A 56121-nucleotide genomic window follows, 5' to 3' on the forward strand; every position below is an offset into this window, starting at 1 on the left:
ATCTGTTCTTCGCTGAACTTCGACTTCTTCATATAGAGCTCCTTGGATGGGAAACTCTACTTCCGTCTGGCTCGAACCAACGAGGACGCTTCAGAAGCTTCAGACGCTCTGTCGGAAGGGTGCGCATTGAATTTCTAGCGGACGCAAGCCTCGTTGAGGCGGGAACAGAAAACGCTATCGGTTCCGGGCGACGGGTTTGCATCAATGGTGTTGTTACTGGGGCAGTACTTCGAGGCTGAGAGCAGGTTGAATGACAACGTTAACCGGGATTACGAGGCGGCAGCAGGGCGGTATTTTCAACAAGCAAGGTGACGTAAACATAACGCCATGACCCATTCCACCATTTCACTTCCCCCATTGCACGACGGTTTCCTTAGAGGCTTTCTGGTCAAAGATGACCAAGTCAGGCTGTTTGTAGAAAGTGTGTCCGGCGAAACTTTCACAGTGCTACTTTCGGGCGTGAAGCGCTTTAACGTCGATGGGTTTGCGGAGGGAAACATCATTCTTGACTGCGAGTTATTGGCAAGTCCCGAGATACCGAATGATCTTCTGGTTGCGCTCAACCATGGCGGAACGAGCAACAAGGAGCTCGAACAGTTGCGTGCGGCTGTGGCCGATGGCACGTATCGGCTCTTCGTTATTTCGCCGAGCTACGGCGCCACGGTGGTTGCACTGATAAAGGGACTGTCCGTGAGGGAAGGTACTTTCATGGACTGAAAAGCGTCATTGGAACTTCGTGGCGAAGATGCCGGGTGCAGGTTATACATTGGGGTATGCGAATACGGATGTTCTGGTCCCGCTCTATGAGAGCATCATCCAGACTTGAAGCTAAGCCTTGGGGCTGCTTTTGCTGGGTGCATTGCTGAAGGTGCCTTCGATAAGAAAAGAAGGCCATCCGGATAAACGCCCGCCGTATGATGCATTCACGCCTTGCTGAAAAATCAGGGCTGCACCTAAAAGAAGCGTCGATTGCAGCAATCTCTGCAATCGACGCTTCTGTGCGACGAATCATGCCGCCATAGTGCGCAGCCTCGCGGTTTAGCGATATCCAGCCACGCGCACTGCGCTGGCGTTCAACACCCTCACATTCTCACTGCTCCCGGCCACGCCTGCCGGTGCTCCGTTGATGACGTTCGCGGGGCTGGACCACACGTTGTAGCGGGTGCAGCCGCCGCCTGGGCAGTCGTAGGCCATGACGGTGCGGGCGTGTGCGGCGGGGTTGGTGTGGCCGTGGCCCCATGCGTAGAGGGAGCCGCCCGCGTTGGAGATGTCGTGGTCGGCGCTGAGGTTGTGGCCCAGCTCGTGGGCTGCGCTGTAGGAACTGGTTGCACAGCTGTTGTGCACGACGGTGAAGGCGTCGCTTTCGCGTCCGCCCAGCCAGCCCATGCCGCAGGCGTCGCCGCGGCTGACGACCATGCTGACCATGTCGGCCGCTGTGGCGTTGCGGGCGGCATGTATGTCGTCGATGCTGCCGTCGTTCGGGTTGGTCAGGGCGCGAAGGTCGTCCAGCAACGAGCCGCTGCCGGTGTAGTCGACGAGGCGGGTGCCTGCCAGTTCCAGGCGGTGTTCAATCCCGCTGTTGGCGTAGCCCTGGTTGGTCTGGGCGACGATCAGGTTGGCTGTCATGCCGGCTTCGGTGTCGTTGTGCGCAGCGTCGCGGTCGAACGCGAATAGCACGCGGATGGTGGTTGCCTGCGTGGTGGCTTCGCTGGTGGTCGCGGGGGCTCTGCCGATAACTACCGGTGTGCCGCCCGCAGGATGTTCCGGGGGAAGGGCCGAAGTGTCGACGCTGTAGACGATGTGGTGGCCGTTTTCCATCGGCTGGATGGCGTAGGGTTTGCCGTCCACGCGCACGCTGCCCATCAGGAGGTTTCCATTGCGAACAAGGATTACCTCATTGGCTACGTCGTCCAGCGTCAGCGATTGACCGGCTGCGCGGCGCCGGTCGCCGGCGCGGATATGGCCGATCCACACAAGCGTGCCGTCTGCCATGACTTCGCTGGAGCGATGGTCGGCGACCAGGTGTTGCTGCGGGTCCAGGTTCAGCTGGACCTGCGAGCTTTTCACCGACAGCGCGGCGATGTTGACTTCGACGCGCGTCATGTTGCGCGTGGACGGCCACGAATCAACCTGCTGTGCTACCGGATCGCTGTCGTTCAACAGCGGAGAGGGCGGTGACGGCGACACGAGAGGCTTGGCCGCCCACGTAGCAAACGACAGGGAAAGGGTTGCGGCAGCCACGGCTGCCATACAGTGAGCGCGTTTGATCACAAGTGCCTCCAGGGGGCGAATGACGCCTGCATTCACCGGCGCGCCTATGCGGCCAGTGCAGGCGTGGGGATTCGGTTCTTGGACGGCACCGTATCAAGCTGTTCGGGCTGAAATCGGTAAAAAGTCGCAGTTGGAAATTTTTCGGCGATTTTTCAGAATTTTCTGAGTGAATCCGGGGCAATGCGGGGCAAATTCGGCAATCAGAACCACTTGTTCCGTTTCAGTGCGAGGAAAATTCCGCCAACGATGCAGGCGACGACGCACGTAATGGCCGGATATGCCCACGGCTTGTCGAGTTCGGGCATGTGCACGAAGTTCATGCCGTACCAACTGGTGATCAATGTCGGTGCGGCCAGCATGGCGGCCCAGCCTGCCAGCTTCTTCATCACTTCGTTCTGGCCGAAGGTCACCAGCGCGAGGTTGACGCTGATGGCAGCGCCGAGCATTTCGCGCATGGCACTGATGGATTCGTTGACACGGAACACGTGGTCGTAGATGTCACGGAAGTAGGCGCGCAATTCATCGTGGATCAGGTGAGGATGCAGGCGGACCAGCTGCGCCACAATGTCCTGCAGCGGCGCGACGGCCAGGCGCAGCGTCATCAGCTCGCGCTGCATGTCGTAAAGCCGCTTGATCGTCTGGCGGTTGTAGGTTTCCGCGAAGATGTCGTTTTCCAGCTCGTGCAGTTCCTGCCGGAAGTCGCGCACGATGGGCAGGAAGTTGTCCACGATGAAGTCGAGTACGGCGTACAGCGCGTAGCTCGGGCCCATGGCCAGCAGCTCGGGGGTCTGCTCGCAGGTGCGGCGCGCGGGCGCGTACGACAGCGATGCGCCGTGGCGCACGGTCACGAAGTAGCGATGGCCCACGAAGATCTGCGTTTCGCCGAACGCGATGTTGCCCCCGACCAGCTGAGCCGTTTGCGCCACGATGAACAGCGAGTCACCGTAGGCTTCGATCTTGGTGCGCTGGTGTGCGTGCTGCGCGTCTTCAATCGCAAGATCGTGAAGGTCGAACTCTTCCTGCAACTTCAGCAGCAGGGGTTCGTCCGGTTCGTGAAGGCCGACCCATACAAAGGTGTCGGGCTCTTTCAGCACATCGCTGATGGCATCAAGGCTGATATCACCTATGCGCCGCCCGTCATTGCGGTAGGCCACGCAGTTGATGACCATGCCGTTGCCGGATGCGGGTGCTGCTTCGGGACGAGGAGAGGGATAGGCCATTCGCGCATGATGACGCTGCCCTTGTGACAGGGCAATCGCAATGTGCGCGTGTTCAGTCCGGCTGGCGGCGCATCGCGATGTACAGGGCGATCCAGCCCGGCAACGCGAACGCGATCCACGGCATGTTGCGCTGAAGGAAACCGGGTATCAGATGCGCCAGGAGGCCGACGATGGCCGCGCCCACGCACACAATGAGCACGCGGCGGGCGAACGAGCCCACGTGTCCGTCACCGCGACGCATGCGCCAGATGGCGGGCAGAAGCAGGAGCGCCAGTGGTTGGTACAGCAGCAGGTTGGCGTTGGCCCAGGCCGAATGGTGCAGGGTGGCCGACCACAGCAGGATCATGATGAGACCCGCCAGGCCAGTGAACACCGTGAACAGCGTGCCTGCGATCACGAAGATCACGCGGGCAGCACGGGCACGTGTGAAAGCCGGAATCAGCAGAAGTGCCGCGATGACCAGGCCAGCTGCGAGCAGTGGCCAGATCAGGTTGGGCGCCCGCTCGGGCGGCGCTTCCAGGCGATTGGGCGCAAGCGTGGCTTCATCGCTGACCAGGGGCTGGCCGTTGGGCAGCGTGATCGTGCGGATTTCATTTTCCAGCACCATCGGCAGGAAGCTTTCTTTCCACGCGTCCATGGGCTGGTCCGCGTAGGGGCCGAGGCCGAGGTCCATTGCCAGCATGAGCGCGGGCGCGTTGCTCATGAGGCGAGCGGTCTGCTCGCGGTAGGTCATGCCCCCGCTGCGCGCGCGAAGCTGCGTGTCCAGCACGCCGTCGAGCGCATCGTTCAATGCGTCGCGCACGCGGGTCGTGCAGTTGTCGGCGTAGTAGTCGTAGTTGTAGCGCGCGTTCTCCGGCTGGATGTTCCAGATGAGGAAACGGCGCAGCTTTTCTTTCTGCTCGTTGCTGAGATTGAGCCGCTGGTGAGTCACCTTGCGACCTTCTCCGCTGTAGAACGACACATCGGATGCCGTGGGCTCGGCGTCCATGCGGTAGCTCATCCGGCCGCGTGCAAAGTTGAGGATGAAGCCTGACTCGTCGAAGTCGAACACACCGTAATTGAAGGCAACCGCCTCTCCGCTGACGGTGTCCTTCACCTCGATGGCATCGTGGCCGAAGCGCTCCCAATAGATGGCGCCCGGCCCGTAGGTCAGCAGCGACACTTCCAGGTTGGCGGCGGGGGCATCCACGATGCCGGCGCGGGCTGCTGGCACAAGGCACAGCAGCAATAGTGCAATCAGGAAGTGACGCATGGAGTGGTCGCTTACGCCTCGGCGGAGGTGCGGGTTACGAGGAACTGCTGCACGCGACGGTCGTCGGCTTCGGTGACGCGGAAGACGAAATCGCCTACGGTGATTTCCTCGCCAGCCTCGGGCAGGTGCCCGAACTCGGAGGTAATCATGCCGCCGACGGTGTCGAACTCCTCGTCGGAGAACTGCGCGCCTGCATGTTCGTTGAAGTCTGCGATGGGCGTCAGCGCGCTGACCGAGAAGCCGCCGTCCTCAAGCGTGTGCACGAGGATCGGGTCTTCTTCGTCATCGTGCTCGTCGTCGATTTCGCCGACGATCTGCTCAAGCACGTCCTCAATGGTGATGAGGCCGGCTACGCCGCCGTATTCATCGACGACCAGCGCCATGTGGTTGCGGGTGAGCCGGAACTCGGCCAGCAGCACGTTCAGGCGCATGGACTCAGGAATGAGCACGGCCGGACGGAGCAGGGCGCGCACGTCGCAACCTTCGCTCTGGCCGAAATAGCGCAGGATGTCCTTGGCGAGCAGGATGCCGAGAATCTCGTCCTTGTCGTCGCCATGCACCGGGAAGCGCGAATGGCCGGATTCGACAACGATCGAGAGAATGACGGGAAGGGGGGCGTCGGCAGGGAGCATGACGATCTGGGCACGGGGCACCATGACATCGTCGACGCTGAGCTCGGTCACCTTGATGGCACCCTCGACCATGGTCAGGGTGTCTTTGGAAAGCAGGCCGTTGGCCTGGGCGGCGCGCAATTCCTCGATCAATTCATCGCGGTTGCGGGGCTCGCCGGAAAACATGTGGCCCAGTCGATCCCACCAGGAACGGTGAGTCGGGCCGCTGGTACTGCCAGGGTCCTCGTTCATTACTCTTAGATGCGCTGCCCGAAACCGGGCGGGGGACCAGTCTAGCGGAATTTGGATGACGGTTCAGGGGCGGGTTCAGGCCTCGTAAGGGTTCGAGATGCCCAGGCCTGCCAGGATTTTCGTCTCCAGTGCCTCCATGGCGTCTGCTTCCGCCTCCACTTCGTGGTCGTAGCCCAGCAGGTGCAGGACGCCGTGCACCGTCAGGTGGGCCCAGTGATGGGCCTCGGGCTTGCCCTGTTCGCCAGCTTCCCGGCTGACTACAGGCGCGCAGATCACCAGATCGCCGATCAGCGGCAGGTTGAGGCCGGGCGGGAGGTCTGCCGGGAAGGAGAGGACGTTGGTGGCGTAGTCGCGGCCCCGGTATTGCAGGTTCAGCGACTGGCCTTCTTCGGCGTCCACGATCCGGATGGCCAGTTCTGCCGGCTTGCGCCGACGTGCGCCGGCCAGCGCGGCCGCTACCCAGCGGCGGAAGCTGGCGGCGGCCGGCAGGCCCTTGCGAGGTACGGCATAACCTACCGAAACGAACGACTCGCTCACTTATGCGCCTCGGTGCTCTGCTCGAACGCCTCGTATGCGCGCACGATCTTGGCAACCAGCGGGTGGCGGACTACGTCGCGGGAGGTGAAGAAGGTAAAGCTGATGCCGTCCACGCCGCGCAACACCTCGATGGCGTGGCGCAGTCCCGAACGGATGTGGCGCGGCAGATCCACCTGCGAGACGTCACCCGTGATGACAGCCACCGAGCCGAAGCCGATGCGCGTCAGGAACATCTTCATCTGTTCCACGGTGGTGTTCTGGGCTTCGTCCAGAATCACGTAGGAATCGTTGAGGGTGCGCCCGCGCATATAGGCCAGCGGGGCGATTTCGATGACGTTGCGCTCGATCAGCTTGGCTACCTTCTCGAAGCCGATCATCTCGTACAGGGCGTCGTACAGCGGACGCAGGTACGGGTCGATCTTCTGGCTGAGGTCGCCCGGCAGGAAGCCGAGCTTCTCGCCCGCTTCGACGGCGGGGCGCACCAGCAGCACACGCTGCACGCGGTTGTTTTCCAGTGCTTCGACGGCGCTGGCCACGGCAAGGTACGTTTTGCCCGTGCCGGCCGGGCCCACACCAAAGTTGATGTCGTGGGTGGTGATGGCGTGCAGGTAGCGGGCCTGATTGGGGCCACGTCCCTTGATGACGCCGCGTTTCACCTTGATGGTGACTTCCTGCGCGGACTCTGCCGCCTGTTCCACCAGTGCGTCGATGCCCGACTCGGCCAGGTGCAGATTGACCATGGCGCCCGTCAGGACTTCGTGTTCCGTGGCGTCATACAGGCTGCGGATCACGCGCTCGCCCGCCCGTGCGGCATCGTCGCTGGCGATGACGCGGAACAGGTTGCCGCGGTGGTCGATTTCCAGGCCGAGGCGCAGCTCGATCTGCCGGATGTGTTCATCGAAGGGGCCGCAGAGGTTCGCCAGGCGGGCGTTGTCTTCGGGTTCGAGGGTGAAATCGCGTTGCGAAAGACCGTTGGTCATAGGTATCTATGCATCACATGGATGTCGGTGGGGTCGGAGCGTGCATGGCGAAGCAGGCGTACTGCGTCATGACGCCTGGGCCAGCACCTCATTGTCCAGGCGCACGCGCCCACGCAGCGAGTTGGACATCGCCTCGGTGATGACCACGTCCACGAACTGGCCGATCATCCGCGGGTGGCCCGGGAAGTTGACGTAGCGCATGTTCTCGGTGCGGCCGGTCATTTCGTTGGGGTCTTTGCGGCTGGGCTTTTCGACAAGCACGCGCTGCACGGAGCCGACCATCGCTTCGTTGATCTTGCGCGCGTTTTCGTTGATGGCCGCCTGCAGCCGCGTGAGGCGCGCGTGCTTGACCTCGGCCGGCGTGTCATCGGGCAGGTTGGCAGCCGGCGTGCCGGGACGCGAGGAGAAGATGAAGGAGAAGCTCTGATCAAAGCCGACGTCGGCGATCAGCTTCATGGTCTTCTCGAAATCGTCGTCGCTTTCGCCGGGGAAGCCCACGATGAAGTCGGACGAGATGCAGATGTCCGGACGCACGGCGCGCAGCTTGCGGATGCGCTGCTTGAACTCGAACGCCGTGTAGCCACGCTTCATTGCGGAGAGGATGCGATCAGAGCCGGCCTGCACGGGCAGGTGCAGGTAGTTGGCAAGCTGCGGCACGTTGGCGTACGCCTCGATCAGCGAGTCGGAAAACTCCAGCGGGTGCGACGTCGTGAAGCGGATGCGGCCGATGCCGTCAATTTGGGCAATGGCGTGGATCAGCACGGCGAGGTCGGCGATGCTGCCATCGTGCATCGGGCCACGATACGCATTGACGTTCTGGCCCAGCAGATTGACCTCGCGCACGCCCTGTTCGGCGAGCTGGGCGATCTCGACGATCACGTCGTCGAACGGCCGGCTGATCTCCTCGCCACGGGTGTACGGCACCACGCAATAGGAGCAGTACTTCGAGCAGCCTTCCATGATGGAGACAAAGGCGGTGGGGCCTTCGGCGCGCGGCTCCGGCAGGCGGTCGAACTTCTCGATTTCCGGGAAGCTGATGTCCACCTGTGCCTTGCCACTGGCCCGGCTGGCTTCGATCATCTGGGGCAGGCGGTGCAAGGTCTGCGGGCCGAACACCAGGTCCACGTGCGGGGCGCGCTTCAGGATCGAGTCGCCCTCCTGCGACGCGACGCAGCCGCCCACGCCGATGAGCACGGGCTTGCCGTCGCGCTTGTGCTGCTTCCAGCGCCCCAACTGACTGAAGACCTTTTCCTGGGCCTTCTCGCGGATGGAGCAGGTGTTGATCAGGATGACATCGGCTTCCGCCTCGTCCTGGGTGAGTTCCAGGCCGTGCGATGCCTTGAGCACGTCGGCCATCTTGGCCGAGTCGTACTCGTTCATCTGGCAACCGTGGGTCTTGATGAAAAGCTTGCCGCTCATGGCGAGATACCGGAATGCGTGGGATGCGTCGAACCGCGCAGTTTACGCTGGCCGGGCCTTTGCCGCCACCGGTGGCCCGGTCAATCAATGACTTGGGCTCGTTTTTGCGACCTGGAACACTTGGCAGCGGGGTAGGGCTGGGGCACACTCGCGCCCATGGTCCACGCCGCACGTTCAGGGGAAAGCGCCGGCCACAACGCCTGTTGTTTCCCGCGATCACGCCCGGCCCTCATGAGGGCTGCGCTGGGCTGCGCGCTGCTGTTCGGGGCGTTGGCCGGCCCTGTGTCGGCTGAGGCTCTATATAAGTGTGAGGGGGCCAGCGGTGAGACGGTGTTCACCGGTCACACCGACGGCTACAAGGACTGCAAGCGGATCGGCGGCACGGTATCGGCGCGGCCGGCAAAGAAAACGCCAGCCCCCAAAGCGCCGGAGCTTTCGCCCGCCCAGGTCTTTGCAAGTGTCAGTGCATCGGCGGAGACCTCGGCGGTGGCGCCAGCCTCGCCAGCCTCGCCATCGTCGCTACCGGCAGCGCCTGCGGAATCCCGTACTCCGAAGGGACAGTGGGAATACAGGGAAACCTCCGGTTCCGCAGCACCCATCCCGGAGGTCGCCGACGGCACGACGCCAGTGGCCAAAGGCTCACGGGTGTTGCGCGGCGCGGTGTATCGCGTGGACCGTGCCGATGGCGGGGTGGAATACACCAATGTCCCGCCCGGTGGCTCGAAGGGGCGTGCAGTCACGATGCTCTTCAGCTACATCGCCACGTGCGCTGCGTGCGATCTGCATTCGCCCATCAACTGGAACAGTGTGGCGTTGAACCTCACCGCCTATGGTGACGTCATCCATTCGGCCAGCGGCGAGTTTGGTGTGGACGAGGCACTGTTGCGCGCCATCATCCACGCCGAGAGCGCGTTCAATCCGCGAGCCATGTCGGTGAAGGGTGCGCAAGGTCTGATGCAGTTGATTCCCAGCACGGCGCGTGACATGGGCGTGCTGGATGCGTTCGATGCCAATCAGAACATCCGTGGCGGTGCACGCTATCTCGCCATGTTGCTGAAGAATTTCAACGGCGACGAGCGACTGGCGGCTGCCGCTTACAACGCAGGGCCCGGCGCCGTGCTGAAGTACAACGGCGTGCCTCCCTACGACGAGACGCGTGTTTACGTCGAGCGCGTGGGGCAACTGCGCAAGCGTTATGGCGACTCGATCAAGGCTGCGCGGCCTTCGGGAGTCGGTGTGCCGTTGGCGTTGCGCAGCGGGGGCGCTTAATCGTTGACCGCGGTGGGGCGGCTTGCTCATCGCGAGCAGGCACCCGCTCCTTCGTGATGGGTTATCCACAGGGCGTGTGGACAGTCACTGGATAAGCATGTGGATAACTTCAATACAGCCTGTCGCGGCGGGTACTTGCGTTGTGCTGGTCAGAAAGCAGCCACTCGTGATCTTTGCGAGTCGCGAGTGCAGGCGGGCGCTCCTTTCGACGGCGCGGGTCTAGCGAAGCTTTTGCAGTGGCTGCATCGGCGTGGACGGACGCTGTGCCGGCGTGATCTTCTCTGAGAACGGCGCGCCGTTGCGAAGGCCCGATACCGTGATCTCGGTGCCGGGCTTCAACGCAGCCTCATGTCGGCGCAGGTCCGATGCGTCAAGGATGTCTTCGTTCCCCAGCTTCAGCAGGACGTCGCGCGGCTGGATGCCCGCCCGCGCCGCCGGGCCGCCCGGTGATACCTCATTGACGACGACGCCGCGCGCGGCCGAGGGCAGGCCGCTGTCGGCTGAAATGCTGATGGCGCCGTAGTCGGCACCGATCCAGCCGCGCACGACGTGACCGGTCTGGACGATCTGGTCCAGCACTTCGCGTGCGCTGCTGACCGGGATGGCGAAGCCAATGCCTTCTGCGCCTACAGCCTGTCCGATCAGCGATGTATTGATGCCGACCAGTTCGCCGTTGGCATTGACCAGGGCGCCGCCGGAGTTGCCGAAATTGATGGCGGCGTCGGTCTGGATGAAGTTTTCAAGGCTGGACAGGTTGAGCTGGCGCCCGATGGCACTGACGATGCCCATGGTCACTGTCTGGCCAATGCCGAAGGGATTGCCGATGGCCAGCACCACATCACCTACGCGCGGCTTGACGCCTTCTTCGGACATGGGAATGGCGGGCAGGTTGCCCGCGTCGACCCGCAGCACGGCAAGGTCGGTTTCTTCGTCCGAGCCCACGATGGTGGCCTTGGCGACGCGGCCATCGTAGAGCAGCACCTGGATGTCGTCGGCGTTGGCGATGACGTGGTTGTTGGTCAGCACGTAGCCATCTTCATTGACGATGACGCCCGAGCCGAGGTTTTGCTGGCGGCGCGTGCGCGCCGGTCCCGTGGGTACGCTGAAAATGCGTTGCAGCACGGGGTCGGAGTAGAGCTCGCGCGGTTGCTCGGTGACCAGCTTGTTGGCGTAGATGTTGACGACCGAGGGCGCGGCCTTGGCCACGGCCTCGGCATAGGACGCAGGCGCGGGGAGCGCGACCTTCGCTGTGGAGGCCGCGCCCGGATGCGGGAACGACAGCCGGGCACGCAGCATCGAGCCAATGCCGGGCCAGAAGAGACCGACGATGAAGGCGACGGCCAGTCCAAGGACGACAAAGCGGGCAACGAAGGCTAGCGTGCGGGCGGCGTATTTCATCGGGAAAGCCAGGAAATCCTCAGGTCGCAAGTCGCTGCACCAGCACGGGTCGAGGTCGATTTGGGTCGACGTGGCGTTTTATTGTACGGTGCAGGGGCTGACGCTACACTAACGCGATTTTGCGGTAGCCGATTTCGCAAAGCGGTAGCGAAGGGGAGTGCTTCCGTACCTCAATGGCATAAGTTCCGGAGAGCCTGATGGCGAATGAAGTCGTCGATCAAGGCCGCCGCCGCTTCCTTACCGCGACCACAGCAGTGGTTGGCGGGGTTGGAGTGGTTGCAGCCGTCGTACCGTTTATCAAGTCGTGGGAACCCAGTGCGCGAGCCAAGGCCGCCGGAGCCCCCGTCACCGTCGACATCAGCGCTATCGAAGCCGGCCAAAAAGTCACTTTCGCCTGGCGAAGCCTGCCCGTTTTCGTAGTCAACCGCACCAAAGAACAGCTGGCCCAGCTGCAAGGGCTGGAACCTCGGCTTCTCGATCCGAAGTCGACCGATCCCGACCAGCAACCGAAGTACGCGCAAAATGAAGCCCGTTCCATCAAGCCCGAATGGCTGGTGGTGATTGGCCTTTGCACTCATCTGGGTTGCGTGCCGGACTTCGTTCCTGACATCAAGCCCGAGCCGTTCGACGCGAACTGGAAGGGCGGCTTCTATTGCCCTTGCCACAAGTCGCGTTATGACATCGCCGGCCGCGTCTTCAGTGGCGTGCCTGCACCGAAGAATCTTCCGGTGCCGCCTTACCACTTCGTTGACGACACCCATATCCAGATTGGCGTCGACCCGCAGGAGGCAGGCTGATGGCCAAGGCAATGGAGCGTCTGGGTAACTGGTTCACCGAACGTGCGCCGGGGCTCATGCCCCTGTACCGCGCGCACATGACCGAATACTACGCGCCGAAGAACTTCAACCTCTGGTACTACTTCGGCTCGCTGGCGATCCTGGTTCTGGTCAACCAGATCGTGACCGGCATCTTCCTCACGATGAACTACAAGACGAGTGCGCTGGAAGCGTTCAACTCGGTCGAGTACATCATGCGTGATGTGGAGTGGGGCTGGCTCATCCGTTACATGCACTCCACGGGTGCTTCGCTGTTCTTCGTGGTGGTGTTCCTGCACATGTTCCGCGGCATCATGTACGGGTCGTTCAAGCGTCCACGCGAGCTGGTGTGGATTCTGGGCATGCTGATCTTCCTCGTGCTGATGGCCGAGGCCTTCATGGGCTACGTGCTGCCGTGGGGCAACATGTCCTTCTGGGGCGCGAAGGTCATCATTTCGCTGTTCGGCACCATTCCTTATATCGGCCACTCGCTGGTGGAATGGATCATGGGCGACTTCCTGCCCGCCGATGCCACGCTCAACCGCTTCTTTGCATTGCACGTGATCGCGCTGCCGATCGTGCTTCTCCTTCTTGTGGTGCTGCACATCGCCGCGCTGCATGAGGTGGGCTCGAACAACCCGGACGGCGTGGACGTGAAGCACGGCCCGAAGGGCAATCGCTGGGACGCCAATGCGCCGGCCGATGGCATTCCGTTCCACCCGTACTACACGGTGAAGGATCTGGTGGGTGTCGGCTTCTTCCTGATCATCGCCGCGTTCATCATCTTCTTTGCACCGACGTTTGGCGGCTGGTTCCTGGAGCATGACAACTTCACGCCGGCCAACAACCTGGTCACGCCCAGCCACATCAAGCCTTCGTGGTACTTCACGCCGTTCTACGCGATCCTGCGCATGATTCCGTCGTTCTTCGGTACCGCCATCTGGGGTGTGCTGGGGATGTTCGGCGCCATCCTGCTGCTGGCATTGCTGCCGTGGATTGATCGCGGTGAAGTACGTTCGGTGCGCTATCGCGGCCTTGGTTTCCGCATCGCCCTGGCGGTGCTGGTCATCTCGTTCCTTGCGCTGGGTCTGGTGGGTGCCGGTGTCACCGCCGAGGTCATCCCCGAGTGGTTCCCTCATGCCGACGTGACCACCTGGGAAAATGCCTTCGGTCGCGTGATGGTGCTGGGTTACTTCGGGTTCTTTATCTTCCTGTGGGTGTACACACACTTCGGTTTTGAGAAGACCAAGCCGGTTCCGGAACGGGTGACGACGCATGACTAAGCGGTATTTTTCCCTTATCGCCCTCGCGTTCGGCCTCCTGGTCGGCTCCCTGTCGGCGTGGGCCAGTGAAGGTGGTGAAGAGCTGGCTCCGGCCGGCACCAATGTCAGCGACAAGGCATCGCTTCAGCGCGGCGCCAAGCTGTTCTTCAACTACTGCGTTGGCTGCCACTCGCTGAAGTACGTGCGTTATTCGCGCATGGCCAGCGACCTTGGCCTCAGCGAAGACGAGGTCATGAACAACCTCAACTTCACGGGGGCGAAGTTCGGCGAGCCGGTGATCTCGCACATGCCCGCTGAAGGCGCAAAGACCTGGTTCGGCAAGGAGCCGCCGGATCTTTCTCTTGAAGCGCGTGCCAAGGGCGTGGACTGGATCTACAACTACCTCAACTCGTTCTACCTGGACCCGACCCGTCCGGTGGGCTGGAACAACACGGTGTTCCCGAACGCCTCCATGCCCAACCCATTGTGGGAATTGCAGGGCTTGCAGACGGCGGTGCATTCGGAGGCCTCGCCCGGTCACGATGCCACCATCGAGAAGCTGGAGCTTTCGCAGCCGGGTCGGCTTACTCCGGAAGAATTCCGAGGCGCCACGCGCGACCTCACGGCCTTTCTGGAATACGCGGCCGAGCCTGCGGCGCTTGAGCGTCAATCCGTAGGTGTGTGGGTGCTGCTGTTTCTGGCGGGCTTCACTTTCCTCGCGTATCTGCTGAAGCACGAGTACTGGAAAGACGTACATTGACAGACGACGGGGCGGCCCATAGCCGCCCCGTTTCGTATGTGACCGGTTGGGGAGGGATATCTGCACCATGGTCCAGAATGCACGCTCACGTACGGCGCTTGCGCTGTACACCAATGCTGACGATGTACAAAGCCATCGCACGAGGATGGTGCTGGCCGCGAAGGGCGTCACGTATGACCGCATCCTGGTGGCCGGCGACGACTTGCCTGCTGATCTGCTGGACCTCAATCCCTACGGCACGCGGCCCACGCTGGTGGATCGCGATCTCACGCTGTACGACGCATCGGTCATTTGCGAATACCTCGATGAGCGCTATCCGCACCCCCCGCTGATGCCGATTGATCCGCTGTCGCGCGCAAGGCTTCGCCTGGGCTCCTGGCGCATCGAGCACGACTGGCTGCCGGAGATCGACGTGATCCGCGCGGGCGGCAAGCCTGCCGACGCGGCACGCAAGCGGCTGCGCGAACATCTGCTGATGTCGGTGCCGCTGTTCAAGGCATCCCGTTTCTTCCTCAATCCGGAAATGAGCCTGATCGACTGCCTGGTGGCACCGGTGATCTGGCGGCTGAACTGGCTGGGTGTGGACCTGGGCAAAGAGGGCAAGCCCGTGATCGACTACGGCGAGCGCCTGTTTCACAGCCAGGGGTTTGCACGCAGCCTGACCGCCGATGAGCGGGCCATGCGGGATATTGCGCTGCCTTGAGCGCTGTCACATAGCTCCCATACCGCCTCTTCGCATACACTCTCCTCTTAGGCCTTGCCCTGCCGGGGCACGGGTGCACCCGACCAACCGGCGGGAAAGACGAGGACAGGTAGCATGGATATGAACGACACTGCGGGTATGACCTCCAACCGCCCCTACCTGTTGCGGGCCATTTACGACTGGATCAGCGATAACGGCCTCACGCCGTACGTGCTGGTGGATGCCTCGCAGCCGGGCGTTCGCGTGCCTGCGCATGTGGTCAAGAACGGCCAGGTCGTGCTGAATCTGGCCATGCGCGCCGTGGGCAACCTTGATCTGGGCAACGAGCGCATCACGTTTCAGGCCCGCTTTTCGGGTGTGAGCCAGTCGATCCACATTCCCATTACCGCCGTGCTCGCGCTTTATGCGCAGGAGAACGGGCAGGGCATGATGTTTCCCGCAGACGAGAACGATCCCATGCCGGCTGGCGCGATGGAGTCTACCGAAGAGGCGGATGAATCGCAGTCGCCCGACACGCCAGAGACGGGCGGCGATGACGACCGTCCGAAGCGCGGTGCACCGCATCTGCGGGTTGTGAAGTAACGGCTGTCTGCCTGTGCTTGCTTGAGGCTGCTGGCGAGCATCCGTCGCTCGCTCGCAGGCTCACTTCCACAATCCGCTGCCTGCTTCTTGTGGGCGCGGGATTGCCCGCGATTCTCGCGAAGCGAAACCTCGCAATCAGTGGCGAGACTGCCGTCGCTCTGCCAGTGAAATCACATTGTTTTCGTTGTGTCCCGGCAGGTTGGTCTGCGTGGCGACCACGGACGCCAGTTCGCGCGTGTCATGCGTTGGCAGGCTGAAGCCGGTCATGACGTTTTCGGCCATCCACAGGCGGGCGGGCTCGCGGGTTTGCCCATCGACGCTTACTTCAAAGCCGTAGCAGCGCTCCAGTCGACGCGATTCGCCGAAACGGCGCAGCCGGATGCCGCGCAATCCCACGCTCTGATCCAGTAATTGCAGGCCATGTCGCTGGCATAGGGCCTGCGCCTCACGTGCGGCGACCTCGCGGGCGCGTGTCAGCTTCAGCCAGGCGCCAATGACGCCCCCGAGAAGCAGCAGCCAGAACAGATCGGGAAAGGTAACCATTAACTGAGTGTGTGGCCGCCCACCCGGCACCGCAAGGGGAAGGTTTCTTAGATGCCGCCCTGGATGCGATCAGTTCGCATCCATCTGCAAACGCAGCGACAGATCAATGGCGCGCACGTGCTTGGTCAATGCCCCGCTGGAGATGTAATCCACGCCCGTTTCCGCGATGGCGCGAATGGTGTCGATCTCCACGTTGCCGGAGACTTCCAGCGAAACACGGCCATCCACGAAGCGGACGGCCTCGGCCAATTGCTCGGGCGTGTAGTTGTCGAGCATGACCCGGTCGACCCCTGCGGCGAGAGCCTGTTCCAGCTCCGACTGGTTTTCGACTTCCACTTCCAGCAGCAGGCCGGGGTGCTTCTCGCGGCCGGCGCGTACAGCGGCTGCGATGCCGCCTGCGGCCGCGATATGGTTTTCCTTGACCAGCAGGGCGTCGAACAGACCCACGCGATGATTCACGCCACCGCCGCAGAGCACAGCGTACTTCTGTGCCATGCGCAGGCCGGGGATCGTCTTGCGGGTGTCCAGAAGCCTGGTGCGCGTGCCGGCGATGGCATCCACGTAGCGACCGGTGACCGTCGCCGTGGCTGAAAGCAACTGGAGGAAGTTGAGCGCCGAACGTTCCGCCGTCACCAGCGCGCGGGCTTGCCCGCGTATTTCAGCCAGGCGGATGCCGGCAGGAATGCGGTCCCCGTCGGCGGCGGTCCAGGTGATGCTGACATTTGGGTCGAGCTGACGGAAGCACGCGTCAAACCACGCAGTGCCGCACAGGACGGCGTCTTCGCGGCAGGTGAGCGTCGCTGTGGCGCGACCCTCGGCAGGCAGGAGATCGGCGGTAGCGTCGCCCGTGCCGATATCCTCGGCCAGGGCGCGTTCGACGTCAGCACGGATCTGCGCGGCGGAGGGCAGGGCCTTCGCCAGCGCGGCAACATGACTTGCAGTCATTCGGCAGTGTGTTCCGGATCGGTTTCAGGCTGGCGCAGGCGCTCCACGATGGCGTCCATCGCGCGGTCAAACAGCAGCGAGGAATCGAGGATGCGGGCCGCGCCCGAGGCGAAGGCAGCCGCGAGGCCTGCCAGGCTGTGATCCGCGACCTTCAGGCCACGGCGGTTGACGAACAGGTAGCGTCCGCTGATCGGGCTGACCCAGGAGAGTTTGGCGCGCTCGGAGGTGCCGTCTTCTTCCACGAACTCCAGCCACTGACCCACTTTCAGCTCGCGTGCCTGGGTAAGGAAGCGCTCGTCGAAGGCGTCGTCGGACAATGTCTGGACTTCATCTTCTTCCATCGGCTCAACCACCGGTTCCTCGATGGCCGCAATGGCCTCGGGCAGCGGCATGACGCTGGCGATGATGGATTCGGAGTCGGCCTCGGCCGCGGTCTCGCCCAGCTGCTGACGATAAAACGCGTGCAACTGGCCAAGCAGTTGTTCGGTGTCGGCGTCCTGGAAGGCGACAGCGCTCAGGCCCTTGCGCAGTGCGCGCTCCACACCGGGAAGCATGAGGCGCAGTTCGCGCCGCTCGGCCACGTCATGGACGGGGCGTGCGCTGGCGATGAAGTCGGTGATGAAGCGAAGTGACTCGCGGAATTCCGGTGATTCTTCACCCTGGCGCAGCAGGGTAAGCACGATGTAGTTGGCCCACGCGCGGGTCAGCACGCCGTAAATCAGCGGCGGCAGTGACTGCTCGCCAATGCGGCCCACGATTTCCTGGGCGGCGCGACGACGCGCCTGTTCCAGCTTTTCGCGACCACGGGTCGATTCGGCAACGCGCTGCTCGGCCAGTTCGGCGCGGCGGCGGCTGACATCGAGGAATTCCTGAAGCTCGGTGGCGAGGCGGTTGAAGATGTCCACGTCGTCATCGAAATCGTGCAGAAGCTGCTCGACGATGGACTTCATCTTGTCGAACAGGCGTCCATCGCGATCCGATTCCGCAGACCAGGCTTTCGCCGCGTCAGCCAGCGCATCCAGCAACTGACGCGCGGGATGCGACTTGTGAGCAAACATGCGCCGGTCGAGCAGGGCAACTTTCAGATACGGAATTTGCAGGCGTGCCAGAAGCACCTGCATTTCGGCCGGCAGATTGTGATCTTCGAGGATGAACTCGAAGAGCATGCCCACCAGGTCGATGGTGTCCTCGTCCATGCCCGACACCTGCGCCGAGCTCTGGCCGCGAAGCTGGCCGATCTGCGTGAGCAGCTGTTCCTTGAGCTGGGCAACGTCGCGCGACACATCGGCCTGCGTGGCGACCGGGCCGGCGGCCATCGGAAGGCTCGCAATCTGGCTTTGCAGCAGGGTCAGTGCGCCGAGTAGCTCGGTGGGGCTGGGCATCGGGCCTGAAGGCACGGGCGCACCGACGCCGAGGGCCGCGCCCTCAGGGCCACGACGCGCGATGAACAGCGCGTGCAACTGCTGCATGAATTCGGTGGCGGCAGCGTCCGTGACCGGAGAGGCTTCCGCATGAACCGGACTGCGTACTTCGCCCGTGGCGGTCACGGTGCTGGAGGTGGGCGCGTCCGTGCGGCGGCCAGCAACTTCGTGGCGAAGCTGTGGCAGCACGCCGGCATTGGCCAGCTCGTTGTTGATTTCTTCGTACAACTCGTCGATACCGGCAAGCACATAGCGGTCGAAGAGCTTGTAAATGATGAGGCGGACGCGGACTTCCACCGTCAGCTCGCGCATAGCCTGCTTGAACGCATTGGCCAGCGACGCGGGGCCCACCGGATTGGTGGCGTCGTCCATGCGGTTGCCACCGCAGATGACGGAAAGGCGCTGGTTGACCGCGAACAGGGCGCGCGCCAGGCGCGACTCGTTCTTGCTGATCATGCTGGTGATGGCCAGCGTCTCTTCCAGTTCGCTTTCACCGACCAGGCTGAGCTCGACGGTGGCGGCTCGCGAGGACGTTTCCCCTTCGGCGGGGCGTACGCGTCCCGTGGAAAAGTCGGCCAGATCACGGGCCACCTGACCCAGGAACGTGCGCTCGACAATGGCGCGCTTCTTGCGAACTTCGCGCATACCATCGAAGAACTGCGTCTGGGCCGCGTTGTTCTCGGCTTTTTCCGCCAGGTCGAAGAGGGCGTCGTCGATGTTCTCGAACATGTTGCTGGCCAGCGCATGCAGGCGCTTGGTCGCAATGCCCCGTACGGTAACCAGGAGTGCGCCCACGCGGTCACTGCGCGGATCAATGCGCTGACTGAGGTCGACGACGTTGGACGACGGCTCGCTGGCGTTACTCATCGGTCACCCTGTTTCCCTGGCCCCCGCCCGGAACGTCATTGTCCGGACGGGTCAATCTGGAGTTGTGACACAGGTCACGGATTCTGCGGGACACCCGCCGGCGAAGGGAAGCCCGGGAACTGGGTGGTCCCGATACCTTGCTCGGGGAGCATGACAGGAATGCCATCATCCACACGGTAGATGACTTTTTCGTCAGTGGTAATCAGGCCTTCGCCGAAGGCTTCGCTGACGCGCTCACCGGCCACGGTATCGACCGAGCCCGCGCCAATGGCAGCGTTCAGGGTGTTCAGTTCGGTGCTGGTCAGGGGGCGCAGAGGGCGCTTGCTGACGGGGCAGCAGAGGATGTCTAGGAGACGCTTGTCCATATGGTGGGCTATCAAGCCCATGCCTGTAGCTGGGAATGTCCTTACAATAGCGATTTTTGGGTGCTCCGGCCATGACTTCCAATGCAACTGACGAGGCGACCGCACCGCGCGTCGGCGTGGTAATGGGCTCGCGCTCTGACTGGGAAACGATGGAAAACGCCTCGGCTACCCTGTCCAGGCTGGGCATCGTCCACGAAGTCCGCGTGGTCTCGGCTCACCGCACGCCGGATTTGCTCTTCGATTACGCTGATACGGCCGTGGGGCGCGGGCTCCAGGTCATCATCGCGGGTGCGGGCGGTGCCGCCCATCTGCCGGGCATGATCGCCGCGAAGACCCGCCTGCCGGTGTTTGGCGTGCCGGTGCAGTCCAAGGCCCTGAATGGTATGGATTCGTTGCTTTCCATTGCGCAGATGCCGGCGGGTATCCCGGTCGGCACGCTGGCCATTGGCCGTGCGGGCGCGGTCAACGCCGCCCTGATGGCCGCTTCCGTGCTGGCTCTGCATGACCCGGCCATCGCGACTGCTCTGGATGCCTTCCGCGACGAGCAGACCCGCACTGTTCTGGACAACCCGGACCCGCGCACGTGAGCCGCCACCTTCCCGTTGTCGGCATCCTCGGCGGAGGGCAACTCGCCCGCATGCTGAGCCTGGCCGCCGCGCCGCTGGGTATCCGCACACGGGTGGTCGACAGCGTGGCCGACGCCTGCGCCGCACAGGTCACCGAGCTGATGGTGGCCGACTGGAGTGAGGGCCGCGGCGAACGCGACGAGGCGGCTCTGGCCGACTTCGCCAGCCGCGTTGACGTCGTGACCTTCGATTTCGAGAACGTGCCCGCTGCTACCGCCCAGTGGCTGGCGTCACGGGTTAAGGTGTTTCCTGCGCCTGCCGCGCTGGCAGTAGCTCAGGACCGGCTGGCCGAAAAGAAGCTCTTTCGCGAATGCGGTCTGAACACGCCTGATTTCATGGCGGTCGACACCCGCGACGATCTGGAGCGCGCCGTCGCCACCATTGGTCTTCCGGCCATTCTGAAGACGCGTCGCCTGGGGTATGACGGCAAGGGGCAGTTCCGTCTCCGTTCTGCCGCCGACATCGGCCCGGCGTGGGAAGCTTTGGGCGGGGCCGCTGCCGCCCATGGCCTGATCCTGGAAGCGTTCGTGCCCTTCGAGCGTGAGCTTTCCGTGGTAGCCGTGCGTGGCCGCGACGGCGAGTTCCGGATGTGGCCGCTGACGCGCAACTGGCACGTCGACGGCGTGCTTTCGCTCAGCCTCGCCCCTGCGCCAGACACGTCGGACGCTCTGGTCGAAACGGCTGCCGCCCACGCGCGGACGCTGGCAGAGCGGCTGGATTACGTCGGCGTGTTCGCGCTTGAGCTGTTCGTCCGCAACGGCGAGTTGCTGGGCAACGAGATGGCTCCGCGCGTGCATAACTCCGGGCACTGGACCATCGAGGGGGCGCATACGAGCCAGTTCGAGAATCACATCCGCGCCGTGCTGGGCTTGCCGCTGGGCGATACCGGGGCGCGTGGCTGTTCGGCCATGTTCAACTGGATCGGTGAGATGCCTGATCCGGCGCCCGTGCTGAGCGTGGTCGATGGCCATTGGCACGACTACGGTAAAGAGGCGCGCGCCGGCCGCAAGGTCGGCCACGCCACTATTTGTGCGCCGGATTCGGGCTCGCTGCGCGAACGCCTGGTGCAGGTTGCCAGTGAGTTGGGACGTGACGGGCAGGCGGAGCCTGCGGTGGCGTTGCTGGGGTAGGTGGGTGGTCCTGGAGCGGGCCTGCTGGCGAGGATGCTTCGTCCTTGCGCCTCGCAGGATCACTCGCTTTGCGTGACCCTCACCGGCCACAGACAGCAAAAAGGGCGGCCATGAGGCCGCCCTTTTTGTTTTGTTTCGTGGTGACTTACGCCAGGTTCTTGCCAGCAAAGTCCCAGTTGACCAGATTCCAGAACGCCTCGACGTACTTCGGGCGGGCGTTGCGGTAGTCGATGTAGTAAGCGTGTTCCCACACGTCGGCGGTGAACAGCGGCGTGTCGCTGCCGGTGATCGGCGTGGCGGCGTTGGACGTGTTGACGATGCCCAGCGAGCCATCCGGACGCTGCACCAGCCAGGTCCAGCCGGAACCGAAGTTGCCGATGGCCGACTTGGTGAACTCTTCCTTGAACTTGTCGAACGAGCCGAATGCCTTGTCGATGGCGTCGGCCAGCTTGCCGGACGGGGCGCCGCCGCGGTTCGGACCCATCGAATTCCAGTAGAACGTGTGGTTCCAGATCTGGGCTGCATTGTTGAAAATGCCGCCGGAGGACTTCTTGACGATGTCCACCAGGTCGGCGTTCTCGAACTCGGTCCCCTTGATGAGGTTGTTGAGGTTGGTCACATACGCCTGATGATGCTTGCCGTAGTGGAATTCGAGCGTCTCGGCCGAGATATGCGGCTCGAGAGCATTCTTTTCATAGGGAAGCGGGGGAAGCTCGATCGCCATCAGGGGACTCCTTAGCGTTGGCTGGGGTGGTTAAAAGGCGAAGCAGGGCGCTGTCGCGCTCACTGCTACACTACGGAACTATCCGCATTCTAATGATGAAACTGAGCTATGGACGTTGTTGAGCGAATCAAGGCCATCGTGACGGGCCATCCGATCGTTCTTTTCATGAAGGGCACGCCGGAATATCCGATGTGTGGCTTCTCCGCGCGCGCCGTGCAGGCGCTGCAGGTGGCGGGCGCCTCCTTCCATGCGATCAACGTTCTGGAAGAGCCGCAGATCCGCGCCAGCCTTCCGCAGTACTCCAACTGGCCCACGTTCCCGCAGTTGTTCATCCAGGGCGAGCTGATGGGTGGCTGCGACATCATCGAAGATCTGCACAAGGCAGGCGAACTGAAGCGCATGGCTGAGGACGTGTCGGGGAATGCTCCGTGAGTGCTCTGGCCAGTGCCCGCTTGCCGGACACGCGTGACGAGTCCGCCACATCACTGGCCGGTCGCGTCATTCTGGTCACCGGCGCCACAGGCGGACTGGGTGGCGAAGTAGCGCGCCACGTCGCCCTTGCTGGCGCGACGGTCGTCATCTCCGGTCGCAAGGTCAGGGCGCTGGAAAAGCTGTACGACGAGCTCGTGGCGCTGGGTGCGCCGCAGCCCGTCATTCACCCGCTGGATCTTGAAAGCGCCACGCCGGCCGACTACGCAGCGCTTGCCGATGGCATCGCGGCAGACCTTGGCCGTCTTGATGGTGTGGTACATGCCGCCGCGCACTTCAATGAGCTGACACCGATGTCGATGCACAAGCCGGACGACTGGCTCCGTGCGTTGCAGGTGAATGTGTCCGCGCCGTTCGCACTGACCCAGGCCTGCATGCCGTTGCTGACGGCGGCGCCAGACAGTGCCGTGGTCTTTGTGCTGGACGACGCCCAGCTCGTGTCGCGTGCGCACTGGGGAGCCTATGGCGTGTCAAAGGCGGGCGTTGAGCGCATGACGGCCATCCTGCACGCGGAAAACAGCAGGGACGTGCTGCGTGTGCATGCAGTGCTGCCCGCGCCCATGCGTACGTCGCTGCGCCGCAGTGCGTACTACGGCGAAGACACATCGCGCAGGCCGCTGCCCACCGAAGCCGCGAAAGCGGTCACGTGGCTGCTCTCGCCCGACGCCGGAACGCTTCGTGGCCACGTGCTGGATCTTCGCGACAACCACTAACTATGAGCCGCGCGCAGGTGCGCGCTGGCCGGAGGTAACGCTTCATGGAAGCGCAGATGACGACGTTGTCCGCGGGTATCCTGCTGTTCCTGATCATGGACCCGCTGGGCAATATCCCGCTGTTTCTGGCCCTGCTGAAAGACGTGCCGCCGCAGCGGCGCCGCAAGGTCATGATTCGGGAGCTGCTGATTGCGCTTTTCGTGCTGGTGGGTTTCCTGCTTGGCGGTCAGTACATTCTTAAAGTGCTGCAGCTACGCCAGGAGTCGGTGAGCATCGCTGGCGGCATCGTGCTGTTCCTGATCGGTATCCGCATGGTGTTTCCGCCGGTCGATGGCGGCGTGTTCGGTAAACCGGGTGAGGGCGAGCCCTTCATCGTGCCGATGGCCATTCCCGGCGTGGCAGGGCCTTCGGCCATGGCCGCGTTGCTTCTGCTGACCAATTCGCAGCCGGGTCGCACGGCCGAGTGGGGCATGGCCTTGTTTCTCGCCTGGCTGGCCACGGCCATCATCCTTTTGAGTTCTACTTATCTGTTCAAGTGGCTGGGCGAAAGCGTGCTGACGGCGCTGGAACGATTGATGGGTATGTTGTTGATTGCGCTGTCGGTACAGATGTTCCTGGCCGGGCTTTCCGCCTACCTGCACATTGCAGTCTGACGCGCTCCGTCGACGATCGGGCCCCTTTCCATCACCTTGCTGTCATAATTGGGCAGCAGCATGCCCAGGAGCCGGTCTGACCGCTTCCGGCGGCCGTTCACACTCAAGGAGCACGTCATGTTGAGCATCGAACAGGCCCTCACTGATCGCATTCCGTGGTTGGCGCAGCATCCGCGCATCCGCAAGCCGGTAGCTGGCATGCTGGAAAAGCTCGCCCACGAAACGCGTTTCAACGCGACACTGGATCACGCAGGGCACGCTCAGGGCTTCGATTTCTGCGAGCGCACGCTGGATTACCTCGGCGTCAGCTGCCGCGTCACGGAGCGTGAGCGCGAGAACATTCCGGTCGAAGGACCGTTGATCGTCGTGGCCAACCATCCGTTGGGCATGGTGGACGCGATTGCGTTGTTGCAGCTCATTGGTTCGGTGCGCCGCGACGTGCGCATCCTTGGCAACGACGTGCTTGCGGCCGTACCGCAGCTCGGCCCGTTGCTGTTGCCGGTTGATGTTTTCGGCAAGGGTGCCGCCTCGAAGATGCGCGGCATTTTCCGCGCGCTGGAAGCGGGCGAGGTCCTGGTGATTTTCCCGGCTGGCGAAGTGTCCCGCATGCGCCCGGGTGGCGTGCGCGATGGCCAGTGGTCCGATGGCTTTGCACGCATCGCCATGCGCATGGGCGTGCCTGTGCTGCCCGTACATATTGCTGCGCGCAATTCGGCGATGTTCTATGGCCTGTCCATGCTGGCAAAGCCGTTGGGCACCGCCATGCTGCCGCGCGAAGCCACCGCGCAGCGCCGTCAGCGTGTCGGGTTCCGTATTGGCGCCCTCATTGGCGCTGACGAGTTGAAACAGCGCAGCGGTGGTTCGGCCGAGCAGGCTGCGAAGCTGATGCGTCGCCACGTGTATCGCGTGGGCCGTCACCGTGGGCTGATCTTTGGCGGTCAGACGCCGCTGGCGCACCCGGAACCCATGGAGCGTGTGGTGGCCGATCTGGCCCGTGCCGAAGTGCTGGCTGATCTGGCCGACGGCAAACAGATTCTGTTGATGCAGGGTTCGGCTGAGAGTCCTGCACTGCGGGAGATCGGGCGTCTGCGCGAGCTGACGTTTCGCCGGGTGGGCGAGGGTACCGGCATGCGCCGTGACCTGGACGCCTATGACCCGCACTACGAGCATCTGGTGCTATGGGATGCAAAAGCCCTGCGCATCGTGGGCGCTTACCGTTTCGGCCATGGCGGCAAGCTGATTGCCGAGCGTGGCATGACCTCGCTGTACACCTCCAGCCTGTTCGACTACTCGCCGGCGCTGGAGTCGCGTCTGGCCCAGGGGCTGGAGCTTGGCCGCAGTTTCATCGCTCCGGCCTACTGGCGCTCGCGGGCGCTGGATCAGCTGTGGCAGGGCATTGGCCTGTATTTGCAGCGTCATCGTGAGCTGCGTTACCTGTTTGGCCCCGTGAGCATGTCGGTCAGCATGCCGCGCGAGGCACGCGAGTGGATTGCCGCAGCACACCAGCATTACTTTGGTGTGACAGGCCTTGCTGCCGCCCGGCAGCCGTTCGTAATTTCTCCCGCCGTTATTGATGTCGTGCGGGCGGAATTGGCTGGTCTTGACCCCGCAACGGGGCTTGGCCGACTCAAGAACCGGTTGGACGCCCTCGGCGTTACCCTCCCGGTCCTCTATCGTCAGTACGTGGATCTGGTCGATCCTGAAGGCGTTCAATTCCTCGATTTTGGCGAAGATCCGGGCTTTTCAGGCTGTGTTGACGGCCTGGTGATGCTGGACCTGGCTTCTCTCAAGCCGGCGAAGCGCGCCCGGTATTTAGGCAAAAACGCTTAAATATCAGGTTTCTGCGAATTCTCCCCGATTCCGCAGAAAAAAGTGGTATTTCGTAATTTTGGCGTGAATTGGTTACAAATCTGTCATACAATGCCGTTAAAGTCGGCTTAACAACTTGCGCGTCATCCACTGGAACGTGATCGGCATCACGGGCGCGTTGTAAGTCTGAGAGTTGGGGAACAGCCCGATAAAACCGAAAGCCTGGCAACCGCCGGGCCGCGGCTTTGTCTTGCCAAAAAAATCTCGTTCGTTAAGAAGCCACAGGGTCGACCATTAAATGAATAGCCGAATCCGCGCCAAACTCTTGCCGCTTGCCATCGCATCGCTGCTGGCCGGCGCTCCCGCCTTCGCACAGGACACTTCGTCGGCCATCAGCGGCCGCGTCGTGGACGCTTCCGGCAAGCCGGTTGCGAACGCCACCGTCAAGGTGGTGCATGAGCCGTCCGGTACCACGAAGATCGTGACCACCGATGCCGACGGTCGTTACGCCGCACAGGGTCTGCGCGTCGGTGGCCCGTTCGATGTGGTCGCTACGAGCGCTGGCGGTCAGCAGGTTGCTGAACAGCACGACGTGTACCTCGCTTTGTCGCAGAACACGGCTATCAATCTCAGCCCGGCTGCTGCGCAGGGCGCACAGTCGCTGGAAGGCGTCACGGTCTCGGCGAGCTCGCTGGCCAGCACCTTCTCGCCGGACAACAAGGGTCTGACGACCAACCTGTCCCGTCGCGAACTCGAAGCCGTGCCGACCCCGAACCGCTCGATCCAGGACATTGCCCGTCTTGATCCGCGCGTGCAGATTTCGGATCGTGACCGCGGCCAGATCTCGGCTCTGGGCCAGAACTTCCGTTACAACTCGATCACCATTGACTCGGTCAGCGCGGGCGACCCGTTCGGCCTGGAAGACAACGGCCTGGCCAGCGTCGGTTCGCCGATCTCGCAGGACACGATCGAGGAATACAACATCTCCACCGCCAACTACGACGTGGCTGCCCGCCGCGGCGTCGGTGCCAGCATCAATGCTGTGACCAAGAGCGGTACCAACGAATTCCACGGCTCGGTCTACTATGCGTTCCAGAACACGAACGACATGGTTGGCGAACTGCGCAACTCGTCGGGTCAGTCGTCCAAGTACAACGGCTTTGACAAGAACTGGACGGCCGGCGCCACCGTTGGCGGCCCGATCATCAAGGACAAGCTGTTCTTCTTCGCAGGTTATGAAGAAGCCAAGAAGACTGGCGTAGGCACCAGCTACGGCCCGCGTGACTCCAGCGCCGCCAACCCGGTGCAGGGTCTGACCAACGCTCAGGTTCAGCAGATCACCAACCTGGCGACCCAGCTCGGTCTGAAGCCGGGTAACTACACCGACAAGTTCGACATGGTCGACAAGCGGTCGCTGATCAAGTTCGACTGGAACATCACCGACAGCCATCGCGCCACGTTCCGTTACAACCGCACGAAGGAAAACCAGCCGATCGCCACGGCCGGCGGTACCACGTACCTCAACCTGAGCAGCGACTGGTACTACAAGAACCGCGACAACAAGAGCTACACCCTCAACTTCTACGACGACTGGAACGAAACGTTCTCGACCGAAGCCGCCATTTCGTACTCCACGTACGACCAGGGCCGTTCGTCGCTGGTGGGTGGCGCTCAGCCGTACATCCAGGTGTATCCGGGTAACGACGCTGCCACCGGCGGTGTCAACGTTGCCATCGGCACCGAGCCGAGCAGCCAGGTCAATGCGCTGAAGGTGAAGACCTGGAACGCGTTCCTTGCTGCCACCGTGTACCTGGACGACCACACCCTGAAGGGCGGCGTCGACTTTGAGCAGGACGACTACTACAACGCGTTCCTGCAGCGCGCTTATGGTTCGTACCAGTTCAACCTGAACCAGTTCGCGAATGGCGGTTGGTACAACTACCAGCTGAAGACTCCGGTCAATGGCTACAGCCTCGACGACGTGGCTGCCCGCTACAAGCTCAACCAGTACGGCCTGTTCCTGCAGGACACCTGGCAGGTCACCCCGGCGCTGTCGCTGCAGTACGGCGTGCGTCTTGATATTCCGCTAACCAACGACAAGCCGCTTGAGAATCCGTGCTTCGCCGCTGCTCCGGGCAAGTCGTTCACGGCTTACAACGCAAACGGTTCGGTTGCATGCGTCGCTGCGAAGGGCGGCTTCGGCTACTCCAACAGCACCACGATCAACGGCAACCGCGTTGTTCAGCCGCGTCTCTCGTTCAACTACGCTTTCGACACCGAGCGCATGACCCAGCTGCGCGGTGGCGCTGGCCTGTTCATCGCCAACGGCCCGAGCGTGTGGCTGTCCAACTCGTACGCCAACAACGGTTTCAACGTTGGTACGTACAACGTGACCGACAATGCCAGCGGCCTGCCGGGTTCCAACCTTGCTGGCGTCGGCGCGAAGCCGGCTCCGAGCTACGACCCGAACAACCCGATCACCCCGGGCACCTCGCGCGTCCTCGGTTCGTCTTCCGCGAAGATGGCTGTCGACACCGTCGACCGCGACTTCAAGCAGCCGACCGTGTGGAAGATGAGCCTGGCCGTCGATCACGAACTGCCGTGGATGGGCATCGTCGCGTCGCTTGAGTGGATCCACCTCAAGGTCCGTGACGGCATCCTGTACCAGAACATCAACCTTGGCGCGCCGACCGGCACGACCCAGGATGGTCGCAACATCTATTGGGGCCCGACGCTGCTCAACGGCGCACTGTCGAACTCCTCGACCAACGAGCGTTACAACTCGAACCAGGCCTTTGACCGTTCGGTCACGCGTCTGACCAACACCAGCAAGGGCAAGTCGGACAACGTCACGCTGTCGTTCAAGAAGGCGTTCTCGGACAGCTGGTTCGGCGCCGTTGGTTTCAGCTGGAACCGCGCAACGGACGTCAACCCGGGTACCTCGAGCGTTGCCTCGTCGAACTACCAGGGCAACGTCTGGACGAACCCGAACGAAGACAAGGCGACCACCTCGCTGTACTCGATCCCGAAGCGCGTCCTGGCTTCGCTGAGCTGGCAGCATCGCTTCTTCGGCGACTACGCCACGACGATCAGTGCGACCTACGACGGTCACTCCGGTTCGCCGTATAGCTGGGTGTTCGGTAGCGACGTCAACGGTGACGGCTACGCCCGCGACCTGGCGTACATCCCGTCCTCGGTCAACGACGTGAAGTGGGCCGCCAAGGTCACCGACACCATGAAGCAGCAGTTCATGGACTACGTGAACAGCGACGGCTACCTCAGCTCGCACAAGGGTGGTGTCGCCGGCCGCAACGCCACGCGCGCTCCCTGGCTGAACCAGCTGGACCTGTCGTTCCGTCAGGAAATCCCGGGCCTGTTCGATGGCAACAAGGGTGTGGTGTCGCTCGACATCTACAACTTCACGAACATGGTCAACAAGAAGTGGGGCGTGGAGCGTCGCGCCACCTTCCCGGGCATCCGTTCGCTGGCTGACGCCGTCGTCGATGCCAATGGCAAGTACGTGTATGACATCTCGGCTTCCAAGTACAAGGATGCCGCCGGCAACTACATCCCGAACAGCACGCCGCTGCCGGTCAATGAGTCGCTGAGCCCGTCGCAGCGCTGGTCCGCCATGCTGACCGTCAAGTACACGTTCTAAGGTTCACCCCTTAAGAACTTGCGACATGAAAGCCGGCGCCCTTGTGGCGCCGGTTTTTTTTGGCCCGGAAATGGCCAGTCTGGCGGCAGCCTGAATAGGCTGCTTGACCCCGTGCCGGGCGCGCGTGATCCTAAGCGGTCGGCTCCCGTACCGGAGCCGGGTTCACCGCTAAGACGCGGTCAGGAGAAGTAATTCAATGAGTGCAAATCAAGCCACGGCAACTGTCCCGGGTAAAACGGTAAGTGCCCGTATCTCGCCGGCCGGTGGCCTGGACATCCTTTCCCGCAACGAAGTCGCGCGTCTGCGCGATGCAAGCGGGTCGGGTCTGCATGCGCTGCTGCGCCGCTGTGCGCTGGCCGTGCTGACGTCGGGCAACCTCAGTGATGACCCGGGTACGCTCTTCGAGCAGTACCCCGATTTCGACATCCAGGTGCTGCAGGAAGATCGCGGCATCAAGATCGAACTCAAGAACGCCCCCGATCAGGCTTTCGTCGACGGCCGCATCATCCGCGGCATCAACGAGCTTCTGGTGGCTGTCGTTCGCGACATCGTTTATGTCGCCACGCAGCTGGAAGCGGGCAATTTTGATCTGGACGACACCGTCGGCATCACCCATGCCGTGTTCGAAATCCTGCGCAACGCACGCATGATGCGTCCGCAGGTCGATCCCAATCTTGTGGTTTGCTGGGGTGGTCACTCCATCAACCGCGATGAGTACGAATACACCAAGCGTGTGGGCTATCAGCTTGGCCTGCGCAGCATGGACATCTGCACGGGTTGCGGCCCGGGTGCGATGAAGGGCCCGATGAAGGGCGCCACCATCGCGCACGCGAAGCAGCGTCGTCGCGGCAACCGTTATATCGGTATTACCGAGCCGGGCATCATTGCGGCCGAATCGCCGAACCCGATCGTGAACAATCTGGTCATCATGCCGGATATCGAAAAGCGCCTTGAGGCGTTCGTTCGTCTGGGTCACGGCATCATCGTGTTCCCCGGTGGCGTCGGCACGGCGGAAGAAATCCTCTACATGCTGGGCATCCTGCTGCATCCGGATAACCAGGGCCGACCGTTCCCGCTGATCTTCACGGGTCCGAAGGCGTCGTCGGCGTATTTCGAGCAGATTGACCGCTTCCTTCGCCTGGCGCTGGGTGATGACGTGGCGAAGCACTACCAGATCATCGTCGACGACCCGGAAGCTGTGGCGCACGCCATGGTGTCGGGTATCGACAAGGTCCGGAATCATCGCCTCGACAACAAGGACGCCTTCTTCTTCAACTGGGCACTGAACATTCCGCTGGCCTTCCAGCGTCCGTTCCGTCCCACTCATGAAGCGATGGCTGGCCTCGTGCTTCACCGCGGCCGTCCGCGCCACGAACTGGCGGCCGATCTGCGTCGCGCGTTCTCCGGCATCGTGGCGGGCAACGTGAAGGAAGAGGGCGTTCGCGCCATCGAGCAGAACGGCCCGTTCGTGATCGACGGCGAGGCAGACATCATGGTGGCACTGGACGACCTGCTCAAGGCATTCGTCGTGCAGCACCGCATGAAGCTGCCCGGTGGCACGGCCTACGAGCCGTGCTACGTCGTGCGCACTGCCTGATATGTAACAAAGACGCGGCCCGTTCGGCGCCGCGTCAGTTGGCCCACTCCAGGCGATCGACGATCGCCTGGACGTCCGAGGCTACCGCTGGCGCACTGCTGCCTCGCGCCCTGAAAGACCGTCCCGCCACTTCGATAGCTGCAAAATACTCATCGCGTTCTGCGTCGTAGCGGATATCGGCCCGGTATCCCTTGTAGATGAAAACGTGGTCATTCACAGGCTTTCCCGCTTGCTCCTCAGGCATTTACCTTGCTGAGGTGAGTGTGGGCGCCAGGTGACGGATGGCCGTCTGTTTGCTGAACGTATGCGCGGCAGCCGGGTTGTGCGTCACACGCTCTAGACGCGTGCAAGGGCGACGATGCAGTTACCCAACATGCATCGGAGTCACGCACATGATCGTCACCATTCTTCTCGTGATTCTGGTTCTCGCCCTGGTCGGCGGCTTGCCCACATGGGGCTATTCGCGTTCGTGGGGTTACGGCCCTTCGGGCGGTATCGGCGTGATTCTCGCCATTCTTCTTGTGTGCTGGCTGCTTGGCGTCATCTGACCCCGTGCCGCACGAACATCGTAAAGTCCGCGAGACCGACAAGGGATTGCCAGGTGAGCCGCCGGGCGACCTCCCGGAGGATCCTGTAGAGCGCCCGGGCCCTGATCCGGACACGGACGGCGTGCCGCCCCAGTAAGGCGCTTCATGCCTTTTCAGAGGCCGCTGGCGAGTGGTGGGGAATATCAGGGGCCTGGGGCCGGATCGGAAATGCCCCAGGTGCTGCAATAGGCGCGTTGAGTTCCACGAGGTTGCGGATCAAGCGCGCTCCTTCAACGATTTCTGGAAAATCCATGCAAATGACGCCGTAGCGTCCGGGAGGTGCGTGGGTTACGAAGTTCAGCAGTCGCGGATTGATCGTGGATGCCACCTGCGCCGGCGTAAATGGCGACATGCCATTGCAGAAGTTCAGGTACAGCGTGCGCAGGTTGGAATCCTCCGACGCCTTGCGCAAAACGGGCTCCACCAGACTGGTGAACTTCGGGAAAATCTGGCCGCCGAAAGCCCCCATGTTCCATTTGTCCTGCACCACGAACGTGATGCCTGCCTTGTTGGTATGGCGAAACGCGGTGTCGTCGGGCCAGTGCGTGGCGTCAATGCCGAGGGGTGGCGCGTCGAAGCGGCGCAGCAGGATCAGTCGCCCGCGCACATCGCTCAGGCGGGGGAGGTCGTCTGCCGGATGAAGCAGGCTGGGGATCGCACCGAGGTTGGCTGCTGCTGCCTGGGCAAAGGCGCCCATGGTTTGCGCGGCCGGCTTCTTTTCCTCGTTTTTCAGCGACAAAACGATGCATTCGCTGGGATGTGAGGTCAGCCAGTTAGCGCAGTCCGTCACTATCTCGCTGAATGTAATGGGGAACATGATGGTCCCGTGGCACCCGGTGAGGGTGTTGGGTCCGGTGAGGCGGCAGCGGATATCAAGAAAGCGGATGCCGCGATCCAACTGCTCGAAGAGCGTGAGTGACTGCGTCTGCGCCCACTCCTCGCCGGTCTGGCGCTTACGCTTGGATATCCAGTACGACAGGCTGTCGTGCGTGCCCGGTAGTGTGAGTTCCGAGAGCAGATGAGAATCCTCAATGCTGCTCATCCACGTTGTTGCGGGCCATCCACTCGAACCGGGCATGCTGCCTTCCCCTTATGGGTCGCGCGTCCCAACGGACGTCGCAGTTCAAGGCTATAGCGGGAAAAAGCCGGCGAATCCGCGTTTTTGGCCGAAAACGAAGCGTTCACATACGACCGATCCTGCGCGCGAAACGCCAGAGGCGCATCGCGCACAGGGAGGGCCCGATTACTTCGAGGCCGGGAGATTCAGGAAGGGGGTGCTGCCTGCCAGCTGATAAACCGGCAGTTTGCCGTCCCACTTCTCGATGGCGTTGAGTTCCGCGACGCCCGGGTTGTTGCGCAACGCTTCACCACGCAGGCTGATTGCCTTGGCTTCTGCTTCGGCAAGCGCGAGGCGCGCGTTGGCCTGTCCCTGTGCTTCAGCTTCCACCTTCTGCGCTTCTGCCTGGGCCTGTGCAACTTCGTTCTTGCGCTGCTCGGCCATCTGCGTGGCCTGGATCTTCGCGTTGATCGAATTGACCACGTTTTCCGGAAGGTTGAGCTTGCCGACCCAATAGACCTTCTCGACAACCAGGCCAATGCCGGCCACTTCTTTGCGGACTTCTTCTTCGACCGACTGGATCAGCTGCGCCTTGCCTTTGCCGTATACCGATTCCACACCCATGTTCGACGCCTGCCGCACCAGTGCATCGCGCACCATGTTGCGCAGATACAGATCGGTGATTTCGTCTACGCCCTTGCGGTAAGTCTGGAAAAGTTTGGTCACCTTGGACGGATCGACGTGATAGGTGATGCCGACATCGGCATTCACCGTCAGGCCCTCGATCGTGCCGAAAGTCAGCGACTCGTCTTCACGCTGTTCGCGCGACCAGACTTTCGTCTGCGTGTAAGTTGGGAACGTGTACAGCTCTTCGTTCCAGCCGATCCAGTAACGGCCCGGTGGAAGCTCCTGCAACTGCACGCCCTTGTCGCTGCCATACAGATTGAACTTGATACCGACGTTGCCAGCGGGAACCTTGGAGCAGGCTGCCAGCATCATGATCGCCAGCAGGCCGATCCATTGCGTAATGCGCTTCATTTATTGCTTTCCTTGATGGTAGCCGGCCGGGCAAGCCGGAAATACGTCACCGCGCAGAGCGCCAGGCCGGCAGCGACGCCGACCAGCACAGACACGGTGGATCGATCCGAAATCAGCCAGGGGCCGACGAATCCCAGATAGATGGCCCATGCTGCAACCAGCAGCACGATGGTGAGGCGGCGTCCGCGCGCCTTGATGGTGGTTTTGCTCGCTAAATCATCATTCATGACTTGTCCCTTCCATGCAGAATGAAGCGGAGTGTCCATGGATTGCGGCGCGAATCCTGGCGACCCTGAGTGCGGGACGCGGCTAATGGAGCACCGCTCATCCCGCGGTACGCCTGCGCGATGGCATTGCTTCAAATACCCGTGGTACCCCTTTGCTTTACCCCGTGGTGTGCGAGATCGCCTTTGCCGGCGCACATTTTGACCGACGCCGAAAATCAAGCGGCGTGTGTCGCTACAAATACCGCACACCAGGTCATCAACTTTATTATTCCCGGTTGCTTTGCGTCCAGTGGCGGCAGGGTGCGGGTGAGCGGATCGGTATCCTCGCTCTGAGGCAGACAATCCCCTTATTGAATCTGCACTAGACTCACCCGACTACGCAGGGGGGGAGAGTATGGGGAATTGGTATTGGCTCAAGCGAGCGAGGCTTGGCTTCCTGTTTTTGTTGCCGTCCAGCCATGCGGCAAGCACGGAAGTTGTGACTTACTTGAAAAAGATGGCAGTTGCGTTTTTATCGGTCTCGATCTTTTTGTCTGGGGTGGCGTTGGCTCAGCCTCAGCCCTCAGGTGCTGATGAAGCAATCAGGGCGGATAACGAGGGGGGATATCCGCAGCTTCCGGCCTTGAGGGCTGACGAAGTAGTCGAAAAGGGGCGGGATTTCGCGTTTTGCTCCGAATCGGACTGCTATCTGACGGCAGAGCAGTTCCGGGCGCTTAGCAATGCAGCGAAGCTCTATAAGAAAGATATGCCGCAGGGCACACCCGCCAGTATGGTGGTGAGCATTGAGAGTGGACTGATCAGCGCAACCGCTTTCCCAAAAAGCGCGAGACCGACCGACTTCGGCTCCGCAGGGGATGTCATGGCTATCACGTATCTGTTTGATGCCACGGGTGAGCATGTGGTCAAGCAATTCTACAATCGCTAGGCGGGCCATCCCCGGCTGGTTGCTCTCCAGCGATCCGCTTCCGGCGCTTTATGTCGCCGTGAGCATTGATGGTTGGCGAGGCCATTGAGTGGATGGATGAAGTGGAAGGGCCGGGCAAGCTGGAGTCAAAGGCGGCGACGGCGAAATATTCGCGGACGGCTTTCCATGATGCGCGCGGCCATATTGCAAGGAGTTATATGCTCAATTTTCAGAAGCAGGTGGTGTTTGCGTTTTCCTTGATCTCGATCTTTTCGTCTGCGATGGTGTTTGCTCAGCCTCCGCCCTCAGGTGCTGATGAAGCAATCAGGGCGGATAACGAGGGGGGGGATCCTCAGCTTCCGGCCTTGAGGGCTGACGAAGTAGTCGAAAAGGGGCGGGGTTCCGCGTATTGCTCCGAATCGGACTGCTATCTGACGGCAGAGCAGTTCCGGGCGCTTAGCAATGCAGTGAAGCTCTATAAGAAAGATATGCCGCAGGTCACACCCGCCAGTATGGTGGTGACCATTGAGAATGGACTGATCAGCGCAACCCCTTTCCCAAAAAGAGCGAGACCGTCCGACTTCGGCTACGCAGGGGGTGTCATGGCTATCACGTATCTGTTTGATGCCACGGGTGAGCATGTGGTCAAGCAATTCTACAATCGCTAGGCGGGCCATCCCCGGCTGGTTGCTCTCCAGCGATCCGCTTCCGGCGCTTTATGTCGCCGTGAGCATTGATGGTTGGCGAGGCCATTGAGTGGATGGATGAAGCGGAAGGGCCGGGCAAGCTGGAGTCAAAGGCGGCGACGGCGAAATATTCGCGGACGGCTTTCCATGATGCGCGCGGCCATATTGCAAGGAGTTATATGCTCAATTTTCAGAAGCAGGTGGTGTTTGCGTTTTCCTTGATCTTGATCTTTTCGTCTGCGATGGTGTTTGCTCAGCCTCCGCCCTCAGGTGGCGGCGGAGCGGTCAAGGCGCTGGCGTCTCCTCAGCTTCCGCCCTGGAGCGCGGACCAAGTAATTGAGAAGAAAGATTACGTGTTCTGCTCCGAATCGGACTGCTATCTGACGGCGGAGCAGTTCCGGGCGCTTGGCAATGCGTTGAAGCTCTATAAGAAGGATATGCCGCAAGTAACACCCACTTGCCTGCTGGTGCGCATTCAGGATGGGCTGATCAGCACCACTCTTTTTTCAGCAAGAGCGAGACCGTCCGACTTTGGCTATGCAGATGGTGCCATGGATATCACATATCTGTTTGATGCCACAGGCGTGCATATGGTCAAGCGAATCTACAATCGCCTGGCCGGCCATCACCGGCAGGCTGGTGTCCAGCGATCCGCTTCCGGCGTCATGGGTGGCCGTGAACTCAATGGTTCGCGGGCTTGCGGAACCGATGGCTGAAGGGAGGGGCCGGGCGCGCTGGAGTCAAAGGCGGCGACGGCGAAATATTCGCGGACGGCTTTCCATGATGCGCGCGGCCATATTGCAAGGAGTTATATGCTCAATTTTCAGAAGCAGGTGGTGTTTGCGTTTTCCTTGATCTCGATCTTTTCGTCTGCGATGGTGTTTGCTCAGCCTCCGCCCTCAGGTGCTGATGAAGCAATCAGGGCGGATAACGAGGGGGGATATCCTCAGCTTCCGCCCTGGAGCGCGAACGAAGTAATTGAGAAGAAAGATTACGCGTTCTGCTCCGAATCGAGATGCTATCTGACGGCGGAGCAGTTCCGGGCGCTTGGCAATGCGTTGAAGCTCTATAAGAAGGATATGCCGCAGGTAACACCCACTTGCCTGCTGGTGCGCATTCAGGGTGGGCTGATCAGCACCACTCTTTTTTCAGCAAGAGCGAGACCGTCCGACTTCGGCTATGCAGATGGTGCCATGGATATCACATATCTGTTTGATGCCACAGGCGTGCATATGGTCAAGCGAATCTACAATCGCCTGGCCGGCCATCACCGGCAGGCTGGTGTCCAGCAATCCGCTTCCGGCGTCATGGGGGGCCGTGAACTCAATGGTTCGCGGGCTTGCGGAACCGATGGCTAAAGGGAGGGGCAGGGCGCGCTGGAGTCAAAGGCGGCGACGGCGAAATATTCGCGGACGGCTTTCCATGATGCGCAACCCGGTAAAGCGCGCGCCTGATGTCTGTGCGCACGCACAAAGAAAAAGGCCTTGCATCGCTGCAAGGCCTTTCAAATATGGCGCCCGAAGTTGGACTCGAACCAACGACCCCCTGATTAACAGTCAAGTGCTCTAACCGGCTGAGCTATTCGGGCAGCGAGTCGCGTATTTTGTGGAAGTGATCGGGAGGTGTCAAGCGTTTGGTTGATCGAAAGGTGCAACTTTTTTCATGCAGGCCTGTGCATCGCCATCTGATGCGACTTCCGAGCGTATGCGACCCGAGGGGGCGATGACGATTTTTTTCGCATAAGGGCGGCCGCGCGTCGTGCAAATGGCGATGGAGAGATTCTCATTGCGGGACGTGCCGTCCGGATCGAAGCGGGGATGGTGCTGGCCGCGACCATGGGTGATTGCGCGGACGTGCGGGGGCAGGGGCGGGTCTACACGGGTCGTGGTCCACTGGCCGTCTTTGAGCGCTTGCCTGTGCCAGCCCCCGGTCCAGTTTCGGGGGGTGTCGCATAGCGCCGTGGGACAGAGCCGCGTACGCGTCTGGCCGAACAGGGCCGAGGACCTGGCTTCCTGAGCCGCCGCGAGCAGGGCGTCATGGCTCATGCGAACGCGCCAGCGGTCTGTGGTTGCCGACAGGGTGGGGGCCGCCAGGGCGGCGAGCAGTGCGGCCACGGCGAGGGTCGTGGCCAGCTCGATCCAGGTGAAGCCGGGACAGGCGCGCATGAGGCCTCCCAAATCGACATTGCCGGCTGCGGGCCTCCGTGAATGCTGTGACGGGCCCTCGACATCGTGTGGGCGGAGCCGATTTAAACTGGTCATCCGAGCCCCCATCTCTGCCGCCATGACCGACCGATTCCAGCTCGTTTCTCCCTACAAGCCGGCGGGTGACCAGCCCGACGCCATTCGTCGACTCACTGAGGGCTTCGAGGCAGGCCTCGCGGCGCAGACGCTGCTGGGTGTTACCGGTTCCGGCAAGACATTCACCATCGCCAACGTGGTGGAGAAGATCCAGAAGCCGACGCTGGTACTCGCACCCAACAAGACGCTGGCGGCTCAGTTGTATGGCGAGTTCAAGGAATTCTTCCCGCACAACGCGGTGGAATACTTCGTCAGCTACTACGACTACTACCAGCCCGAAGCCTATGTGGTGGCGTCCGACACCTTCATTGAGAAGGACGCCAGCATCAACGACCACATTGAACAGATGCGGTTGTCGGCGACAAAGGCTCTGTTGTCGCGCAATGATTCGCTGATCGTGGCGACGGTGTCGGCCATTTACGGTCTGGGTGACCCGGAAGACTATCTCAGCCTGCGTCTCATCCTGGCGCGGGGCGAGCGCATCGAGCAACGGGCGCTGATCCGTCAGCTGACCGAACTTCAGTACACGCGCAACGAAACCGAACTGCGTCGCGGCACCTACCGCGTGCGCGGCGAGGTGGTGGATGTGTTCCCGGCGGAGTCGGAAACCGAAGCACTGCGCATCGAGCTCTTCGATGGTGAGGTGGAGAACCTTGCCCTGTTCGATCCGCTGACGGGCGAAGTATTGCGCAAGGTGCCGCGTTACACGGTGTATCCGAAAACCCATTACGCAAGCACGCGCGAAAGCGTGCTCAATGCGATGGAGACCATCAAGGTGGAGCTTTCCGAGCGCCTTGAACAGCTTTATCGCGACAACAAGCTGGTGGAAGCGCAGCGGCTGGAGCAGCGTACGCGTTTCGATCTGGAGATGATGCTGGAAGTGGGTTATTGCCAGGGCATCGAGAACTACTCCCGACACCTCACGCGCCGCGAGTCGGGCGAGCCGCCGCCGACGCTGTTCGATTATCTGCCGCCGGATGCGCTGATGGTGGTCGACGAATCGCATGTGACCGTGGCGCAGCTGGGCGCCATGTACAAGGGTGACCGCTCGCGCAAGGAGACGCTGGTCGAATTCGGCTTCCGCCTCCCGTCCGCGATGGACAATCGCCCGCTGAAATTCGAGGAGTGGGAGCGTCGCGCGCCACGCGCCATCTACGTGTCGGCGACACCGCGCGCTTACGAGCTGGATCGCTCGGACGACAACGTTGTGGAGCTGGTCGTGCGTCCCACCGGTCTTGTCGACCCGGAAGTGGAAGTGCGTCCGGTGCGCACCCAGGTCGATGATCTGCTCGGCGAAATCCGCAAACGCGTGGCCATGGGTGATCGTGTGCTGGTTACCACGCTGACCAAGCGCATGTCGGAGAATCTGACGGACTACCTCTCCGAGCACGACGTGCGCGTGCGCTATCTGCATTCGGACATCGAGACGGTAGAGCGCACTGAAATCATCCGCGACCTCCGCCTCGGCGAATTCGATGTGCTGGTGGGAATCAACCTGCTTCGCGAGGGTCTGGACATGCCCGAGGTATCGCTGGTGGCGATTCTCGATGCGGACAAGGAAGGCTTCCTTCGTTCAACCGGCTCACTGATCCAGACGATTGGTCGAGCGGCACGCAACGTGCGCGGCAAGGCCATCCTGTATGCCGACGAGATCACCGGCTCGATGAAGGCCGCTATGGATGAAACCGCGCGCCGTCGCGAAAAGCAGGTCGAGTACAACCAGAAGCACGGCATCGTTCCGACTACAGTCGTTCGCCGCATCGCCGACATCATGGAGGGTGCGCGTGCAGACGTTGGCTCGCGCGGCGGGCGGGGCGGCAAGCAGGCGAAGGAAAAGCGGAAGATCGCCGAGGAAGCTGCTGACTACGCCTCTCTCACCCCCGAGCAGATATCCGCCACCATCAAGAAGCTGGAGACGCGCATGTACAAGCACGCGCAGAATCTGGAGTTCGAGGACGCGGGCAAGCTGCGTGACGAAATTCACCGCTTGCGGGAGCGGGCACTCCGCTGAGGCCGCCCCGCCAAGTCCGGAAGGCAGGGGTGCGCTGGATTTTGAAAAAAATCCGGGCAGGGTATTGCGAAGGTGAGCAGCGGCCGGTAAACTGCGCAGCTCTTCCGGGCGGTTAGCTCAGCGGTAGAGCACTACCTTGACATGGTAGGGGTCACAAGTTCGATCCTTGTACCGCCCACCACTTTTCCAGAATGCGAAAAGTGGCATGAAGACAAAGACTAAGGAGCCCTCAAGGCTCCTTTTTTCTTGCCTGGGATTTGGCGCCCTTCTGGCAGCAGAACTGCCATTACCCATCGGTTTGGGGTGGGCAAATAAAAAAAGGAGCCCTCGGGCTCCTTTTTCGTAAAGCGTCCTGCTGACTTTTGTCCCGAGAGGGATTAATTGTCGAACAGCATCGAAATGACGGCCGCTGATGGATAAACGGTTTTCACCGATACATCCGTTGCCTGGGACGAGTTCGATTCGTTGTCGCCGCCGTACCGTGCACCAAACTGCAGCGAGGTAGCGCCTGCAGGTACGGTGTAGGGATAGCGAATGACGGTCGGTTCCCCGAAAAGGATTGCGTAGCACGATCCATCGACGTAAATGCCGCAATCCACCACTTTGGTAACCGGGGTGTTGGGGGTAGCAGACATGATGTGGGCGATCAGCTGGCCCTGTGCATAGATGTCGATGTATCCGCCAAAGACCGTGCCGCGATCACCGTAGACGAGGTGCCTGCCATCCACTCGCGCGACGAGCGTAATGGTTGCGCCGGGTGTCGGTGTACCTTCCACGCTGAGCGAAGTCCACGTCGTGCCTTTGGCTGCCACGCCGCCGGAACATGCAAGTGCGGCAACCGCCACGAGGGACATGATATGGAATTTCTTGATCATGAGTTTCGCCTGAGGTTATCCGTTGGTACGAAGGGGGGTTCCCCCTGCACGCGCGGATCGACTCAAGGGCCGTCGACGCCGAAAGTGCGCACGATGCACTTGCTGTTGATGATGTCGTACTCGACAAACACCTTCAGGTTGGCTGCCTTGGCGGCGACCACTGCAGCGAAAAACTGGCGGCTGCGTTCCGGCGTGTCGCTCGGGTCCATTTCCAGCGAGCCGCTCGGGCAGGGTGACGGCGTGAGAAAGGCCACGGTGCCAGCCGGGTACGACTGGATGCGCCAGGCGGCAGGGCTGCCCACCAGGCTAACGGTGGCAGCAGCGTTGAGGCTGAAGAAGCTGCCGGCGACAAAAGCGAGGCCGAGCAGGAGCGAGCGCCTGGATGCGAAACGAAGCATGGTATTCCCCTGATTGAATGTCGTTGCGAACTGCCTTTGAGACAATTCGCAAGAAATTGTAGAGGGGGCTAACTGCAGCCGTATGTAAGTGCTTGGCTGTTTTTGTGTAGGGGATTCCCTACATGAAGGAGCGGCTATCCATCAGCCCTGTTGTGGCGACTGGGTGGCGAGGCCTGCGCGGATACGCTGACGCCCATTCATCTGGGCGAGCACGCTGACCATCAGCGCGCGACATTCATTCCAGCCACGACGCTCTTCGATGCTTACGAAGTCCGCTTCGGTGGCCACCGGCGGAACGCTGTGAATATCCTGCGAGCGATAAATGCAGTTGTTCCAGCCCAGCTCATACGATTGCACGGTGAAGCGCTCGGTGCCCAGGGGCTCCGGCCACGCGTAGTGCTGCTCGCGGTGCGCCGAATCAAGCGACTCCAGCTCGCGCATGAGGTCGTTGAAGGCCGAGATCGCGGTCGGGTCGCCCAGGCGGGCCAGGGCGTTGCGGACGGCGTCGATACTGGGCTGGCGGCTCATGGACATCTCATTGCGGTGGGGGCGGACTTGGCGCCGGGGCGCTGCCCCGACTGTTGCATGATACCCCCCACGGCCGGGCAGGCAAAACGCCCACAACCCCGTGAGTCATCGACCTTTTTCGACCTGGCCGTTAATCTTCGCGCCCCCTTTCACATCACGGAGCACCGGCCATGGCCGTACGCGACAGCAACGGAAACGAACTGGTCGAGGGTGATTCGGTCACGGTCATCAAGGATCTGAAGGTCAAGGGCGCCTCGCTGACGCTCAAGCGCGGCAAGCTTTTCAAGGGCATCCATCTCACGGATGACGACGCTGCCGTGGAAGTGCGCGAAGGCAAGAGCGTGCTGGTGCTGAAGACCGAATTCCTGAAAAAGGCGTGATGCCGCAGGTCGTTGGGTGGGAGGCCTGAAACGCGGTTGCCCCACGTACACTTGGGTTTTTCTGCCGGAGCCTGGCCGTGGCCTATCAATGGATCAAGACGCTGCACCTTCTTTTCGTGATGGCGTGGATGGCGGCGGTCTTCTACCTCCCTCGCGTGCTGGTGAATCTGGCGGAGGCTGGCGATGAGCCCGCTGTGCGTTCGCGTCTGGACCTGATGGGGCGCCGGCTCTATCGCTTTGGCCATGTGATGTTCGGTCTTGCGATCATCTTCGGCATCACGCTGTGGGCGATGTACTTCCCGTCGGCCGGTGGCTGGCTGCATGCGAAGATCGCCCTGGTCGTGCTCCTGTTCGCCTATTACATCTGGACCGGGCGCGCCCTGAAGCGCTACGCCGCAGGCCGTGGGTTGCCGGCGGCGCGCACGCTGCGCATCCTTAACGAACTTCCTGTGTTCGTGCTCGTGGCCGTCATCTATCTGGTGGTTGCCAAGCCGTTCTGACCGTCGCGATTTCTGCGACGGCAGCGTGGCAGCATGCACGCCTACGATACGACGGAGCATTGACGGCTTGAGCGAGCGCAACGCGGTAACGCCCGGTTTCATGGTTCTCCACGGCAATCGCCTGGAAGAACTGCGCGATGTGCTTGCCGCGTGGCTTCAGCGTGAGCCGCTGGCGCCGCTGGAAAACGAAGTGGTGCTGGTGCAAAGCAATGGCATTGCCCAGTGGTTCAAGCTGGCGCTGGCGCGTGACCGGCAGGCGGGCGGCCTGGGTATCAGTGCTGCGATCGACGTGCAGCTGCCCGGCCGGTTCCTCTGGGTGGCCTATCGCGCGGTGCTGGGCCGCGAGGCGGTTCCGCCGGAGTCCCCCTTCGACAAGGCGCGGCTTGTGTGGCGCCTGATGCGTGTATTGCCCCGCCACCTGGATCAGCCGGTGTTTGATCCGCTCAGGGGTTTCCTTGGTGCGGACGACGATGCAGGCAAGCGATACCAGCTGGCAGAGCGTCTGGCCGATCTTTACGACCAATATCAGGTCTACCGTGCCGACTGGCTGGAAGACTGGGCCAACGGTCACGACGTCCTTCGCGACGATCTGCGCGGCACGCGTCTTCCCATGCCCGCAACGGACCTCTGGCAAGCCGCGCTCTGGCGCCTGCTGCTGGACGATGTGGGGCCGCTGGCTGCCGTAGGCCATCGCGCGGCGGTGCATGCCGCGTTTCTGTCGAAGCTGGATAACGCCGCGTCGCGACCGGCCGCGTTGCCCCGGCGCATCGTGGTCTTTGGCATGTCGTCGTTGCCACGACAGACGCTTGAAGCGTTGTCCGCGCTGTCGCGATGGTGTCAGGTGCTGATGGTGGTGATGAACCCGTGCCGCCATTACTGGGCCGATGTGGTGGAAGATCGCGAGCTGCTGCGCGCCGAGCGCCGCCGACAGGCCGGCAAGCCCGGCATGCCCGTGTTGCCCTCGGACGAAGAGCTGCACCTGCATGCCAATCCGCTTCTGGCTGCGTGGGGAAAGCAGGGGCGCGACTACGTGCGTCTGCTGGACGAGTTTGATCACGCTGAAGGTTACCGGGACCGCTTCACCGCCTGGGAGCAGCGCATCGACCTGTTCGATGAGCCCGAAGGTAGTCATCTGCTGGCACAGGTGCAGCGGGCAGTGCTTGATCTTGAACCGTTGCCCGCATCGGATGCCGAACGCGCCGTCGTGGATGCCGATGATCGCTCCATTGCGTTCCATGTGGCTCACGGCCCGCAGCGGGAAGTGGAGATCCTGCACGACCAGCTGCTGGCGCGTTTCTCGGCTTCCGCGCGCGCGGGCGATCCGATCCTGCCCCGCGACGTCATGGTCATGGTGCCGGACATCGAGACCTACGGGCCGCATGTCGAGGCCGTGTTTGGTCGCGTGGATCGTGACGATCCCCGCTACATTCCCTTCAGTGTGTCCGACCGTACCGCGCGCGGCACGGTCCCGCAGATCATGGCGCTGGACATGCTGCTTGGCATGCCCGATTCACGCTTCGCCGTAAGCGACGTGGTCGACCTGATCGACGTTGCCTCCGTGCGCGAACGTTTCGGCATTGCCGAGTCAGCACTGCCCATCGTGCAGCGCTGGATTGAAGGCGCGGGCATTCGCTGGGGCCTGGATGCGCAACAGCGCGCATCCTTGGGGCTTCCCGCGCTGGAACAGAACAGCTGGTTGTTCGGCTTGCGCCGCATGCTCCTGGGATATGCGGTGGGCGCGGGCAGCGCGTGGGGCGATATTGAGCCGTATGACGAAGTGGGTGGTCTGGACGCTGCGGTCGTGGGGCCGCTCGCTGATCTTCTGGAGCGCCTGCTGACGCACTGGGCCGTGCTGGCTACGCCGGCTACGCCCCGCGAATGGGGCGAGCGTCTGCGAGCGCTGCTTGAAGACTTTTTCACCGGTAGCGATCCTGCTGATGCGACGCGGCTGGTGAAGTTGGAAGAGTCGCTGGAACAATGGCAGCGTGCCTGCGCCGACGGTGGCCTTGATGAGCCGTTGCCGCTCGCGGTGGTACGCGAAGCGTGGCTGGCGATATTCGAGCAGGGCTCGCTGTCGCAGCGTTTTCTGGCTGGTGCCGTCAGTTTCGGCACGTTGATGCCGATGCGTGCCATCCCGTTCCGCGTAGTTTGCCTGCTTGGAATGAACGACGGCGATTACCCTCGTGCGCGCCCGCCGATGGATTTCGACCTCATGTCGCGGGCTGGCGCATGGCGCCCCGGCGATCGCTCGCGACGCGAAGATGACCGTTACCTGTTTCTTGAAGCGTTGCTTTCTGCGCGTGATGCGCTGCACATTGGCTGGGTCGGGCGCAGTGCCCGCGACAACTCCGAACGCGCGCCGTCCGTGTTGCTGGGGCAGTTGCGGGACTATCTGGCCGCAGGCTGGGTGGCCTCCGATGGTGGCGACGTGCTTTCGGCGCTTACGGTGGTTCACCCGTTGCAGCCTTTCAGCCTCAACTATTTCGGTGGCGCGGACGAGCGGCTTTTCACCTACGCCAGTGAATGGCGTCAGGCACACGATCCCGCAGCGCTCGTCGCTTCGGATGCCTTGCCTGTCGCCCCGGTGGACGGGCCGATTTCACTTGGCACATTGCGGCGCTTCCTGCGTCATCCCGTGCGCGAATTTTTCAATCACCGCCTGGGTGTCCGTTTCGATCTGGACGATGTGGGCACGGATGATCGCGAGCCGTTCGCGGCCAGCGGGCTGGATCGGCATGTGATGGCCGATACGCTGCTGCGCGCGGCGTTGCGCGAGCCGGAAGAGTCAGCGGAAACCGCCATCGCGGACGGCGCCCGGTCGCTGCGCCGCCAGGGCCTCTTGCCCATGGCGGGATTCGCGTTGCCCGTGTTGCGTGATCTGGTATCTGCCGCTGAAGCGTCGTACCACCGCTACGGCGATGCATGTCGCGCGTGGCCGGCTCAGGCGGGCAAGCGCGAGCTTCGCGTAACGGTGGGCGAGGTGGTGATTGAAGACTGGCTGGCTGACTTGCGCGCGAATGCTGCGGGTGATCTCGCCCTCTTCATTGCGTCACCGTCGTCTCTGGTGGACAAGGAAGGGCGGCCAAAGGCGCATCGGCTGCTGGCGCCATGGGTGGATCATCTGGTGGCGCAGGCGGCGGGTCTGTCACTGCGCACGCTGTTCATCGGCCCGGACGTCACGGTGGTGCTTGATCCACTGGACGCGTCCGAGGCGCGCGCCATGCTGGCGTCGCTGTTGAGCGCGTGGCGCGAAGGCATGCGTGCACCGCTTCCCGTCGCTGCACGCGCGGCACTTGCCTGGGTGGGCGCCGAGTTGCCCGACGATGACTTCCCCGGGAAGGAAGCGGCACGTGCGGCCTATGAATCTACCAGTGACTGGCGCCATGGCGAGGTCGATGGCGATCCATACCTGGCGCGTGCGTGGCCCACCTTTGAATCCATGGAGCGTGCAGGCATGAAGGGCTGGCTGGCGCCATACCGCGATGCATTGCGGGCCGCACGCGTGGAGGGAGGCGCATGACCACTCAGGTGCTTCGCCCCCTCGAACTCCCGCTCTCGGGCGTTCGCCTGATTGAAGCCAGTGCGGGCACCGGCAAGACCTGGACCATTGCCGCGTTGTACGTGCGCGCCGTGCTGGGGCACGGCCTTTCCGAGCCACTGCTGCCGCCGCGCATTCTTGTGGTGACCTTTACTGAGGCAGCCACGCAGGAACTTCGCGAGCGCATCCGCGCACGTCTGGTGGACGCCGCCCAGGCCTTTCGTGGCCGCGCGGTCCCGGACGATTTCCTCACCGGCTTGATGGGCCAGTACCCCGCAGAAAATCACGCAGGATGCGCGCGGCAACTTGAGTTGGCGGCACAGTGGATGGACGAGGCTGCCATCTTCACCATCCATGGCTGGTCGCAGCGCATGCTGACCCAGCATGCGTTCGGTAGCGGCCATCCGTTTGCGCAGACGCTGGAGCCGGAGGACGGCGAACTGCTGGCCGAATGCGTGCGCGACTACTGGCGCGCCACGTTCTATCCGTTGCCCGATGCCGATGTAGAAGCGGTGCTCGCGGAATGGTCGTCGCCGGATGCGTTGTTGCGGTCGCTGCGTCCGTTGTTGTCGCGCGGTGAAGCAGTGCTGCTGGTCGATGGCGTGCCATTGCCCGCGGCGGACGATCTGCCGGCACGCTTTGCGCAGTACGCCACCTGGCGTCGTGAAGATGAGGCACGCATGGCGCAGGCGCGCCAAAGCTGGCTGGCCGATGCGCCACGCATCGAGGCGATGCTGATTGATGCCGTGCGTGACAAGGTGCTGCATAACGGATGGTACAAGCCGGATCGCGTGCCGGCGGAATTGGCGGCGATGCGCCATTGGGCCGCCACCGGCGACCTGGCTGGCGTCGATCCCGCGCGCTTTTCCGTGACGCGGCTGACCAAGGCGACGGGCAAGAACAAGTCCCGTCCTGAACACCCCGCTTTTGCTGACATCGAGCACTGGGTGGAGGGGCGGGGCGCGCAGCCCGAAATCCGGCACGCGGTGCTCGCCGATGCACTGGAGCGCGTGCTGGTGCGCTTCGAGGAACAGAAGCGGCGACGTGCGCAGATGGGATTCGACGATTTGCTGACGCGCCTGGATCGCGCGCTGGCAGGCGCGGCAGGCCCGGATCTGGCAGCAACCATCCGCACGCAATATCCGCTGGCGTTGATTGACGAATTTCAGGACACCGATCCGTTGCAGTACCGCATTTTCCGGGCGGTCTATGCGGCAACGGGTGATGCTCCGAGCGGCCTGTTGTTGATCGGTGATCCGAAGCAGGCGATCTACGCGTTCCGTGGTGCGGATATCCATACCTATCTTGGTGCGCGCGAGGAAGCAATGGCGCCGCACTACGGGCTGGATACCAACCACCGTTCGACCAGCGCGATGGTCTCTGCCGTCAACCGGCTGTTCGGCCATGGCGAGAAACATCCCACGGGGGCGTTCCACTTCGATGATCGCGGATTGCCGTTTCTTCCGGTAAAAGCCAGTGGCCGTCGCGAGCGGTTTGTGGTCGCAGGTGATGAACCTGCCGCGCTTACCCTGTGGCTTCTGGACGATGAAATGCCTGTCGGGGTGCGCGACTATCGCGCGCAGATGGCTGATGCGTGCGCGAGCGAAATTGTCCGCCTGCTGTCGGCGGGAGATCGCGGCGAAGCGGGCTTTGCGTCCGCCGATGGTGTGCTGGCGCCGCTGCTTCCGCGCGATATCGCGGTACTGGTGCGCAGTCACGCTGAAGCGGCGGAAATTCGCGATGCCCTGACCGCTCGCCGCGTTCGCAGTGTGTTTCTCTCTGATCGGGATTCGGTCTTTGAAAGCCAGGAAGCGCAGGACGTCCTCTTCTGGCTGCGCGCGTGCGCCGAGCCTGCGTCGGATCGCCATATGCGCGCGGCCCTCGCTACACGGACGCTCGGGCTGGGGCTGATGGAGCTTGAGCGCCTGAGCACAGACGAGCGCCACTGGGAGCGTCGCGGTCAGCAGTTCATCGAGCTGCGCGACTTCTGGCGGCAGCGTGGCGTGCTGGCCATGCTGCACCGGATGCTGCACGTGTTCGATCTTCCTGCCCGCCTTCTGTCAACCGACGGCGGTGAGCGCGCACTGACCAACCTGCTTCATCTGGCGGAGTTGCTGCAGCAGGCAGCCGCCAGCCTGGATGGTGAACTCGCACTCATCCGCTACCTTGGCGAAACACTTTCCGACGCGCGCCAGTCCAGCAGCGACGAACACATCGTCCGCCTGGAAAGCGATGCTGACCTGGTCAAGGTCGTGACCGTGCACAAGTCGAAGGGGTTGGAATACCCGCTGGTTTTCCTGCCGTTCGTCTGCGCATTCGGCCGTTCGTCATCGGGGGGTTATCGTTTTCACGATGCGCAGGAGGGCACCCGCATCGAGCTTCTCAGCGCTTCGGGCACGGGCGTTGGCGATAACGTCACTCGCGCAAAGGCGCAGGCCGAGCGCGCCGCGTTGCAGGAAGATCTGCGCCTTCTGTACGTCGCCGTGACCCGGGCGCGCCACGCGTGCTGGCTCGGCGTGGCGCCCGTGTGTGCGCAGCGTGCCAACAAGCCGCAGCTGCACAAGAGTGCGCTGGGCCATCTGCTCACCGGTGGCGTGGAGATCGACAACGGCCAGATCGCCGGACTGTTGAGTGCGCTGGCGGCAAATGAGCCCTCTATTGCCGTGACCTACATGCCTGCGCCGGACGACATGGCATTCCAGCCGCGCACCCCTCTTCCTCGCCCCGGGCCGGCGCGGCACAGCGACGTGACGCCGCCCCGCTGGTGGATTGCCAGCTACAGTGCACTTCGCCACAGCCATGACATGCCCGTTGAGCTTCCGGCGCCGGATACGGCCGTGGAAGACGTGGTTGCCGAGTACGTGGGAGAAGTGTCGCAGCCGGTACCCGAGGGCATCGGCATGCATGCGTTTCCTCGCGGCGCGGAGCCGGGCACGTTCCTGCACGACATACTTGAATGGGTGGCTGACGAAGGCTTCGCTGCCGTGGCGGCAGACCCCTCGGGCCTGCGTGACGCGGTGGCGCGCCATTGTGAAAGGCGCCATTGGGAAGCCTTCATCGAGCCGCTGTTTGCCTGGATGCAGGTATTGCTGGGCGCCACGCTGGCGCTGCCTGATGGCGGCCACTTCGCGCTGGCAGACCTTCAGGGCCCGGAGAGTTATCGCGCGGAACTTGAATTCTGGTTCGAGGCCCAGGCGGTCGATACCCGTCGTCTGGATGCCATCGTGGTGCGGCACACCTTGAACGGTGCCGCGCGTCCCGCGCTGGAACCTGATCAGCTCAATGGCATGCTCAAGGGCTTCATCGACCTGATCGTGCAGCACGAGGGTCGCTATTACATCGTTGACTACAAGTCGAACTGGCTGGGTCCTGACGCATCGGCGTATACGCCGGAGGCCATGCGCACGTCCATTCTGTCGTCGCGCTATGAATTGCAGTACGCCATCTACCTGCTTGCGCTGCATCGCCAGCTTCGCGCGCGGCTGGGTGATGACTACGACTACGACCGGCATGTGGGTGGTGCCGTTTACCTCTATCTGCGCGGCATTGATGGAACCGGCATGGGCGTCCACACCGAGCGTCCGTCGCGCCAGATGGTCGAAGCACTGGATGCGCTGTTTGCCGGAGCATTCGCATGAGCACACCGCTGAATCTCTGGCTGGACGACGGCGTGGCGACCAAGCGGCTGCGTTCGGTTGACCGTGCCTTCGCCCGATTCCTGCTCACGCTGGATGCGTCGGCCGATATGCGCGTGCTGATGGTGGCGGCGCTGACCAGTCGCCAACTGGGCGATGGTCATATCTGCGTCGACATGCACGATCTCGCACGTGAGGAGGGCGAGTTGCTGTCGGGCTGGGGAAACTGGCTGTCCTCATCGCCGCTGGTGGGTGAGGGTGTGGAAGGCGCTTCGCCGCTGGTGCGGGATGGCTCGTATGTTTATCTGCGCCGTTACTGGCGCTACGAAGGTCATGTGGCTGAAGTGATCCGCGGGCGGCTGGGACAGTTCGAGGCGGTGGATGGCCTGTCCGGCTGGCTGGAGCGCTTCTTCCCGAATGCGCAGGGCACGCAGGACTGGCAGAAGATCGCCTGCGCCGTGGCGACCCGCAGTGCCTTCTCGGTCATCACGGGCGGCCCCGGCACGGGCAAGACCACCACGGTGCTGCGTCTTCTTGGTCTGTTGCAGGCCATGCGGCTGGCCCAGGGCGCCCCCCGCCTTCGCATCCGCCTTGCGGCGCCCACGGGCAAGGCGGCAGCGCGTCTCAATCAGTCCATTTCCGGCCAGATTCAACGGCTGGATGTGGGCGATGACATCAAGGCGGCCATTCCTGCCGAGGTCACCACGTTGCATCGGCTGCTGGGCAGTCGCCCGGATACGCGGCACTTCCAGTTCAATCGCGACCATCCGCTGCATCTGGACGTGCTGGTTGTCGACGAAGCATCAATGATCGACCTGGAAATGATGGCGGCGCTGCTTGACGCTCTGCCGGACAGCGCGCGCCTGATCCTCATTGGCGACAAGGATCAGCTGTCGTCTGTGGAAGCGGGCGCGGTGCTGGGTGATCTGTGCTCGCGTGCGGATGCGGGGCACTACGCCCCATCGACGGCGGAGTGGATCAATGCGGTCGGGGCAGGCGACATAACCTCCTGGGTCGACGCCGAAGGCGCACGCGCGCTGGACCAGCACGTGGTCATGCTGAGGCAGAGCCATCGCTTCGGCGCGGACAGTGGCATTGGCGCCCTGGCCACCGCAATCAACGCAGGCGATGTGCAGCGCGTGCAGCAGGTGCTGGATGAAAGTCGCGACGACCTGCGCACGTCCGTCGCAGGTTCCGCTTCGGTTACCGCGTCGCTGGCTATCGACGGGGAAGGTTCTGTACCTGGCTATCGCGCGTATCTGGAGCGCATGCGTGCGTACCCGCTTCCGGCGGAGCCGTCGCCGGATGAGGTGGATGCGTGGGCCAGCGATGTGCTGAATGCCTTCGGGCAGTTCCAGCTGCTGTGCGCGGTGCGGCATGGCGAGCAGGGGCTGGCGTCATTGAACGAGGCCGTAGCCATAGGCCTGCGCGAGCGCGGCCTGATTTCCGCCGATGGCGGCTGGTACGCCGGACGCCCCGTTCTGGTCACGCGCAACGATTACAGCCTGGGCCTGATGAACGGTGACGTGGGCATGACGTTGGCGGTGCCGGACGGGCAGGGCGGCCGCACGCTGCGCGTGGTGTTCCGTGTGGCGGCGGAGGGTGGAGAGCGCTTGCGTTACGTGGTGCCCAGCCGGCTGTCGGATGTCGAAACGGTGTTTGCCATGACCGTGCACAAATCGCAGGGCTCGGAGTTCGATCACGTGGCGCTGGTGCTGCCTGCCGAGCCCGGCCCCATTCTCACCCGCGAGCTGCTGTATACCGGCGTGACCCGTGCGCGCCGTCACTTCACGCTGTTGTCCACGCGCGAGGCACTGTCCGTGGCCGTGGTGCGCAAAACGCGCCGCTCGTCGGGTTTGTTGGCGCGCATTGCGATGTGACCGGGCGTTTTACGGCACGCCGTAAAACGCCTTGTACCACTGCGCAAAACGCTCCACGCCGGTTTCAATCGGCGTGGACGGGGCATATCCCACATCCCGTCGCAATGCGGATACGTCTGCCCAGGTATCTGGCACGTCGCCCGGTTGCATGGGCAGCAGGCGCTTCTCCACCTGGCGACCAAGGTGCTTTTCCAGCAGGTCGATGAAGTGCAGCAGTTCCACCGGCTGATCGTTGCCGATGTTGTAAACGCGATACGGCGCGGACGACGTGCCAGGGTTGGGCGCCACGGGGTCGTAATGCGGGTCGGGTTCAGCCGGGTGGTCCAGCGCGTGGATCACGCCCTGGACGATGTCGTCGATATAGGTGAAATCGCGGCTGTGCTGGCCGTGGTTGAACACGTCAATCGGTTCGCCCGCCAGGATGCGTCTGGCGAACACGAACGGCGACATGTCGGGGCGACCCCAGGGGCCGTACACGGTGAAGAAGCGCAGGCCGGTGGTCGGCAGGCCGAACAGGTGGCTATAGGTATGCGCCATCAGTTCGTTCGACTTCTTGGTGGCCGCATACAGGCTCACCGGATGGTCGACCGAATCCTCCACCGCAAAGGGCAGCTTGCGATTGGCGCCGTAAACCGAACTGGAAGAGGCGTAGACCAGGTGCCCGACCGCGTTCTGGCGGCAGGCCTCCAGAATATTGACGAAGCCCACCAGGTTGCTTTGCACATACGCGTGCGGGTTGGTCAGGGAGTAACGCACCCCCGCCTGCGCGGCCAGGTTCACCACGCGCTCTGGCCGGAAGTCCGCAAATGCGGCGTCGACCGCCGTACCGTCTGCCAGGTCGGCCCGGCGGTGGGTATAGGCCGGATGTTGCGCAAACCGCGCCAGGCGGGCTTCTTTCAGGGCCGGATCGTAGTAATCGTTGTGATTGTCGAAACCCAGCACCTCGTCGCCACGGGCGAGCAGGCGCTCGGTCAGTGCGGCGCCGACGAACCCGGCACTGCCGGTGACCAGAATGCGCATTGGTTCCATCCATCAATGGGGCAGGCACTCATTGTAGCGGAGGGAAGGGGGCTCGCTCTGCGAAAGAATTGACAGTCCGGCTGCGCTGGACTAGCTTTCGCACAGATACCCATCTTGAGAGGTGGCCCGCGGCAACGCCGGCCGAGTGTGCGACATGCGGACTACACGCTTCCCAATCTGACGTCCCCGCCACGCCTTGTGTGTATCCACCAAAGGGCGCACGGCGCCCTTTTTGTTTGTCCGAGATAAAGCCCCGATGATTCAGATCACGCTACCCGACGGCAGCCAGCGCCCGTTTGAACACCCCGTTTCCGTGCAGGATGTGGCCGCCTCCATTGGCGCCGGTCTTGCCAAGGCCACCCTTGCCGGCAAGGTTGACGGCAAACTGGTCGATACCGACTACACGATTGATCACGACGCGCGCCTCGAAATCGTGACGGAAAAGAGCCCCGAAGCGCTCGACATCCTCCGTCATTCCACGGCCCATCTTCTGGCCCAGGCCGTGCAGCGCCTGTTCCCCGGCGCGCAGGTCACCATCGGCCCGGTGATCGACAACGGTTTCTATTACGACTTTGCGTATGAGCGTCCCTTCACGCCCGATGACCTCGCGGCCATCGAGGCGGAGATGACCAACATCGTGAAGGAAGCGCTGCCTGTATCGCGCTCGGTGAAGTCGCGCGACGAGGCCGTGGCGTTCTTCCGTGGCATCGGCGAGGAGTACAAGGCCGAAATCATCGAAGGCATTCCCGCCGATCAGGAACTGTCGCTTTACACGCAGGGCGAATTCACCGATCTGTGCCGCGGTCCCCATGTGCCGAACACGGGCAAGCTGCGCGCGTTCAAGCTGATGAAGGTGGCAGGCGCCTACTGGCGCGGCGATTCCAATAACGCGATGCTGACGCGCATCTACGGCACGTCCTGGTTGAACGACAAGGACCTCAAAGCGCACCTCTTCCAGCTGGAAGAAGCAGAGAAGCGCGATCATCGTCGCATCGGCAAGCAGCTGGACTTCTTCCACATGCAGGAAGAAGCCCCGGGCATGATTTTCTGGCATCCGAAAGGCTGGGCTATCTGGCAGGCCGTGGAGCAGTACGTCCGCGGCGTGTATCGCGACAGTGGCTACAAGGAAGTGCGTGGTCCGCAGATCATGGACGTCAGCCTCTGGAAGAAGTCCGGTCACTGGGACAACTACCAGGAGAACATGTTCTTCACGGAGTCGGAGAAGCGCACGTATGCGCTGAAGCCGATGAACTGCCCCGGCCACATCCAGATTTTCAACACCAGCCTGCACAGCTACCGCGACCTGCCCATCCGCTACGGCGAATTCGGCGGCTGCCACCGCAACGAGCCGTCTGGCGCGCTGCACGGCATCATGCGCGTGCGCGCATTCACCCAGGACGACGGCCACATCTTCTGCACGCCGCAGCAGATCGAAGCCGAAGTTGCCGCGTTCCATGCGCAGGCCATGAAGGTCTATAGTGATTTCGGTTTCAACGACATCGCCATGAAGATCGCGCTGCGCCCGGAAAAGCGCATCGGTGCTGACGACGTGTGGGATCGCGCGGAAAATGCGCTGCGCACGGCGCTGTCAGCTGCCAACGTGGAATGGGAAGAGCTGCCGGGTGAGGGCGCTTTCTATGGTCCGAAGATCGAATACCACATGAAGGACTCCATCGGCCGCGCCTGGCAGGTGGGTACGATGCAGGTCGATTTCATGATGCCCGAGCGTCTGGGCGCGGAATATGTGGACGAAAACTCCCAGCGCCAGCATCCTGTCATGCTGCACCGGGCGATCGTGGGTTCGATGGAGCGCTTTATCGGCATCCTGATCGAGCATCATGCGGGCTTGTTGCCGCCCTGGCTCGCCCCCATTCAGGCGTCAGTGTTCAGCATTACCGATGCGCAGGCCGACTACGTGCGTGAAATCACGCAAACCCTTGTCGGAAAAGGCTTCAGGGTTGAGGCCGATTTGCGCAACGAAAAGGTCGGATATAAAATCCGCGAACATACGTTGCAGAAGGTTCCCTATCTCATCGTGGTCGGCGACCGTGAGAAAGAGACGGGGTCCGTTTCCGTACGTACCCGTGGTGGCGAAGACCTCGGCAGCATGCCGCTGGCCCAGTTCGTCGAACGGCTGGAAGCCGAAACGAGGCGCTAAGCCCATGTTTCGACACAATTTAAATTCTTCTGGAGGATAGCGGTATCGCTACGACCGATAACAAGGGCAATCGCAAGAACAGTGAGATTCGCGTGCCGAAGGTACGCCTGCTGGGCGCCGAAGGTGAGCAGCTCGGTGTCATGGACACCCGGGACGCTCAGGCCATGGCGACTGAAGCAGGTCTGGATCTCGTAGAAATCCAGCCGAACGGCGATCCGCCGGTCTGCCGTCTGATGGATTTCGGCAAGTTCAAGTTTGAGGCCCAGAAGAAGGCTCAGGCTGCCAAGAAGAAGCAGAAGCAGGTTGAAATCAAGGAAGTCAAGTTCCGTCCGGTTACGGATGTGGGTGACTACCAGATCAAGCTTCGCAACATGCTTCGCTTCCTTGAGGAAGGCGACAAGGTCAAGGTCACGATTCGCTTCCGCGGTCGCGAAATGTCCCATCAGGATCTCGGCCAGAACCTGGCCCGCAAGATCCAGGACGATGTCGGCGAGAATGGCGTGGTGGAGTCCTTCCCGCGTCTTGAAGGCCGACAGATGGTCATGATGATCGGCCCGAAGAAGAAGATCTGATGAAAACGGCGCCCTCGGGCGCCGTTTTTCTATGCTCCGGCGAGTGGCAACCGGCCTTCACCTCGTGTAAACTCGCCGGCTCACCCCGTCTGGAAGGGGTTGAACACCGTACCCGGCAGGAAGGAAAGCGTGGCCCCTCGTGGTCCACCGCCGGATCAGTCAGTAACCGAATACGGAGCATTCCCATGCCCAAGATCAAGACCAACCGGGCGGCGGCGAAGCGTTTTCGCAAGACCGCTTCCGGTAAGTTCAAAGCCGGTCACGCCTTCAAGTCGCACATCCTGACCAAGAAGTCGACCAAGCGTAAGCGCGGCCTGCGTGCTCCGAACCACGTCAAAGCGTGCGACACCAAGAGTGTAGCCCGCATGTTGCCGTATCTCTGAGCCGGAGGAATAGACCATGGCACGTGTTAAGCGCGGCGTAACTGCCCGTCGTCGTCACAAGAAGATCATCGGCCGTGCGAAGGGCTACTACAACGCCCGTCGCAAGGTATTCCGCGTAGCAAACCAGGCCGTCATCAAGGCTGGCCAGTACGCCTACATCGGCCGCAAGCAGCGTAAGCGTCAGTTCCGCGCTCTGTGGATCGTGCGTATCAACGCCGCTGCGCGTCAGTTCGGTCTGTCGTACAGCCGCCTGATCAACGGTCTGGCCAAGGCTCAGATCGCTGTTGACCGCAAGGTCCTCGCTGACCTGGCCGTGCACGACATCAAGGCGTTCGGTGCTATCGCAGAGAAGGCCAAGGCCCATCTGGCTGCGTAATCCGAATCCACGCGCTTCTTTCTGAGATGGCGCGATGATGGATAACGTGGGGAGAAGGCCTTGCCTTCTCCCCACATTTTTTTGGGGCCACGGAAAAGCCGGGGCCCATAACGGGAAAGTCGATGGAATCGGTAGAGCATATCGACGCGTCGCTACGCGACATCGAAGGCGCCACCTCTCTTGAGGCGCTGGACGCC

52 protein-coding genes, 2 tRNA genes and 1 pseudogene (1 of these 55 only partly in view) are annotated in these 56121 nt (G+C 62.4%); 32 read left to right on the forward strand and 23 right to left on the reverse strand.

All coding sequences use genetic code 11. The features are described 5' to 3' along the window. The first annotated feature begins 327 nt into the window (after positions 1-327). Entirely contained in the window at positions 328-717 is a 390-nt protein-coding gene (locus FHW69_RS18100) for a hypothetical protein (RefSeq protein WP_183424515.1), read from the forward strand. A 321-nt stretch (positions 718-1038) separates the two neighbouring features. Here the strand turns inward: FHW69_RS18100 and FHW69_RS19240 are convergent, their stop codons facing one another. The 7 genes from FHW69_RS19240 to miaB form a co-directional block, all read right to left on the reverse strand. Next, positions 1039-2241, reverse strand: coding sequence for a reprolysin-like metallopeptidase (locus FHW69_RS19240; RefSeq protein ID WP_183424516.1), 1203 nt, complete (start codon positions 2239-2241; stop codon positions 1039-1041). A gap of 230 nt (positions 2242-2471) precedes the next feature. Beyond that, on the reverse strand, positions 2472-3491 hold the full coding sequence (locus tag FHW69_RS18110) for a magnesium and cobalt transport protein CorA (protein ID WP_255494893.1): 1020 nt from the start codon (positions 3489-3491) through the stop codon (positions 2472-2474). Between the two features lie 52 nt (positions 3492-3543). After that, positions 3544-4743 (reverse strand): DUF4105 domain-containing protein, encoded by a 1200-nt coding sequence (locus FHW69_RS18115; protein WP_183424517.1) that lies wholly within the window; start codon positions 4741-4743, stop codon positions 3544-3546. A gap of 11 nt (positions 4744-4754) precedes the next feature. After that, positions 4755-5606 (reverse strand): transporter associated domain-containing protein, encoded by an 852-nt coding sequence (locus tag FHW69_RS18120; RefSeq protein ID WP_183424518.1) that lies wholly within the window; start codon positions 5604-5606, stop codon positions 4755-4757. A gap of 75 nt (positions 5607-5681) precedes the next feature. Further along, complete coding sequence (gene ybeY, locus FHW69_RS18125) at positions 5682-6143, reverse strand: rRNA maturation RNase YbeY (protein WP_183424519.1); 462 nt, start codon at positions 6141-6143, stop codon at positions 5682-5684. Then, a complete protein-coding gene (locus FHW69_RS18130; RefSeq protein WP_183424520.1) occupies positions 6140-7123 on the reverse strand; it encodes a PhoH family protein in 984 nt (327 codons plus the stop codon). The genes ybeY and FHW69_RS18130 overlap by 4 nt, the downstream gene beginning before the upstream one ends. A gap of 66 nt (positions 7124-7189) precedes the next feature. Next, complete coding sequence (gene miaB / locus FHW69_RS18135; RefSeq protein WP_183424521.1) at positions 7190-8542, reverse strand: tRNA (N6-isopentenyl adenosine(37)-C2)-methylthiotransferase MiaB; 1353 nt, start codon at positions 8540-8542, stop codon at positions 7190-7192. 231 nt (positions 8543-8773) lie between these two features. Here miaB and FHW69_RS18140 point away from each other — a divergent pair, with 231 nt between their 5' ends. Continuing rightward, a complete protein-coding gene (locus FHW69_RS18140; RefSeq protein ID WP_183424522.1) occupies positions 8774-9811 on the forward strand; it encodes a lytic transglycosylase domain-containing protein in 1038 nt (345 codons plus the stop codon). Positions 9812-10030: 219 nt separating this feature from the next. Here the strand turns inward: FHW69_RS18140 and FHW69_RS18145 are convergent, their stop codons facing one another. Then, positions 10031-11209 carry a trypsin-like peptidase domain-containing protein gene (locus FHW69_RS18145; protein ID WP_183424523.1) on the reverse strand — a complete coding sequence of 393 codons (1179 nt, stop codon included), beginning with the start codon at positions 11207-11209 and terminating at the stop codon, positions 10031-10033. A 197-nt stretch (positions 11210-11406) separates the two neighbouring features. Between FHW69_RS18145 and petA the strand changes: the two genes are divergently transcribed. The 5 genes from petA to FHW69_RS18170 all read left to right on the forward strand — a co-directional run bounded on the left by petA (position 11407) and on the right by FHW69_RS18170 (position 15331). Next, positions 11407-12006, forward strand: a complete 600-nt coding sequence (petA, locus tag FHW69_RS18150) for a ubiquinol-cytochrome c reductase iron-sulfur subunit (protein WP_183424524.1) — start codon at positions 11407-11409, stop codon at positions 12004-12006. After that, positions 12006-13307 (forward strand): cytochrome bc complex cytochrome b subunit, encoded by a 1302-nt coding sequence (locus FHW69_RS18155; protein ID WP_183424525.1) that lies wholly within the window; start codon positions 12006-12008, stop codon positions 13305-13307. Before petA ends, FHW69_RS18155 begins: the two co-directional genes overlap by 1 nt. Continuing rightward, a complete protein-coding gene (locus FHW69_RS18160; protein WP_183424526.1) occupies positions 13300-14046 on the forward strand; it encodes a cytochrome c1 in 747 nt (248 codons plus the stop codon). Before FHW69_RS18155 ends, FHW69_RS18160 begins: the two co-directional genes overlap by 8 nt. Positions 14047-14113: 67 nt before the next feature. Then, positions 14114-14749 (forward strand): glutathione S-transferase N-terminal domain-containing protein, encoded by a 636-nt coding sequence (locus FHW69_RS18165; protein WP_183424527.1) that lies wholly within the window; start codon positions 14114-14116, stop codon positions 14747-14749. Positions 14750-14887: 138 nt separating this feature from the next. After that, a complete protein-coding gene (locus FHW69_RS18170) occupies positions 14888-15331 on the forward strand; it encodes a ClpXP protease specificity-enhancing factor (protein ID WP_183424566.1) in 444 nt (147 codons plus the stop codon). Between the two features lie 135 nt (positions 15332-15466). On the opposite strand, the gene FHW69_RS18175 is transcribed toward FHW69_RS18170, so the two are convergent. The 4 genes from FHW69_RS18175 to FHW69_RS18190 form a co-directional block, all read right to left on the reverse strand. After that, positions 15467-15874 (reverse strand): DUF3301 domain-containing protein, encoded by a 408-nt coding sequence (locus FHW69_RS18175; RefSeq protein WP_183424528.1) that lies wholly within the window; start codon positions 15872-15874, stop codon positions 15467-15469. Between the two features lie 69 nt (positions 15875-15943). Beyond that, entirely contained in the window at positions 15944-16819 is an 876-nt protein-coding gene (nadC, locus tag FHW69_RS18180) for a carboxylating nicotinate-nucleotide diphosphorylase (RefSeq protein ID WP_183424529.1), read from the reverse strand. Further along, on the reverse strand, positions 16816-19107 hold the full coding sequence (locus FHW69_RS18185; protein ID WP_183424530.1) for a DUF1631 domain-containing protein: 2292 nt from the start codon (positions 19105-19107) through the stop codon (positions 16816-16818). Before FHW69_RS18185 ends, nadC begins: the two co-directional genes overlap by 4 nt. Before the next feature lie 74 nt (positions 19108-19181). Beyond that, complete coding sequence (locus FHW69_RS18190; protein WP_183424531.1) at positions 19182-19472, reverse strand: Trm112 family protein; 291 nt, start codon at positions 19470-19472, stop codon at positions 19182-19184. Positions 19473-19543: 71 nt separating this feature from the next. On the opposite strand from FHW69_RS18190, the gene purE reads away from it, so the two are divergent. After that, entirely contained in the window at positions 19544-20059 is a 516-nt protein-coding gene (gene purE / locus FHW69_RS18195) for a 5-(carboxyamino)imidazole ribonucleotide mutase (RefSeq protein WP_183424532.1), read from the forward strand. Further along, positions 20056-21228 (forward strand): 5-(carboxyamino)imidazole ribonucleotide synthase, encoded by a 1173-nt coding sequence (locus FHW69_RS18200; RefSeq protein ID WP_343204050.1) that lies wholly within the window; start codon positions 20056-20058, stop codon positions 21226-21228. Before purE ends, FHW69_RS18200 begins: the two co-directional genes overlap by 4 nt. Positions 21229-21373: 145 nt before the next feature. Here the strand turns inward: FHW69_RS18200 and FHW69_RS18205 are convergent, their stop codons facing one another. Beyond that, positions 21374-21952 carry a Fe-Mn family superoxide dismutase gene (locus FHW69_RS18205; RefSeq protein WP_183424533.1) on the reverse strand — a complete coding sequence of 193 codons (579 nt, stop codon included), beginning with the start codon at positions 21950-21952 and terminating at the stop codon, positions 21374-21376. A gap of 108 nt (positions 21953-22060) precedes the next feature. Between FHW69_RS18205 and grxD the strand changes: the two genes are divergently transcribed. The 6 genes from grxD to ppnN all read left to right on the forward strand — a co-directional run bounded on the left by grxD (position 22061) and on the right by ppnN (position 30871). Beyond that, entirely contained in the window at positions 22061-22384 is a 324-nt protein-coding gene (gene grxD / locus FHW69_RS18210; RefSeq protein WP_183424534.1) for a Grx4 family monothiol glutaredoxin, read from the forward strand. After that, the gene (locus FHW69_RS18215) at positions 22381-23154 is read left to right on the forward strand and encodes an SDR family NAD(P)-dependent oxidoreductase (protein WP_183424535.1); all 774 of its coding nucleotides are present in this window, start codon (positions 22381-22383) and stop codon (positions 23152-23154) included. Before grxD ends, FHW69_RS18215 begins: the two co-directional genes overlap by 4 nt. A 56-nt stretch (positions 23155-23210) precedes the next feature. Continuing rightward, positions 23211-23807, forward strand: coding sequence for a YhgN family NAAT transporter (locus tag FHW69_RS18220; protein ID WP_183424536.1), 597 nt, complete (start codon positions 23211-23213; stop codon positions 23805-23807). Positions 23808-23924: 117 nt separating this feature from the next. Beyond that, a complete protein-coding gene (locus tag FHW69_RS18225) occupies positions 23925-25637 on the forward strand; it encodes a lysophospholipid acyltransferase family protein (protein ID WP_183424537.1) in 1713 nt (570 codons plus the stop codon). Positions 25638-25914: 277 nt separating this feature from the next. Continuing rightward, positions 25915-29274 carry a carboxypeptidase regulatory-like domain-containing protein gene (locus FHW69_RS18230; protein WP_183424538.1) on the forward strand — a complete coding sequence of 1120 codons (3360 nt, stop codon included), beginning with the start codon at positions 25915-25917 and terminating at the stop codon, positions 29272-29274. Positions 29275-29470: 196 nt separating this feature from the next. Next, positions 29471-30871 carry a nucleotide 5'-monophosphate nucleosidase PpnN gene (gene ppnN / locus FHW69_RS18235; RefSeq protein WP_183424539.1) on the forward strand — a complete coding sequence of 467 codons (1401 nt, stop codon included), beginning with the start codon at positions 29471-29473 and terminating at the stop codon, positions 30869-30871. Positions 30872-30905: 34 nt separating this feature from the next. Here the strand turns inward: ppnN and FHW69_RS18240 are convergent, their stop codons facing one another. Beyond that, complete coding sequence (locus tag FHW69_RS18240) at positions 30906-31088, reverse strand: hypothetical protein (protein ID WP_183424540.1); 183 nt, start codon at positions 31086-31088, stop codon at positions 30906-30908. 178 nt (positions 31089-31266) lie between these two features. On the opposite strand from FHW69_RS18240, the gene FHW69_RS18245 reads away from it, so the two are divergent. Beyond that, the gene (locus FHW69_RS18245; protein ID WP_343204051.1) at positions 31267-31419 is read left to right on the forward strand and encodes a DUF3309 family protein; all 153 of its coding nucleotides are present in this window, start codon (positions 31267-31269) and stop codon (positions 31417-31419) included. Positions 31420-31561: 142 nt separating this feature from the next. Here FHW69_RS18245 and FHW69_RS18250 read toward each other — a convergent pair whose 3' ends face one another. The 3 genes from FHW69_RS18250 to FHW69_RS18260 form a co-directional block, all read right to left on the reverse strand. Next, on the reverse strand, positions 31562-32500 hold the full coding sequence (locus tag FHW69_RS18250) for a phosphatidylinositol-specific phospholipase C (protein WP_183424542.1): 939 nt from the start codon (positions 32498-32500) through the stop codon (positions 31562-31564). Positions 32501-32701: 201 nt separating this feature from the next. Then, positions 32702-33553, reverse strand: coding sequence for a prohibitin family protein (locus tag FHW69_RS18255; RefSeq protein ID WP_183424543.1), 852 nt, complete (start codon positions 33551-33553; stop codon positions 32702-32704). Further along, positions 33550-33780, reverse strand: a complete 231-nt coding sequence (locus tag FHW69_RS18260; protein ID WP_221195630.1) for a hypothetical protein — start codon at positions 33778-33780, stop codon at positions 33550-33552. The genes FHW69_RS18255 and FHW69_RS18260 overlap by 4 nt, the downstream gene beginning before the upstream one ends. A gap of 394 nt (positions 33781-34174) precedes the next feature. Between FHW69_RS18260 and FHW69_RS18265 the strand changes: the two genes are divergently transcribed. The 4 genes from FHW69_RS18265 (at position 34175) to FHW69_RS18280 (ending at position 36728) form a co-directional block, all read left to right on the forward strand. After that, positions 34175-34705, forward strand: coding sequence for a hypothetical protein (locus tag FHW69_RS18265; RefSeq protein WP_183424544.1), 531 nt, complete (start codon positions 34175-34177; stop codon positions 34703-34705). Between the two features lie 68 nt (positions 34706-34773). Beyond that, positions 34774-35352, forward strand: coding sequence for a hypothetical protein (locus FHW69_RS18270; RefSeq protein ID WP_183424545.1), 579 nt, complete (start codon positions 34774-34776; stop codon positions 35350-35352). Between the two features lie 68 nt (positions 35353-35420). Next, the gene (locus FHW69_RS18275) at positions 35421-36086 is read left to right on the forward strand and encodes a hypothetical protein (protein WP_183424546.1); all 666 of its coding nucleotides are present in this window, start codon (positions 35421-35423) and stop codon (positions 36084-36086) included. 96 nt (positions 36087-36182) lie between these two features. Further along, positions 36183-36728 carry a hypothetical protein gene (locus FHW69_RS18280; RefSeq protein ID WP_183424547.1) on the forward strand — a complete coding sequence of 182 codons (546 nt, stop codon included), beginning with the start codon at positions 36183-36185 and terminating at the stop codon, positions 36726-36728. A gap of 153 nt (positions 36729-36881) precedes the next feature. On the opposite strand, the gene FHW69_RS18285 is transcribed toward FHW69_RS18280, so the two are convergent. Further along, positions 36882-36958 (reverse strand) — tRNA-Asn (locus FHW69_RS18285). 37 nt (positions 36959-36995) lie between these two features. After that, entirely contained in the window at positions 36996-37535 is a 540-nt protein-coding gene (locus FHW69_RS18290; RefSeq protein WP_183424548.1) for a GspH/FimT family protein, read from the reverse strand. A gap of 118 nt (positions 37536-37653) precedes the next feature. Here FHW69_RS18290 and uvrB point away from each other — a divergent pair, with 118 nt between their 5' ends. Both uvrB and FHW69_RS18300 read left to right on the forward strand, forming a co-directional pair. Further along, a complete protein-coding gene (uvrB, locus tag FHW69_RS18295) occupies positions 37654-39681 on the forward strand; it encodes an excinuclease ABC subunit UvrB (protein ID WP_183424549.1) in 2028 nt (675 codons plus the stop codon). A gap of 106 nt (positions 39682-39787) precedes the next feature. Further along, a tRNA-Val gene (locus tag FHW69_RS18300) sits at positions 39788-39862 on the forward strand. A 196-nt stretch (positions 39863-40058) separates the two neighbouring features. On the opposite strand, the gene FHW69_RS18305 is transcribed toward FHW69_RS18300, so the two are convergent. From FHW69_RS18305 to FHW69_RS18315, 3 genes are all read right to left on the reverse strand, one after another. After that, positions 40059-40556, reverse strand: coding sequence for a hypothetical protein (locus FHW69_RS18305; protein WP_183424550.1), 498 nt, complete (start codon positions 40554-40556; stop codon positions 40059-40061). A gap of 62 nt (positions 40557-40618) precedes the next feature. Further along, entirely contained in the window at positions 40619-40954 is a 336-nt protein-coding gene (locus FHW69_RS18310; RefSeq protein WP_183424551.1) for a hypothetical protein, read from the reverse strand. Positions 40955-41095: 141 nt separating this feature from the next. Further along, complete coding sequence (locus tag FHW69_RS18315) at positions 41096-41482, reverse strand: hypothetical protein (protein ID WP_183424552.1); 387 nt, start codon at positions 41480-41482, stop codon at positions 41096-41098. Positions 41483-41658: 176 nt separating this feature from the next. Here FHW69_RS18315 and FHW69_RS18320 point away from each other — a divergent pair. The 5 genes and pseudogenes from FHW69_RS18320 to recD form a co-directional block, all read left to right on the forward strand. Continuing rightward, positions 41659-41862 (forward strand): annotated as a pseudogene (locus FHW69_RS18320) (alkylphosphonate utilization protein); the annotation flags it as partial. 77 nt (positions 41863-41939) lie between these two features. After that, the gene (locus tag FHW69_RS18325) at positions 41940-42362 is read left to right on the forward strand and encodes a CopD family protein (protein ID WP_183424554.1); all 423 of its coding nucleotides are present in this window, start codon (positions 41940-41942) and stop codon (positions 42360-42362) included. 67 nt (positions 42363-42429) lie between these two features. After that, positions 42430-45882, forward strand: a complete 3453-nt coding sequence (gene recC / locus FHW69_RS18330; protein ID WP_255494894.1) for an exodeoxyribonuclease V subunit gamma — start codon at positions 42430-42432, stop codon at positions 45880-45882. Next, entirely contained in the window at positions 45879-49538 is a 3660-nt protein-coding gene (gene recB / locus FHW69_RS18335) for an exodeoxyribonuclease V subunit beta (protein WP_183424555.1), read from the forward strand. Before recC ends, recB begins: the two co-directional genes overlap by 4 nt. Continuing rightward, on the forward strand, positions 49535-51415 hold the full coding sequence (recD, locus tag FHW69_RS18340; protein WP_183424556.1) for an exodeoxyribonuclease V subunit alpha: 1881 nt from the start codon (positions 49535-49537) through the stop codon (positions 51413-51415). The genes recB and recD overlap by 4 nt, the downstream gene beginning before the upstream one ends. 9 nt (positions 51416-51424) lie before the next feature. On the opposite strand, the gene FHW69_RS18345 is transcribed toward recD, so the two are convergent. Next, positions 51425-52435, reverse strand: a complete 1011-nt coding sequence (locus FHW69_RS18345; protein ID WP_183424557.1) for an NAD-dependent epimerase — start codon at positions 52433-52435, stop codon at positions 51425-51427. Positions 52436-52691: 256 nt separating this feature from the next. Between FHW69_RS18345 and thrS the strand changes: the two genes are divergently transcribed. The 5 genes from thrS to pheS all read left to right on the forward strand — a co-directional run. After that, positions 52692-54593: a threonine--tRNA ligase gene (gene thrS / locus FHW69_RS18350; protein ID WP_183424558.1), complete on the forward strand. Its 1902-nt coding sequence runs from the start codon at positions 52692-52694 to the stop codon at positions 54591-54593. Positions 54594-54637: 44 nt separating this feature from the next. Next, positions 54638-55165 (forward strand): translation initiation factor IF-3, encoded by a 528-nt coding sequence (gene infC, locus FHW69_RS18355; RefSeq protein WP_343204052.1) that lies wholly within the window; start codon positions 54638-54640, stop codon positions 55163-55165. Between the two features lie 185 nt (positions 55166-55350). Beyond that, positions 55351-55548, forward strand: coding sequence for a 50S ribosomal protein L35 (gene rpmI / locus FHW69_RS18360; protein WP_046966439.1), 198 nt, complete (start codon positions 55351-55353; stop codon positions 55546-55548). A gap of 16 nt (positions 55549-55564) precedes the next feature. Beyond that, the gene (gene rplT / locus FHW69_RS18365; protein WP_183424559.1) at positions 55565-55924 is read left to right on the forward strand and encodes a 50S ribosomal protein L20; all 360 of its coding nucleotides are present in this window, start codon (positions 55565-55567) and stop codon (positions 55922-55924) included. Positions 55925-56046: 122 nt separating this feature from the next. Then, on the forward strand, positions 56047-56121 hold the beginning of the coding sequence (pheS, locus tag FHW69_RS18370; protein WP_183424560.1) for a phenylalanine--tRNA ligase subunit alpha. It continues 918 nt past the right edge of the window; 75 of the gene's 993 nt are visible here — the first part of the coding sequence; it begins with the start codon at positions 56047-56049; the stop codon falls past the right edge of the window.

The sequence above is a fragment of the Luteibacter sp. Sphag1AF genome (genome assembly GCF_014192715.1).
Taxonomy (GTDB): Bacteria; Pseudomonadota; Gammaproteobacteria; order Xanthomonadales; family Rhodanobacteraceae; genus Luteibacter.

What these genes read in the sequence shown, in the direction of transcription:
- FHW69_RS18100 (WP_183424515.1), top strand. Translation starts at nt 328, where the DNA reads ATGACCCATTCCACCATTTCACTTCCCCCATTGCACGACGGTTTCCTT.
- FHW69_RS18110 (WP_255494893.1), bottom strand. Translation starts at nt 3,491, where the DNA reads ATGGCCTATCCCTCTCCTCGTCCCGAAGCAGCACCCGCATCCGGCAAC.
- FHW69_RS18115 (WP_183424517.1), bottom strand. Translation starts at nt 4,743, where the DNA reads ATGCGTCACTTCCTGATTGCACTATTGCTGCTGTGCCTTGTGCCAGCA.
- FHW69_RS18120 (WP_183424518.1), bottom strand. Translation starts at nt 5,606, where the DNA reads ATGAACGAGGACCCTGGCAGTACCAGCGGCCCGACTCACCGTTCCTGG.
- FHW69_RS18130 (WP_183424520.1), bottom strand. Translation starts at nt 7,123, where the DNA reads ATGACCAACGGTCTTTCGCAACGCGATTTCACCCTCGAACCCGAAGAC.
- miaB (WP_183424521.1), bottom strand. Translation starts at nt 8,542, where the DNA reads ATGAGCGGCAAGCTTTTCATCAAGACCCACGGTTGCCAGATGAACGAG.
- FHW69_RS18140 (WP_183424522.1), top strand. Translation starts at nt 8,774, where the DNA reads ATGAGGGCTGCGCTGGGCTGCGCGCTGCTGTTCGGGGCGTTGGCCGGC.
- FHW69_RS18145 (WP_183424523.1), bottom strand. Translation starts at nt 11,209, where the DNA reads ATGAAATACGCCGCCCGCACGCTAGCCTTCGTTGCCCGCTTTGTCGTC.
- petA (WP_183424524.1), top strand. Translation starts at nt 11,407, where the DNA reads ATGGCGAATGAAGTCGTCGATCAAGGCCGCCGCCGCTTCCTTACCGCG.
- FHW69_RS18155 (WP_183424525.1), top strand. Translation starts at nt 12,006, where the DNA reads ATGGCCAAGGCAATGGAGCGTCTGGGTAACTGGTTCACCGAACGTGCG.
- FHW69_RS18160 (WP_183424526.1), top strand. Translation starts at nt 13,300, where the DNA reads ATGACTAAGCGGTATTTTTCCCTTATCGCCCTCGCGTTCGGCCTCCTG.
- FHW69_RS18165 (WP_183424527.1), top strand. Translation starts at nt 14,114, where the DNA reads ATGGTCCAGAATGCACGCTCACGTACGGCGCTTGCGCTGTACACCAAT.
- FHW69_RS18170 (WP_183424566.1), top strand. Translation starts at nt 14,888, where the DNA reads ATGACCTCCAACCGCCCCTACCTGTTGCGGGCCATTTACGACTGGATC.
- FHW69_RS18175 (WP_183424528.1), bottom strand. Translation starts at nt 15,874, where the DNA reads ATGGTTACCTTTCCCGATCTGTTCTGGCTGCTGCTTCTCGGGGGCGTC.
- nadC (WP_183424529.1), bottom strand. Translation starts at nt 16,819, where the DNA reads ATGACTGCAAGTCATGTTGCCGCGCTGGCGAAGGCCCTGCCCTCCGCC.
- FHW69_RS18185 (WP_183424530.1), bottom strand. Translation starts at nt 19,107, where the DNA reads ATGAGTAACGCCAGCGAGCCGTCGTCCAACGTCGTCGACCTCAGTCAG.
- FHW69_RS18190 (WP_183424531.1), bottom strand. Translation starts at nt 19,472, where the DNA reads ATGGACAAGCGTCTCCTAGACATCCTCTGCTGCCCCGTCAGCAAGCGC.
- purE (WP_183424532.1), top strand. Translation starts at nt 19,544, where the DNA reads ATGACTTCCAATGCAACTGACGAGGCGACCGCACCGCGCGTCGGCGTG.
- FHW69_RS18205 (WP_183424533.1), bottom strand. Translation starts at nt 21,952, where the DNA reads ATGGCGATCGAGCTTCCCCCGCTTCCCTATGAAAAGAATGCTCTCGAG.
- grxD (WP_183424534.1), top strand. Translation starts at nt 22,061, where the DNA reads ATGGACGTTGTTGAGCGAATCAAGGCCATCGTGACGGGCCATCCGATC.
- FHW69_RS18220 (WP_183424536.1), top strand. Translation starts at nt 23,211, where the DNA reads ATGACGACGTTGTCCGCGGGTATCCTGCTGTTCCTGATCATGGACCCG.
- FHW69_RS18225 (WP_183424537.1), top strand. Translation starts at nt 23,925, where the DNA reads ATGTTGAGCATCGAACAGGCCCTCACTGATCGCATTCCGTGGTTGGCG.
- FHW69_RS18230 (WP_183424538.1), top strand. Translation starts at nt 25,915, where the DNA reads ATGAATAGCCGAATCCGCGCCAAACTCTTGCCGCTTGCCATCGCATCG.
- ppnN (WP_183424539.1), top strand. Translation starts at nt 29,471, where the DNA reads ATGAGTGCAAATCAAGCCACGGCAACTGTCCCGGGTAAAACGGTAAGT.
- FHW69_RS18250 (WP_183424542.1), bottom strand. Translation starts at nt 32,500, where the DNA reads ATGAGCAGCATTGAGGATTCTCATCTGCTCTCGGAACTCACACTACCG.
- FHW69_RS18255 (WP_183424543.1), bottom strand. Translation starts at nt 33,553, where the DNA reads ATGAAGCGCATTACGCAATGGATCGGCCTGCTGGCGATCATGATGCTG.
- FHW69_RS18260 (WP_221195630.1), bottom strand. Translation starts at nt 33,780, where the DNA reads ATGAATGATGATTTAGCGAGCAAAACCACCATCAAGGCGCGCGGACGC.
- FHW69_RS18265 (WP_183424544.1), top strand. Translation starts at nt 34,175, where the DNA reads ATGGGGAATTGGTATTGGCTCAAGCGAGCGAGGCTTGGCTTCCTGTTT.
- FHW69_RS18270 (WP_183424545.1), top strand. Translation starts at nt 34,774, where the DNA reads ATGGTTGGCGAGGCCATTGAGTGGATGGATGAAGTGGAAGGGCCGGGC.
- FHW69_RS18275 (WP_183424546.1), top strand. Translation starts at nt 35,421, where the DNA reads ATGGTTGGCGAGGCCATTGAGTGGATGGATGAAGCGGAAGGGCCGGGC.
- FHW69_RS18280 (WP_183424547.1), top strand. Translation starts at nt 36,183, where the DNA reads ATGCTCAATTTTCAGAAGCAGGTGGTGTTTGCGTTTTCCTTGATCTCG.
- FHW69_RS18290 (WP_183424548.1), bottom strand. Translation starts at nt 37,535, where the DNA reads ATGCGCGCCTGTCCCGGCTTCACCTGGATCGAGCTGGCCACGACCCTC.
- uvrB (WP_183424549.1), top strand. Translation starts at nt 37,654, where the DNA reads ATGACCGACCGATTCCAGCTCGTTTCTCCCTACAAGCCGGCGGGTGAC.
- FHW69_RS18305 (WP_183424550.1), bottom strand. Translation starts at nt 40,556, where the DNA reads ATGATCAAGAAATTCCATATCATGTCCCTCGTGGCGGTTGCCGCACTT.
- FHW69_RS18310 (WP_183424551.1), bottom strand. Translation starts at nt 40,954, where the DNA reads ATGCTTCGTTTCGCATCCAGGCGCTCGCTCCTGCTCGGCCTCGCTTTT.
- FHW69_RS18315 (WP_183424552.1), bottom strand. Translation starts at nt 41,482, where the DNA reads ATGAGCCGCCAGCCCAGTATCGACGCCGTCCGCAACGCCCTGGCCCGC.
- recB (WP_183424555.1), top strand. Translation starts at nt 45,879, where the DNA reads ATGACCACTCAGGTGCTTCGCCCCCTCGAACTCCCGCTCTCGGGCGTT.
- recD (WP_183424556.1), top strand. Translation starts at nt 49,535, where the DNA reads ATGAGCACACCGCTGAATCTCTGGCTGGACGACGGCGTGGCGACCAAG.
- FHW69_RS18345 (WP_183424557.1), bottom strand. Translation starts at nt 52,435, where the DNA reads ATGCGCATTCTGGTCACCGGCAGTGCCGGGTTCGTCGGCGCCGCACTG.
- thrS (WP_183424558.1), top strand. Translation starts at nt 52,692, where the DNA reads ATGATTCAGATCACGCTACCCGACGGCAGCCAGCGCCCGTTTGAACAC.
- rpmI (WP_046966439.1), top strand. Translation starts at nt 55,351, where the DNA reads ATGCCCAAGATCAAGACCAACCGGGCGGCGGCGAAGCGTTTTCGCAAG.
- rplT (WP_183424559.1), top strand. Translation starts at nt 55,565, where the DNA reads ATGGCACGTGTTAAGCGCGGCGTAACTGCCCGTCGTCGTCACAAGAAG.